Source organism: Oceanispirochaeta sp. M1, from assembly GCF_003346715.1.
Lineage (GTDB): Bacteria > Spirochaetota > Spirochaetia > DSM-2461 > DSM-2461 > Oceanispirochaeta.
This window is the reverse complement of the sequence record NZ_QQPQ01000001.1, coordinates 173,015-230,685: the sequence shown is the minus strand read 5'-3', so window position 1 is coordinate 230,685 and position 57,671 is coordinate 173,015. Positions and strand designations below refer to the sequence as shown.

Annotated in this window: 44 protein-coding genes, 1 CRISPR repeat array and 1 riboswitch (2 of these 46 running past the window's edge); of the genes, 15 read left to right on the top strand and 29 right to left on the bottom strand. The window is 44.9% G+C overall.

Translation table 11 applies throughout. The annotated features are described in order from the left end of the window. From DV872_RS00935 to DV872_RS00920, 4 genes are all read left to right on the top strand, one after another. Positions 1 to 436, top strand: partial view of an ABC transporter ATP-binding protein gene (locus DV872_RS00935; RefSeq protein WP_114627949.1) — the 3' portion only. Its footprint begins 584 nt before the window's first position; the window shows 436 of its 1,020 coding nt (coding positions 585–1,020); its start codon lies beyond the left edge, outside the window; its stop codon occupies positions 434 to 436. Next, positions 429 to 1,409 (top strand): ABC transporter ATP-binding protein, encoded by a 981-nt coding sequence (locus tag DV872_RS00930; RefSeq protein WP_114627948.1) that lies wholly within the window; start codon positions 429 to 431, stop codon positions 1,407 to 1,409. The genes DV872_RS00935 and DV872_RS00930 overlap by 8 nt, the downstream gene beginning before the upstream one ends. An 88-nt stretch (positions 1,410 to 1,497) precedes the next feature. After that, positions 1,498 to 3,126, top strand: a complete 1,629-nt coding sequence (locus DV872_RS00925) for an ABC transporter substrate-binding protein (RefSeq protein WP_114627947.1) — start codon at positions 1,498 to 1,500, stop codon at positions 3,124 to 3,126. Between the two features lie 74 nt (positions 3,127 to 3,200). Then, entirely contained in the window at positions 3,201 to 3,692 is a 492-nt protein-coding gene (locus tag DV872_RS00920) for a peptidylprolyl isomerase (protein ID WP_114627946.1), read from the top strand. 36 nt (positions 3,693 to 3,728) lie between these two features. On the opposite strand, the gene DV872_RS00915 is transcribed toward DV872_RS00920, so the two are convergent. Together DV872_RS00915 and DV872_RS00910 are read right to left on the bottom strand one after the other, a co-directional pair. Then, positions 3,729 to 5,606 carry a long-chain fatty acid--CoA ligase gene (locus DV872_RS00915; RefSeq protein WP_114627945.1) on the bottom strand — a complete coding sequence of 626 codons (1,878 nt, stop codon included), beginning with the start codon at positions 5,604 to 5,606 and terminating at the stop codon, positions 3,729 to 3,731. A 182-nt stretch (positions 5,607 to 5,788) separates the two neighbouring features. Next, positions 5,789 to 6,724, bottom strand: coding sequence for an LEA type 2 family protein (locus DV872_RS00910; protein ID WP_147283081.1), 936 nt, complete (start codon positions 6,722 to 6,724; stop codon positions 5,789 to 5,791). 113 nt (positions 6,725 to 6,837) lie between these two features. Here DV872_RS00910 and DV872_RS00905 point away from each other — a divergent pair, with 113 nt between their 5' ends. Next, positions 6,838 to 8,334, top strand: coding sequence for a diguanylate cyclase (locus DV872_RS00905; protein WP_114627943.1), 1,497 nt, complete (start codon positions 6,838 to 6,840; stop codon positions 8,332 to 8,334). Here DV872_RS00905 and DV872_RS00900 read toward each other — a convergent pair. From DV872_RS00900 to DV872_RS00895, 3 genes are all read right to left on the bottom strand, one after another. Beyond that, complete coding sequence (locus tag DV872_RS00900; RefSeq protein ID WP_114627942.1) at positions 8,329 to 9,498, bottom strand: iron-containing alcohol dehydrogenase; 1,170 nt, start codon at positions 9,496 to 9,498, stop codon at positions 8,329 to 8,331. The two genes, DV872_RS00905 and DV872_RS00900, sit on opposite strands and share 6 nt — an antisense overlap. 78 nt (positions 9,499 to 9,576) lie before the next feature. Then, positions 9,577 to 9,765: a hypothetical protein gene (locus DV872_RS26350; protein WP_147283080.1), complete on the bottom strand. Its 189-nt coding sequence runs from the start codon at positions 9,763 to 9,765 to the stop codon at positions 9,577 to 9,579. A 48-nt stretch (positions 9,766 to 9,813) separates the two neighbouring features. Beyond that, the gene (locus DV872_RS00895; protein ID WP_147283079.1) at positions 9,814 to 10,092 is read right to left on the bottom strand and encodes a hypothetical protein; all 279 of its coding nucleotides are present in this window, start codon (positions 10,090 to 10,092) and stop codon (positions 9,814 to 9,816) included. 118 nt (positions 10,093 to 10,210) lie between these two features. Here DV872_RS00895 and pabB point away from each other — a divergent pair, with 118 nt between their 5' ends. Beyond that, on the top strand, positions 10,211 to 11,968 hold the full coding sequence (gene pabB / locus DV872_RS00890) for an aminodeoxychorismate synthase component I (RefSeq protein WP_114627940.1): 1,758 nt from the start codon (positions 10,211 to 10,213) through the stop codon (positions 11,966 to 11,968). Between the two features lie 8 nt (positions 11,969 to 11,976). Here pabB and DV872_RS00885 read toward each other — a convergent pair whose 3' ends face one another. The 5 genes from DV872_RS00885 to DV872_RS00865 all read right to left on the bottom strand — a co-directional run bounded on the left by DV872_RS00885 (position 11,977) and on the right by DV872_RS00865 (position 16,169). Further along, entirely contained in the window at positions 11,977 to 12,747 is a 771-nt protein-coding gene (locus tag DV872_RS00885) for a hypothetical protein (protein ID WP_114627939.1), read from the bottom strand. A 1-nt stretch (position 12,748) separates the two neighbouring features. Further along, entirely contained in the window at positions 12,749 to 13,828 is a 1,080-nt protein-coding gene (locus tag DV872_RS00880; protein WP_230391374.1) for an ABC transporter substrate-binding protein, read from the bottom strand. Positions 13,829 to 13,881: 53 nt separating this feature from the next. Beyond that, positions 13,882 to 14,703 (bottom strand): ABC transporter ATP-binding protein, encoded by an 822-nt coding sequence (locus tag DV872_RS00875; RefSeq protein ID WP_114627937.1) that lies wholly within the window; start codon positions 14,701 to 14,703, stop codon positions 13,882 to 13,884. Then, complete coding sequence (locus tag DV872_RS00870; RefSeq protein ID WP_114628011.1) at positions 14,700 to 15,656, bottom strand: iron ABC transporter permease; 957 nt, start codon at positions 15,654 to 15,656, stop codon at positions 14,700 to 14,702. Before DV872_RS00870 ends, DV872_RS00875 begins: the two co-directional genes overlap by 4 nt. Positions 15,657 to 15,737: 81 nt before the next feature. Further along, entirely contained in the window at positions 15,738 to 16,169 is a 432-nt protein-coding gene (locus tag DV872_RS00865) for an Ig-like domain-containing protein (RefSeq protein WP_114627936.1), read from the bottom strand. 53 nt (positions 16,170 to 16,222) lie between these two features. Further along, positions 16,223 to 16,379, bottom strand: a riboswitch (molybdenum cofactor riboswitch). Positions 16,380 to 16,515: 136 nt separating this feature from the next. Here DV872_RS00865 and DV872_RS00860 point away from each other — a divergent pair. The 3 genes from DV872_RS00860 (at position 16,516) to DV872_RS00850 (ending at position 19,732) form a co-directional block, all read left to right on the top strand. Continuing rightward, positions 16,516 to 17,610: an endonuclease/exonuclease/phosphatase family protein gene (locus DV872_RS00860; RefSeq protein WP_147283078.1), complete on the top strand. Its 1,095-nt coding sequence runs from the start codon at positions 16,516 to 16,518 to the stop codon at positions 17,608 to 17,610. 7 nt (positions 17,611 to 17,617) lie between these two features. Further along, entirely contained in the window at positions 17,618 to 18,853 is a 1,236-nt protein-coding gene (locus DV872_RS00855) for an MFS transporter (RefSeq protein ID WP_114627934.1), read from the top strand. Between the two features lie 384 nt (positions 18,854 to 19,237). Then, on the top strand, positions 19,238 to 19,732 hold the full coding sequence (locus tag DV872_RS00850; RefSeq protein WP_114627933.1) for a 3'-5' exonuclease: 495 nt from the start codon (positions 19,238 to 19,240) through the stop codon (positions 19,730 to 19,732). 200 nt (positions 19,733 to 19,932) lie between these two features. After that, a CRISPR array of direct repeats spans positions 19,933 to 25,819; the repeat unit is 29 nt; unit sequence AGAAACACCCCCGCCTGAGCGGGGAAAAC. Between the two features lie 48 nt (positions 25,820 to 25,867). On the opposite strand, the gene cas2e is transcribed toward DV872_RS00850, so the two are convergent. The 18 genes from cas2e to DV872_RS00760 all read right to left on the bottom strand — a co-directional run bounded on the left by cas2e (position 25,868) and on the right by DV872_RS00760 (position 46,363). Continuing rightward, entirely contained in the window at positions 25,868 to 26,155 is a 288-nt protein-coding gene (cas2e, locus tag DV872_RS00845) for a type I-E CRISPR-associated endoribonuclease Cas2e (RefSeq protein ID WP_114627932.1), read from the bottom strand. Then, complete coding sequence (gene cas1e, locus DV872_RS00840; RefSeq protein ID WP_255566852.1) at positions 26,155 to 27,027, bottom strand: type I-E CRISPR-associated endonuclease Cas1e; 873 nt, start codon at positions 27,025 to 27,027, stop codon at positions 26,155 to 26,157. The genes cas2e and cas1e overlap by 1 nt, the downstream gene beginning before the upstream one ends. Further along, positions 27,011 to 27,697 (bottom strand): type I-E CRISPR-associated protein Cas5/CasD, encoded by a 687-nt coding sequence (gene cas5e / locus DV872_RS00835; protein ID WP_114627931.1) that lies wholly within the window; start codon positions 27,695 to 27,697, stop codon positions 27,011 to 27,013. Before cas5e ends, cas1e begins: the two co-directional genes overlap by 17 nt. Next, positions 27,690 to 28,745, bottom strand: a complete 1,056-nt coding sequence (cas7e, locus tag DV872_RS00830; RefSeq protein WP_114627930.1) for a type I-E CRISPR-associated protein Cas7/Cse4/CasC — start codon at positions 28,743 to 28,745, stop codon at positions 27,690 to 27,692. Before cas7e ends, cas5e begins: the two co-directional genes overlap by 8 nt. A 14-nt stretch (positions 28,746 to 28,759) precedes the next feature. Next, positions 28,760 to 29,347 (bottom strand): type I-E CRISPR-associated protein Cas6/Cse3/CasE, encoded by a 588-nt coding sequence (gene cas6e / locus DV872_RS00825; RefSeq protein WP_114627929.1) that lies wholly within the window; start codon positions 29,345 to 29,347, stop codon positions 28,760 to 28,762. Further along, on the bottom strand, positions 29,344 to 29,877 hold the full coding sequence (gene casB, locus DV872_RS00820; RefSeq protein ID WP_158546770.1) for a type I-E CRISPR-associated protein Cse2/CasB: 534 nt from the start codon (positions 29,875 to 29,877) through the stop codon (positions 29,344 to 29,346). Before casB ends, cas6e begins: the two co-directional genes overlap by 4 nt. Beyond that, the gene (gene casA, locus DV872_RS00815) at positions 29,864 to 31,369 is read right to left on the bottom strand and encodes a type I-E CRISPR-associated protein Cse1/CasA (protein ID WP_114627927.1); all 1,506 of its coding nucleotides are present in this window, start codon (positions 31,367 to 31,369) and stop codon (positions 29,864 to 29,866) included. Before casA ends, casB begins: the two co-directional genes overlap by 14 nt. A 3-nt stretch (positions 31,370 to 31,372) precedes the next feature. After that, a complete protein-coding gene (gene cas3, locus DV872_RS00810; protein WP_158546769.1) occupies positions 31,373 to 33,862 on the bottom strand; it encodes a CRISPR-associated helicase Cas3' in 2,490 nt (829 codons plus the stop codon). A gap of 154 nt (positions 33,863 to 34,016) precedes the next feature. Next, positions 34,017 to 34,961: a YafY family protein gene (locus tag DV872_RS00805; RefSeq protein WP_114627925.1), complete on the bottom strand. Its 945-nt coding sequence runs from the start codon at positions 34,959 to 34,961 to the stop codon at positions 34,017 to 34,019. Positions 34,962 to 35,218: 257 nt separating this feature from the next. Then, complete coding sequence (gene glmS, locus DV872_RS00800; protein ID WP_114627924.1) at positions 35,219 to 37,048, bottom strand: glutamine--fructose-6-phosphate transaminase (isomerizing); 1,830 nt, start codon at positions 37,046 to 37,048, stop codon at positions 35,219 to 35,221. A 17-nt stretch (positions 37,049 to 37,065) separates the two neighbouring features. Then, on the bottom strand, positions 37,066 to 37,356 hold the full coding sequence (locus DV872_RS00795; RefSeq protein WP_114627923.1) for a hypothetical protein: 291 nt from the start codon (positions 37,354 to 37,356) through the stop codon (positions 37,066 to 37,068). A 248-nt stretch (positions 37,357 to 37,604) separates the two neighbouring features. Further along, positions 37,605 to 39,047 carry an MFS transporter gene (locus tag DV872_RS00790; protein ID WP_114627922.1) on the bottom strand — a complete coding sequence of 481 codons (1,443 nt, stop codon included), beginning with the start codon at positions 39,045 to 39,047 and terminating at the stop codon, positions 37,605 to 37,607. 1 nt (position 39,048) lies between these two features. After that, the gene (locus tag DV872_RS00785) at positions 39,049 to 40,890 is read right to left on the bottom strand and encodes a hypothetical protein (protein ID WP_114627921.1); all 1,842 of its coding nucleotides are present in this window, start codon (positions 40,888 to 40,890) and stop codon (positions 39,049 to 39,051) included. 3 nt (positions 40,891 to 40,893) lie between these two features. Next, complete coding sequence (locus DV872_RS00780; protein WP_114627920.1) at positions 40,894 to 41,691, bottom strand: sugar phosphate isomerase/epimerase; 798 nt, start codon at positions 41,689 to 41,691, stop codon at positions 40,894 to 40,896. Then, on the bottom strand, positions 41,691 to 42,521 hold the full coding sequence (kduI, locus tag DV872_RS00775; protein ID WP_171832035.1) for a 5-dehydro-4-deoxy-D-glucuronate isomerase: 831 nt from the start codon (positions 42,519 to 42,521) through the stop codon (positions 41,691 to 41,693). The genes DV872_RS00780 and kduI overlap by 1 nt, the downstream gene beginning before the upstream one ends. A gap of 17 nt (positions 42,522 to 42,538) precedes the next feature. Further along, positions 42,539 to 44,527 (bottom strand): hypothetical protein, encoded by a 1,989-nt coding sequence (locus DV872_RS00770; RefSeq protein ID WP_114627918.1) that lies wholly within the window; start codon positions 44,525 to 44,527, stop codon positions 42,539 to 42,541. A 2-nt stretch (positions 44,528 to 44,529) separates the two neighbouring features. Continuing rightward, entirely contained in the window at positions 44,530 to 45,585 is a 1,056-nt protein-coding gene (locus DV872_RS00765; RefSeq protein ID WP_114627917.1) for a glycoside hydrolase family 88 protein, read from the bottom strand. Position 45,586: 1 nt separating this feature from the next. Beyond that, on the bottom strand, positions 45,587 to 46,363 hold the full coding sequence (locus DV872_RS00760) for an IclR family transcriptional regulator (protein WP_114627916.1): 777 nt from the start codon (positions 46,361 to 46,363) through the stop codon (positions 45,587 to 45,589). A 158-nt stretch (positions 46,364 to 46,521) separates the two neighbouring features. Between DV872_RS00760 and DV872_RS00755 the strand changes: the two genes are divergently transcribed. The 6 genes from DV872_RS00755 to DV872_RS00730 all read left to right on the top strand — a co-directional run bounded on the left by DV872_RS00755 (position 46,522) and on the right by DV872_RS00730 (position 56,302). Beyond that, positions 46,522 to 47,478, top strand: a complete 957-nt coding sequence (locus tag DV872_RS00755; RefSeq protein WP_158546768.1) for a GIN domain-containing protein — start codon at positions 46,522 to 46,524, stop codon at positions 47,476 to 47,478. 225 nt (positions 47,479 to 47,703) lie between these two features. After that, positions 47,704 to 50,358, top strand: coding sequence for a pyruvate dehydrogenase (acetyl-transferring), homodimeric type (gene aceE, locus DV872_RS00750; protein ID WP_114627914.1), 2,655 nt, complete (start codon positions 47,704 to 47,706; stop codon positions 50,356 to 50,358). Between the two features lie 11 nt (positions 50,359 to 50,369). After that, on the top strand, positions 50,370 to 51,644 hold the full coding sequence (locus DV872_RS00745; protein WP_114627913.1) for a 2-oxo acid dehydrogenase subunit E2: 1,275 nt from the start codon (positions 50,370 to 50,372) through the stop codon (positions 51,642 to 51,644). Positions 51,645 to 51,668: 24 nt separating this feature from the next. Next, positions 51,669 to 53,087 carry a dihydrolipoyl dehydrogenase gene (gene lpdA, locus DV872_RS00740; protein ID WP_114627912.1) on the top strand — a complete coding sequence of 473 codons (1,419 nt, stop codon included), beginning with the start codon at positions 51,669 to 51,671 and terminating at the stop codon, positions 53,085 to 53,087. Between the two features lie 132 nt (positions 53,088 to 53,219). After that, a complete protein-coding gene (locus DV872_RS00735) occupies positions 53,220 to 53,951 on the top strand; it encodes a hypothetical protein (RefSeq protein ID WP_114627911.1) in 732 nt (243 codons plus the stop codon). Positions 53,952 to 53,959: 8 nt separating this feature from the next. After that, positions 53,960 to 56,302 carry an RND family transporter gene (locus tag DV872_RS00730; RefSeq protein ID WP_114627910.1) on the top strand — a complete coding sequence of 781 codons (2,343 nt, stop codon included), beginning with the start codon at positions 53,960 to 53,962 and terminating at the stop codon, positions 56,300 to 56,302. On the opposite strand, the gene DV872_RS00725 is transcribed toward DV872_RS00730, so the two are convergent. After that, positions 56,267 to 57,671, bottom strand: partial view of a glycosyltransferase gene (locus tag DV872_RS00725; RefSeq protein WP_114627909.1) — the 3' portion only. The gene runs 38 nt beyond the window's last position; 1,405 of the gene's 1,443 nt are visible here — the last part of the coding sequence; the start codon falls outside the window, past its right edge; the stop codon is at positions 56,267 to 56,269. The genes DV872_RS00730 and DV872_RS00725 overlap by 36 nt on opposite strands.

Here is a 57,671-nt window from a genome sequence, read left to right as displayed (position 1 = left end):
ACTTCTCCGCTCTCTTCAGGATGAGATGCAGATGTCCATAATTTTCATTTCCCATAACCTTGGGGTTGTTGCGGAAATCTGTTCCCGGGTGATGGTAATGTACGGGGGAATGGTTATGGAGTATGCAAATATCAATGATATTTTCAACAATCCGAAACATCCCTACACCATGGGACTTCTAAAATCGATTCCGGCAATTGATCAGGACAGGTCTGCCTCACTTCAATCCATATCAGGCTCACCTCCTGATATGTCAAATCCTCCTGAGGGATGTCCTTTTCACCCCAGATGCCGTTATGCAAGGAAGATCTGCAGTATTAAAGTTCCTCCTGTAGTGACTATAAGCAAAGATCACGGATCCCGCTGCTGGCTTCTTAATGCTGATGCTCCGGGTAACAACAATCCTTTTTCTCAGGACGGAACTATTAATGACTGACAAGAATCTTATTTCAGTAAACAATCTGGTAAAGCACTTTCCAGTTCCCGGTAAACATAAAGCTATTGTTCATGCAGTTGATGATGTGAGTTTTGCTATAAAAAAGGGTGAAACCCTCGGCCTTGTTGGTGAGTCGGGATGTGGGAAATCCACAGTTGCCAAGTCAATTGTAAGGATGCACAATCCCACATCCGGTTCAATACTCTTTGACTCTGTGGATATCGCCGGGCTCAGGGAGAGAGAGCTCAGGCCATACCGGAAAAAAATGCAGATGGTATTTCAGGACCCCTATTCATCATTGAACCCGAGAATGACTGTTCTCAAACTTGTTGCTGAACCCCTGATTGCCCAGGGTGTGGTCTCCAAAGCAAAACAGGCAAGAGATATTATTGTAGAAATGCTGGAGAAGGTAGGACTGACAGCAGAGCATACATCCCGATACCCCCATGAATTTTCAGGTGGACAAAGACAGAGAATAAGCCTGGCCCGGGCCCTTATTCTTGAACCGGAATTTATTGTCTGCGATGAACCCATATCAGCTCTGGATGTCTCAATACAGGCTCAGGTAATAAATCTGCTTCAGGAGTTTAAGCACGAACGTTCCCTGACATACCTGTTTATTGCCCATGACCTCTCTATGGTTCGCTATGTATCGGATCATGTGGGAGTGATGTATCTTGGGAAAATGATGGAAATTTGTGACAGTGAGCAAATATATAAATCCCCTCTTCACCCCTATACCCGGGGTCTGCATGCAGCCATACCTATTGCAGATCCGGTTTCAGCCAAATTGAAAAAAGACTCTGCCATCGAGGGTGATATTCCAAGTCCTATCTCACCTCCCGAGGGGTGTAGATTCCATACCCGCTGCAGAGAATGCATGAAAATATGCAGGGAAGTAGAACCGGAACTCCTGGACGTCGGCAATAATCATCAGGTGGCATGCCACCTTTACAGCAAGGGATATTCTTAATTATCTTTATCCCATTGCATGATTATCTAATAAGAAGCAATAATATATTTATATTATTTTATATTTACATAATTTATAGGAGTATTACATGAAGAAATTTTCTACTTTGTTGAGCATTCTGCTCTTCACTGCGACAATGTTATTCGCCACAGGTGCCGGTGACAAGACCGAAACTGCAAGCACCGGGGAAGTTGAACAGAAACTCACTTTCGCTCTTCAGAATGAACCCGATGGACTGGATCCTGGTATCACCAATAACTCCTTTGCATCCCCCATTCTGCTTAACAGCTTTGAAGGTCTGGTTATCTACGATAAAAACAACAGTATCAGCGGTGGAAGTGCTGAATCCTGGGAAATCAGTGATGACGGTCTTACTTATACATTTAAACTGCGAAACAACCTTAAATGGTCTGACGGCAGCCCCCTTACTGCAAAAGATTTTGTTTATTCATATATGAGAGTCCTGGATCCTGCCCTGGGTGCACAGTACTCAGGAATGCTTACAGACTTTATCGTCGGAGCAGCCGAGTATTATGCAGGAAGCGGTGATGCCGATTCTGTAGGCATAAAAGCCATTGATGATCAGACACTTGAGATCACACTGATAAAACCCACTGCCTATTACATTGGAATTCTCGGAATGTGGGTCTATAGCCCGGTAAATGAGGCCACCGTAAAAGCAAACGGTGATAAATGGACACTTTCAGCCGAAACTTTTGTTTCAAACGGTCCCTTTACAATGAAAGAAATCTCATTTGGTGAAGGTTATGAGCTTGTTAAAAATGAGAATTACTGGAATGCTGCCAATGTAAAACTTGAACAGCTCAACTTCCGTTTTATTCCCGATCCCTCAACTGCTCTTGTAGCACTTGGTACGGGAGATATTGACGGTCAGTGGGAAATACCATCCGCCGATCTACCCAGTCTTAAGGCCGATAGTGACTCACTTCAGATTATCCCCTCCTATGGAACAACATATTATGAAATCAACTGTTCCAAAGCTCCCTATGACAATCCCAAGGTTCGCCTTGCACTTGCAATGGCCCTGGACAGAACATCTCTTATTGAAAATGTTCTTCAGTCCACAGATCAGCCTGCGTACAGCCTGATTGCTCCCGGATACTCTGTAGACGGTATTGCCTATGATGAGGGACGTTCAGACTTCGGTCTTTCTCCCAATGCTGATGTAGAGGGTGCACGTGCCATGCTGGCAGAAGCCGGATATCCCGGAGGAGAAGGTTTCCCGACACTGGAGTTGAGCTACTACACAAACGAAATTGTTAAAAATATTGTAGAAGCCATGCAGCAGATGTGGCAGGAAAATCTGGGAATCAAAGTTAATGTATCCACCGAAGAATGGGCTGTTTACTATGAGAATATCCAGGCTCTGAATTATGAAGTCGGTGCCATGGGATGGGGAGCAGACTACATGCATCCCATGACATTCTTCCCACTGAGAGTCAGTGATAATGTTATGAACAATTCCGGATATGACAGTGCCGAATACGACGCCCTTGTAGAGAAATCTCAGAGTGAAACAGATCCTTTAGAAGCCATGAGACTGATGAGAAAAGCCGAAGATGTACTTATGGCAGATATGCCCTTAATACCTCTCTACTTCCGTTCATCTCCCAAGATGATGGCTCCCTATGTTAAGGGATGGTACATCACACCTCTGAATAATATGTATCTCTCCGGTGCCTATATTGAGAAATAATCACTGAGATTGATATCAGTCTTATATTACAACCGCCTTCCATTCTTGGAAAGGCGGTTTTTTAAGGAAAAAGCATGCAGATATTATTAACAATGAAGAATGGCGGAGAAATGCTCTTTGACCTCTATCCTGAAAAAGCACCCCTGACAGTGGATAATTTTGTCAGTCTCATTAATAAGAGATTTTATGACGGTCTTACTTTTCACCGAGTGGTTAAGGATTATGTTATCCAGGGCGGGTCTGAAGACAACACATGCATGTGTCCTACAGATTTTTCAATTACCGGGGAATTTGCCGAGAACGGTTATGACACAGGACTTGATCATAAAAGGGGAGCCCTCTCCATGGCCCGGGATGATGATTTCAACAGTGGGGGGACTCAATTCTTTGTTGTACATAAGGATGCACACAAACTGGATGGCCGATATGCAGCCTTCGGGAAACTAGCCAAAGGCTTTGAAATACTGGATGCCATAGCATCTGTTGATACCGCTCCGCCTGAAAAAGAGAACCGTCCCCTGGAAGAGCAGGTTATAGAAACGATCAGGATGATGCCCCATCCATAAAAAACTCCATAAACAGGGCACCAAGCTCTAATAATATCAGAAGAGTCCTTTGATCTCTTTCTTGTAAATATCTACAATAGCATGACGTTTCAGATCCTGTTTCCCCGAGAGCTCCTGCCCTACTTCAAAGGTTTTCCTCAACACAGCGAACTTATAGATACGCTCAAAACTTTTGAATCCATTTTTAGCCGAGATCAGACCGTTGATCTCGGATGTCAGCAATTCCAGCACAGCATGAACATCCCGAAGATGAATTCTGTTTTCATATGCCAGATTATTCTCTTTGGCATAGGCTTCAAGAGCATCAAAATCCGGAACAATCAGGGCAGCAAGATACTTCTGATCCTGCCCCACAATAACAGCCTGCTCAATATAGGGAGACTCTGCCAGTTTCTGTTCCATGGGAACAGGCTCAATATTCTCACCACCCAGAAGAACAATGGTATCCTTCTCCCGTCCGATCAGTTTCAGCTCATCCTTTACAGTCATTATTCCGAGGTCACCGGAATTGAGCCAGCCCTCTTTATTGATAATCTCTGAAGTGGCCTTCTCTTTCTTGTAATACCCCTGCATGACCTGAGGTCCTTTGAGGTAGACAACACCCTTTTCACCGGGAGCTGCTTTATTTCCTTTCTCATTTACAACCTTGACTTCAGTCCCCGGCCATGCGGGACCGACAACACCCATAACCGGATGCTGCTGAGGGCTGAAGGCCACAACCGGAGCTGTTTCCGTCAGGCCGTATCCCTCAAGGAGCTGAATCCCGATTGCCTTAAAGAACTGATAGATTCGCGGGGGAAGTGCACCTCCGCCGGAAATTCCACATTTAAATCCGTTTCCGACTTTTGCCTGAATTTTACTGAAAACGAGTTTATTCCCCAGGGCTCTCAAGGGATATAGAAGAAGCCAGGGTATTGGGTAGATTATGTAATAGGGCAGTGTAAAAACCTTTTTAAAGTCTGCCACTCGTCCCTGCATACGGTTTTGCATTCCCTGATGAATAACGGCAACAGAGAGGAAGAAGCGGTAAAGAGCCCAGGAAACACCGCCTTTGGCTTTAATATTTCTGGAGACCCCCGACTCTATGGCAGACCAGATTCTGGGAACAGATGCCATCCACTGGGGATTAAGTTTCTGCATATCCATCAACATGATCTTACCTACCGGTTTTGAATAGGCTATGGTTGTTCCTGCACAGACCGCAATATACTGAATTACACGCTCGAATGAGTGCCATACGGGAAGAACACTCAGCCAGATATCACCAACTTCCAGGTTGGCTACTTTGTCAATATTCTGAACCTGATGGAGAAAGTTGTTATGGCTGAGCATAACCCCCTTGGGTTCTCCCGTAGTTCCTGATGTGAAGATCAGGGTACATAGGTCTTCACCCTCTCCCTCTGCAATTTTAGATGCAATGAAGTCATCAGAGGTTTTATCCATCCCCTTTTTTAAAAGATCTTCATAATAGAGAACTTTCCAGGGAGATTTCGGGAGGGTTTCAGGTTTATCCAGAAGAATAATTGTCTTAAGATCGGGGAGATCTTTTTTCATGGAGACTATTTTTTCAAGCTGTTTAGCATTCTCAAGAACTGAAATTCTACATTCGGAAAATCCAAGAATATAGCTCATTTCCTGAGCCATGGTATCGCAGCCTCTGGGAACATCTGCAGCCCCAAGAGAAACGATTGCCAAATCTGTTATAAGCCATTCACTCCGGTTATCAGAGATAAGACCGATATGGTCTCCTTTTTTAATGCCTAGATTGTCCAGACTCCAGGCAATGGCTGAAATCTTTGAAAAAACTTCTTTAAATGTGGAAGGGGTGAATGTTCCATGGTCTCCACGGCTGTACTGACAGATAACATCCGGATGTTTCTCAACAACCTCTTTGAACAATGAGGGAATAGTCATATGGCTCTCCTTGTCTTAGTGAGTATTTAGCTCAGTACCTAGAGGCCCATGTCCCGCCAGGAAAATGAATTTGTCCCGGTGCCTCAAGCGCTCAGGGCCGAAGGTTATTTTGACATATTACCATATTTGTCAATATAAATAAAGGGAAGAAATTTTCAGCTGCATCACAGGAGTTTAAAAAATTAAAACATACCGAAAATATTTAACAGATTCTCTTCGATACTGTCTTCAATTTTCCTGGAACTGTGCAATCCACCGGTAGTATCTGGATGAAGTAGATCTACTCCACCACTGATATTCAGAGGCAGAGATACCTCTTTCATCATATCCAGAGACGAATCTAATAGAATATTCCCCAAAAACTCATAATTCAAGCTTTCATCTTTCGAAAGCAGATCTCTGACTGTGCGTCCCATAGAAAGAAACTCCAGTCGGAACTGAAAACCAAGCTCTCCGTTTCCTCCTGCGGGAAAATAGACTGCTTCACCGGCACTCAGCTCGGCCCATTTCTGCTTATTGATCTCCAGAACACCCCTGAATTCATTCAGCCCGATACCAAAGGCATTGGGATTTTCTACATTCATAAGAATGACAAGATCCGCGCCCATGAGTCCGAGACTTTTTACATAGAGACTCTCAAAACTGAAGCGGGGCATCCGGACATTGGGGATTTTCCCTTCATGAGAAAGTTCAATGCGCTGTTCACCAAGTATGGGAAGCAGAAAATTGAACCCCGTATCAATTCTATAAGCCGATTCATCAGTCTCCATCATGGAGGAAACAGATTGGTACAAATCTTCATAGTCTACAGTCAGGGGAATTGTAATTATTGACGAGCCCTTTGCTTCCAGACTTAATCCTTCAGCAGCGGAACCTTTCAGCAGGCTGGCCTCTTCTATCAAAAGACCATAGTCAAAGGATTCAAGATCAATGCCTATGGGATTGGGATTATAAACCAGAACTTCCATATCCAGCGTAATATCATGAAAACTGATGGATGTTATCTCAACAGAATTAACAGAAACTTCAGGCTTCTGAACAAGGATTTCTACAGTTTTACATCCGCTTAACCCAAGAATCACAAAAAGGACTGCTGCGGCCCGGTAAAGTTTCTTCATATATCCCACCTCAATTATCAAAATCAATACTCTTATAACGGCCTGAATCGGAGCTTCACTTAGATCTTCCTTCAATTTATGATTTTTCTGATAAAAATGAATATACTAATTCTATGAGTCTCAAAAAAAACATACTTGTGATGCTGATTACACTAGTTCCCCTTTTCTATCTGCAGAGTGAGACTCTGACAATCGCTGTGCTGGCCAAGGACGGTCAGCAGGAGACTCTGGACCGCTGGATTCCTCTGGCGACCTATCTAACCCAGCAGCTTGATGGGTATAGTTTCTGGATTGTTCCCCTTGATTTTGATGATATGATGACCGCTGTAGAAAAAAACAAAGTTGATTTTGTCCTGACCAATTCTCTGCTGTATATAAGCTTCGAAATCAATTATGGAATAAACCGGCTGGCAACTCTCAAGAACCTCAGAGGAGAACAGGATCTGACAGAATTCGGCGGTGTACTTTTTACCAGATCCGACAGGATAGACCTGAATTTCTCAAGAGATCTGAATGGCAGAACCCTGGCTGCTGTAGACCCCTCATCTATCGGGGGCTGGTATTCGGTAGCAAGGGAGATGAAACAGGAAAATTTCGATCCCTACAGAGACCTGAAGAGTCTGGAATTCCTTGGAGACCATTTCTCGGTAGTCGAAGCTGTAAAGAACAGGAAAGTGGATGCCGGAATTGTACGGACAGATACCCTGGAATATATGGCTGATCAGGGTTTGATAAATCTAAAGGATTTTTCAGTAATAAACCCCTATCCCAGAACCATGAAATTCAACCTTCGAAGATCTACAGAACTCTACCCCGAATGGCCCTTTGCCAGTATGCCTCATATATCTCAAAGGCTGTCCGAGCAGGTGGCAATTGCACTGATCTCAATGGATGCTGATTCAGAAACTGCCCGCCGGACAATGAGTGCCGGCTGGACAATTCCCCTGAACTACAAAGCTGTGCATGATTGTATGAGAGAACTTCATATACCCCCTTATGAGATAAAGAAACCGACCTTTGCCCTTTTTTTGAAAACCTATTACTGGCAGCTGTTTCTTACTGTTCTTGCCCTGGCAACCTTGATTGTTCTGGCCATGCATGCGAGCTCATTAAACACACGCCTGCAGAGACTCTCCGAATCCGATACCCTTACGGGCCTCGCTAACAGACGCGCGGCACTGAGTTTTCTCGATTACCTGCAAAACAGCTACAACAGGAATAAAACTATCTATTCCATCGCATTGATTGATCTGGATCATTTCAAGGATATTAATGATACCCATGGGCATACCACAGGAGATGAAGTACTCAAAGATGTTTCATCATTTCTGCGGAGTTCTTTAAGGAAGGTTGATATGGTATCACGCTGGGGAGGGGAAGAATTTCTTATTATCCTCCCCGACACAGATCTTGAAAATGCATTTTCTCTGATCAACAAACTGCGTATCAGCTTCTCCAATAGAAAAGTATCCTCCAGTAGACTATCGGTGACATTCTCTGGAGGAATTGCAGTAGTTCATAAAGGCGGGAGTCCCGAATCTATGATATCAGAAGCTGATACATCCCTTTACAGGGCAAAAGAAACGGGACGGAACAAAATTATACTATAATGCTCCCTGCAGAATTGCCAGAACATCCTTTTTAAAAAGTTTAACAAACTGCCCCTGAGCTCTATCATTTTCTCCGGCACATTTACCGGCCATTTCTTCTAGTCTATCAGCGGGAATATTAAGTCCGTCAAGCTTTGTGGCCAGTCCTAAAGACTGCCAGAACTTCTCAAGAGCGACGATACCGGCTTCGGCAGTCTCTTCATCTGAATAATAATCAGCTTCAACATTCCATACCCGTACAGCAATCTGCACAAAACGCTTGATATCATGTTTCATGACATAGCGCATCCAGGACGGAAATACGACAGCAAGTCCGGCGCCATGGGCAACATCATAGATACCGCTCATTTCATGCTCTATCTGATGGGAACCCCAGTCACCAATACGTCCTGTATCCAGGCTGCCGTTATGAGCGAATGTACCTGACCACATGATTTCTGACCAGGAATCATAATCTGCATCATCTCCCATAATACGGGGGCCATTATGGATTATGGTCTTCAACGCACCCTCGATGAGTCTGTCTGTCAGTTCAACAGGATGGGAGTTGGTGAAGTAACGTTCAAAAAGATGCGCCATCATATCGGCTACACCGCAGGCTCTCTGAAAAGGAGGCAGGGTCATGGCCAGCTCAGGATTTAGAATTGAAAAATCGGGATACAACAGTTCGTTACCGAAGGGTCTTTTAAGCTCACCCTCCTCTTTCGTGATAACAGTTCCGGAACTGGATTCACTTCCAGCTGCAGGAATAGTCAGAATTGTTCCAATACCGAGGGCTTCCACAATCTGTGCTTTACCTTCATATAAATCCCATACATCACCTTCATAGGGAACACCTGCTGCTATGGCTTTGGCAGAGTCGATGACAGAACCACCACCTACTGCAAGAACAAAATCAATATTCTCTTCACGGCAGATTTTTATTCCCTCATAAACAAGAGAGAGACGGGGATTAGGTTTTACACCTGCAAGTTCAACCCACTCTATTCCTGCCTCTTTGAGAGATGCAGTCACCTTGTCATAAAGACCGGTTCTTTTTATAGATCCTCCTCCATAGTGGAGAAGTACTTTTTTACTGTAAACACTGACCGCTTCACCGACCTTAAGCTCCATCCCTTTACCGAAATATATTCTTGTGGGATTTCTAAAAATAAAATTATCCATTATTATATTTACTCCTATCTTTGCACTATCAAGACTCTGAGACCGAGTCTTTCAATAAAGATACTAATGGTAAAAGCTTTAAACCAGTTTTTTCGGATCACAGAGCAGATCTTTGTCAGTAGAGACCCTCAGACATTTTTTACATATGAACCGGGGAGACAGTACTTCGGCAAATATTTCACTTTCCTGCTTTTTCTTCAGACCTTCCTTGGCCAGCTTACACATTTTTTTATCCAGTTTTGACACTTCATCCTCGCAATTAGGCATATCTAACAATATTCATTATAATGAAATATTCTGTGAATACAAGTATCTCTATAGAGTAAGAGCCCAGGATTGGTACTCTTCCAGGCTCATACTGTTATATGACCTGAAACAATTATTAAAATAGGAAATATCCTCTATCTGCAAAACCCTGTAAATATGATCACATGACAGCCCCCCGGCAAGGAGAACACAGGCTCTGCCGCATAAAAGACGTATAGGAAGATCTTCATTTTCATGGGGAGAAAGGCTGAAATACACTCCTCCTCTCCCAGCTGCATCTGAAAGAAGAGGAGAAAATCGTTCCGGTACAAAATAGAGAGGCCTCATATCGGCACTATCGTTGTTCCCGGGCAATAAATAGAGCAAAAAAACATATACCCTCATAAGAATGGAGACTAAAATACCAATCATGATACATTGGCTTCAGTTGAGACAGGAGGTATAGATGATTCCGGTACAGAAAGGAGAAGCCCTCATCCATGATGCCGCCGAGGGACACTGGCTTTATTTCAGGAATCCCCTTGCTGTCTACAGCACAACAGTTCATTCAGAGATACCCTCACTTATCAGATATATTCATAAAAGGGTCTGCAGTGAAAGACTCTATGCCGCCGGATTTATCAGCTATGATGCCTCACCGGGCTTTGATAAGGCTCTGCCTGCCTCTCAGGAAGTAAAGACTCCCCTCCTTTCATTCTCCCTCTACGAGGCGCCGGAGATAATAAAAGAACTGCATTTTGAGAGCAGTGAAAAAGATAATAAGGAACTGAAGTGGACTCCCTGCATCAGCAAAGATGAATACAATAAGGGGTTTTCGGCTGTAAAGGAATATATAAGAACCGGTCACAGTTATCAGGTTAATTATACATACAGACTGGAGGCAGAGTTCAATGGAGACCCCCGGGATCTGTTCTGCCGGATGCAGAGGGCACAAAATGCTTCATACGGGGCCTATCTGGATTACGGTGATATGGTGGTAGCCTCTGCGTCCCCCGAGCTTTTCTTCTCACTGAACGGGGATAGGATAATGACAAAACCGATGAAGGGTACAGCTCCCAGAGGAATGACCACCAAAGAAGATAGAAAGATTGCTCAGGAATTCTACCATTCAGAGAAGAACAGGGCCGAGAATATGATGATTGTGGATATGATCCGAAATGATCTGGGACGGATAGCCCGAAGCGGAACAGTCCGGGTACCCAGGCTCTTTGAAATTGAGAAATACCCGACACTCTGGCAGATGACAACAGAAGTCCATGCCCAAACGGATGCAGAAATCCCGGAGATTCTTGAAAACCTGTTTCCCTGCGCCTCCATAACCGGAGCCCCCAAGTACAGAACAATGGAAATTATTAAAGAGCTTGAATCCACAGCCCGGGGACTCTATACCGGTTCAATAGGATACTGGGGACCCCATAGAAGGGCACAGTTCAATGTAGCCATCCGGACGGCCATGATGAACCGAAACGAACAGACAGCCCGATATGGAACTGGAGGTGGAGTAGTATGGGACTCCACAATGGAAGGGGAATATGAAGAGTCACTCACAAAGACAGGTATTCTCAGTAGAAAAGAGAGAGTATTTTCACTGTTGGAAACACTGAAATGGACAAAAGAAGATGGATTCATTCTTTTGGAACGACATATAAAACGCCTTGAAGAATCGGCAGACTACTTTGACTATCCCTGCAGAACGGGAGATATTAAGAAGGCTTTAGAAAAAACATCCGGAAGCTTCAGGGGTGAAGAGGCTCAGAGAGTACGGCTGCTTCTTGATAGAGATGGAGAAATACACATTGAGGCACAGCCCCTGAATGAGCAGGATTCCAAGGGCCTCAGGACCTTGAAGAGAGCTGATTATCCTATGAGCAGCAGAAATCCATTTCTCTTTCATAAGACTACAGAACGGGAGATCTATAAGAATCTTCTGAAGGAGAATCCTGATTATGATGATGTACTTCTATGGAATGAACAGGGAGAAATCACAGAGAGCTGCATTGCCAATATTGTACTTGTTCTGAAAGGGATTCATTACACTCCTCCCGTGAGCTGTGGGCTTTTAGCCGGTACCATGAGACAGGAGATGCTTGAACAGGGAGTTCTGAAGGAGAGAGTTGTCAAAGCAGCAGAAATAGCTGAAGCAGATGAAATCTACCTTATCAATTCTGTCAGAGGTATTATGAGAGTCAATTACAGTGAATGAGAATAATTTCAAAAGCGCTTGAGTTGAGTCCTTGTCCAGTTGCTCAACTCTTCTGTCTCTTCCCGGCTCAGAAGAAAGAGGGATTCACCCTGGTACAGAATTGTCTTTGGTTTATCAATCAGGCGGACTGACAGCTGAGATTCTGAGGGATCATGATACTGAAGATGATCCAGGACTGCACCGGGTTCAAGAATGGCTATTCTGTCTATTCCCGGATGATTCAGAAGCTCTTTGGAATCATAGGCTCTCCCCTCTTCCAGGCCCTCCAGCTGTCCCCGAAAACGGCCGTCCATGCCTTGCAGGCGCAGAGCGGTTCCTGCCAGAGCCCCGATTATCCCATCACCCGTTCCTCCGTGTTCGGACAGGCGGATACCACAGCGTTCGGCCAGACCGTAGGCCTCAGATTTGCTCAGGACTTCCCCCTTGGCCCTCTGTCCGAAGCTTATAAATTCATCTTTATTACTGAGTTTATGATACTCAAGAATACAGAGCCCCGGATCTGAACCTTCAGCGGATCTCTCCTGTAGAAAACGCACGGCTTCTTTTTCTATCTGATCCACCAGATCAGGATGGTCTTCTTCAATTTCCAGTTCAAAGCACATGGCGCTGTTATGAGATGTATAGGGAACATCGGGATGTACAAAAAGCTGATGCCGGGAGATCCTCTTTGAAGGTCCCCAGCCACGCTCTGAGCTGAGGGTTCTAAAGTCTTCCAGGATGTGGCCTGTTCCCGGACTGGTTAGATTATCTGTATCATCGAAGGCAATCAGCAGCTTCATTTTACTCTCCCTTGGGTGCACGCATACCGCTGCCATCTTTGATACGGGCAATGGTTTCATCATCAATATCGATAGAGAAGAAGCGGGAATAAAACTCTCTGATCTCCTGATCGAGATTTATATCCCCAGTATATTCAGGATAGAGAGTGACGGCTGTCCAGAGAATGGCAAGGGGAGTCTCCATACCGCCGGGATGTCCCCAGCGTGAGATCCCGATGGGAATCTGATACACATCCTTATTCTTTACCGCCTTTAAGCCGCCCCACATCTCATTACTCAAAAGATATTCGTCTACACCGCCTTCATTGCAGATTATCACTTCAGGGTCCCAGAGATAAATCTGCTCCAGGGAGGCAAAAAACTTATTGTCTCTGAATTTAAGAGTCTCTCCAATGGAGACATTATCTACAGCACAGATCTCCAGCCATTCAGCCGGTAGAGTTCCGGCAGCATCGGTTCGGACCGCTTCATTCACAGAGTGATAGACTCTGATCCGTTTATCAGCGGGTAGAGAGCTGAGGAGGTTCTTCACTCTGTCCATGGTCTGCTGGTAGTAATGATTAAACTCCCGGCCCTTCTCCTCACGGTTCAGTGCAGAAGCAATAATACTGATGGCCTCCATCTGTTCCTCAATACTCTTGTATTCAATAACCAGATAGGGAATATCAAAACGCTCCAGCTTCTCCACTTCAGCTTCCAGACGGGCACTCTCTCCTTTCAGAAAAACAAGATCGGGTTCCATTTTGAGGAGTTCTTCAATATGAACCACTCCGTCAAGAGTTGTTACCGCTGCATCTGCCAGTGAGGGATTCAGCTGATTGAGCATTTTATCCCTTTTCAGCCCGGGTACAACCGCAACGATATCCTCACCACAGCCCAGCATGGTGGTGACATGACCGGAAAAGGCGTATAGGCAGGCGACTCGCTCAACTGATTCGGGAATAAGCACTTCCCGGCCGAAGGAATCTGTAATCAATCGTCCTTCCGGAACAGAGCTCTCCTCAGACAGATTCTGGTTCAGCTGCTCCGGCTGATCCTGCATCCCGCGGGCTGTCAGCTGCTGACTGACTACAAAAATCATCAAGGTGATCACGTGGAATAATAATTGTCGTTCCCTATATCTTCTTATATCCATTATTCAGCCTTTCTGTTGGAAGGGATGGGAATTATATTGTTTATGGAATGATTCCCGTCCATATGATTTACAAGAGCCGTACGGACTCCGTACACTCTTTTAAGATTTTCTGGAGTCAGGATATCCATAGGCCTGCCAGATTCCTGTATGATTCCCTCCTGCAGCACTGCCGCCCTGACAGGGAGTCCGCAGTTTTCAAGAAAAAAGACCTGATTGGGAGAATGGGTGGACATGAGGACCGAACGCTTTCTGTTTTTTACAAGAGAAAGAATGGTCTCAAGCATAAGGATCTCATTTCTGTAATCCAGATGACTCCCGGGTTCATCCATAATCAGCAGGGGTGCCTCCTGAACCAGGGCTCTGGCGATAAGCACCATACGGGCTTCGCCTCCCGAGAGCCTTGAGTAATCCTTGTCCTTCAGGGTTTCCAGACCCAGTTCTGTCAGAACCCTCAACACCAGTTTCCGATCCTCTCTTCCCGGAGCTCCAAGAATACCCGTATAGGGAGTCCGTCCCATCAGTACAAAATCTGAAACAGTAAATGGAAAATGACTGCTGTGCTTTTGAGGAACATAGGCTGTAATTTTTGCCAGCTCCTGAGGATTCAGGTTCTTCTGATCTTTCCCCATAATGGTCACAGATCCGGAAGGGGGGGTAAGAAGCTTCAGTATACAGTCCAGCAGTGTTGTCTTGCCGCAGCCGTTCGGTCCCAGAAGACAGAGGACTTCTCCCTCTTCCAGACTCAGATCCAGACCTTTCAATACCTGTTTACTGCCATAACTGAAATGAAGATTTTCGACTTCCAGGAGATGATCTTTCATTGCCAGCCCCGTGCCTTTGTCCGGTAGAGGAGATAAATGAAGAAGGGTGCTCCCAGAAATGATGTAAGGATTCCAAGGGGAAGCTCACTGCCGCTGATTGAACGGGAAATCAGGTCCACCACAATAAGAAAACAGCCCCCCAGAGAGAAGCTGAAGGGAAGGAGCCAGCGATTGTCACTGCCCACGATCATCCGTCCCATGTGGGGAATAATAAGGCCGACCCAGTTAATACTGCCGCTCACACAGACCGCAGCTGCTGTAGCCAGGGTGGTGCATATAACAACAAAGATGCGGGCAGCGGGAACATTGATTCCCAGAGTCCCGGCCTCCCGTTCACCCATGGAGAGTACATTGATTCTATAACTGAATAAGATGAGTCCCAGACAACCGGCCAGCATGGGAATTCCTGCAATAAGAATATCCTGATACCGGGCTGAAGCCAGACTCCCCATAAGCCAGAAAACAATAGCAGGAAGCTGATCATAGGGATCGGCCACATATTTGAGAAATGAGAGCATGGCTGAAAAGAGTGAACTGATCACCATCCCTCCCAGAACAAGAGTGATATGTGCCTTGGCATTATATATTCTTCCCACCATAAAGCTGAAAATCACTGCCAGCAGCCCGAAGAGGAAGGAAAAACCAATCGTCATAATGGAGGTACCAAAAAGAATAATCGCCAGTGCCGCACCAAAGCCTGCACCCGAGCTGACACCAAGCATTCCGGAACTTACAAGGGGATTACGAAACAGCCCCTGAAGGGATGCACCGGAAACAGCAAGACTCCCTCCCACAAGCATCCCCAGGATAGCCCGGGGAAGACGGATATAGAGGATAATTCTGCTTTCGGGACCCTCGTCATTAAGCGGCCCGCCCCTGAATACTGAAGCAAGGCTACCCAGAACATCCCCCCCTCCCACAGGATAGCGCCCCACAAAAAGTGAGCCCAGCATGACAAGGAGTGGAACAGAAATGAGAAGAATATAATAAAGGGATTTATGCCTCTTCAGGAACTCCACAGGATTCGGGTACTTTTACGGTGCAGTCCGGAAAGAGATTGTTGTATCCTCTCCCAGGGTGGAACCGTTTTTAGCCTTCAGCTTTCCGGAAATAACAATTGAGTACCCAGAGTCTTTATTCAGATTCTCATGTGCTTTCACTCTGATAATCCGTTTAAACTCAGGCTCAATCTGATCATCAGCCATAAGAACCTCAAGGGCCACCGATTCTCCATTGTCATTAAGCAGGGTAAAACAGCTTCTGTTGTTATCTGAAACCTTCATATTGATAACATTGCTGGTAAAGGTCAGAACAAACTCTGCATCCACCAAAACATCAACAGCAGCTGCAGGAGGATCACTTGAGTCAAGCATTACGGTTTTATCACCGGCGGCAAGAGGTGACAGAACCAGAAGACTGAGAGCAATAAGAACAAAGATTTTTTTCTGCAAAGACTGAAATGACATAGAAACTCCTGAAAAGAAAAGTGTAGTGATGAAAGAGGAGCCGGAATATAATATCCGAATAGGGTGTATCTCCTTTCCAACAGGGAGGCCTGTCAGTTTCCCGAGAGACCCTTGGTACAGACTTATATCCGTACACCGACTGAAGTTCATGGAATAATTTCTACATGAGAAAATCCTTTAGAAAACAACAGTTCGAAGATTTAATTCATACTAACACCGCTATAAGTCTTTCTACAAGAAGTTTCAGAGAATACAAAGCAGACAGGACCTTTCATTGCAGGCCTTTTTCCTTCTGAATTAAAAAAAAAGAATCATCCTGAATACAATTGATGTTATAGTAAATTTTTTGATTATACACACAACCCACTCCATGGTTGAGTTATTAAGGGATTCACACATGAAAACACTGCTGAAAATCTGCCTGATTATTCTTATACCCCTTATCCTTCTGATCTTATGGCTCACCCTCACTGACTATAAGCCTGAAGACCTTGAAGCAGTCTCAATAACTCATCAGAGTCGGGAGACTGCCGGTGATACTCTGGATATTTTCAACTGGAACATCGGTTACGGCGGCCTTGGCCGAGACATGGATTTCTTTATGGATGAAGGAGAGCGCATCAGGGCTCCCCGAGAGGAGTATGTTTCTTACAGAGAAGGTATATACAAGGCCATAAATGAGAGTTCTGCAGAGATCTATTTCTTTCAGGAGATAGACTGGAAAAGTACCCGCTCCTATAAAGATAATCAACTGGAGCAGATTTCAGATATTCTCAGAGGTAAATCCTATGCCTTTGCATCCAATTACAGAGTAAAATATATCCCCTCCCCCCGGATCATCGGCACTCAGTACGGCTCAGTCCATTCAGGCCTGGCAGTATATTCTGATTACACAATGAAGAAGGCGGAGCGGCATGCCCTGCCGGGTAACTATACCTGGCCCAAGAAGATTTTCTTTCTGGACCGCTGCCTGCTTATGACAGTACTACCGGAAAAGTCCGGAAGGGAGTGGGTTCTCATAAACCTTCATACATCGGCCTATGACAAGGGCGGTTTTCTTAAAAAAGAGCAGCTTGAGTTCATAAAAACGCTGGCCTCCGAGGAATTTGAGAAGGGTCGGTATGTAGTAATAGGTGGAGACTGGAACAGCTTTATGCCGGGCACCGATGCTGATCAGTTCACATCCACTGAAACTGCCCAGGAATTCTACCAGCCCCTGCCTGAAGACTGGTCCATGCCGGGTTGGTCCTGGGCTTTTGATCCGAAAGTGGCGACAAACCGTTCACTGAAAGACCCTTATGAGGCGGGAAAGAGTTTCAAATGTGTAATAGACGGCTTCCTGGTATCACCCAATGTTGATATTCTTGAAGTGAAAGGAATCGACCTGAATTTTGCAAACTCCGATCATAACCCAGTTATGCTGCGAGTCGGCATGAAATAGGAAGCAAATGGAAAACATACTTAAAAACAGACAGTACTACAAATTCTGCTTCTATGGTTTTCTGAAAAATCTCCGTTTTTTTGATGCTTTCTTTATCCTTTTTCTTATTGAGAAGGGTTTGAACTTTACACAGATTGGAACTCTTTATGCTCTACGTGAAATTACCACCAATCTTTTTGAAATACCCTCAGGAATCATTGCAGACAACTTTGGCAGAAAGCGTTCTCTTATCGCATCACTTCTTGTTTATATTATTTCATTTCTGATTTTTTATATCTCAGATAACTACTGGCTTTTCTTTTTCGCCTTCCTTTTTTACGGAATAGCTGAGGCATTCCGCTCAGGAACCCATAAGGGGATACTTATGGATTATCTGAAGATAAATAAAATGGATAACATGAAGATTGCCTACTACGGACATACCCGATCCTGGTCTCAAAAAGGCGCCGCATTATCATCCCTTATAGCGGGGATTATTATATTCTATAACGGCTCCTATGAGATGATCTTCCTATATTCTATAATCCCCTATGTAATCAATTTTCTGCTGATAATGTCCTATCCGGGGGAACTTGATAAGTCAACGGAGCAGTCTGTCAGAAAGGAAATTTTTTCCATAAAAGCGACTGTAAAAGAGCTGTTCTCGGTCATCAGAAAGCCGGAAGTATTCTCCATCCTCAATACTTCCGCCACCCATTCAGCATACTTGAAAGCCGTTAAAGACTATATTCAGCCGGTTATGGTGAATGTGATTATACTCATACCTCTTCTACAGGATACTGAGATAGAGAAGAAGAACGGATTATTTATAGGGATCATGTATTTTCTGATCTATCTAATCACATCCAGAGCTTCCAGGATGGCATCACAAATTGCAGGAAACCGGGAGAAGAGCATAGCTCTCACAACCCTTCTTCTTGGTTTTTCATCTGGAATTATCTGCGGAATTCTGTATGGGGTAGAGTTATGGATACTTGCTCTTATAGCATTCATGGGTATTTATATTATTGAAAACATAAGGAAACCGATCCTTACGGGATTTATTTCTGATAATACATCCAATGAGATCCTGACTTCCGTTCTCTCGGTTCAGTCCCAGTGGAAAACCATCATTACAGCCCTGTTGTCCGTCAGCTTCGGGATTCTATCTGACGCCTTTGGAATAGGAGCGGCATTGGCCGGGATCTCATCATTCCTGATGATCTGGACTTTTATTATCAAGGCAGTTAAAGAGCGGAAATAATTGAATAGACCAGAGCCAATGTAAAAGTGGTTTTACTGAGGCATAAATACCACTGGCAGAGTGTCTTACAATTAAAAAACTCCAGTTCCCACTAACCTTTAAATTAGAATGATTGAAAGTCCCTTACCAAGCATCCAAGAGTATAGTGGATGACTCTTTCTCTGACACCGCATAAATGGTATTTACATCCAAGGTTACATTTATCTCTCATGTCATTCCAACTTTAGCAATTAACGAGTCATATTCGATATCAAGGCTCATAATATTTACTGCATCACCAGATGAACCTTTCATTTCAATAGCTATCTGTTTATTATTGAACACCACTACATCACTAGTTTAAACAATTGTATATTTACAGTATATCGAAATAGAGGGATCATCATGAGTTCAGATTATACAGCAATAGATTTTGAAACAGCCCAGGGAAAAAGATACAGTATATGTCAGGTAGGTTTGATTCGGGTTGTTAATGGAAAGATTGTAAAAGAGATTAGTCGATTAGTCAGACCACCGAAAAATTATTACTGGAATCGATTCATTGAAATCCACGGAATAACTGCTAAAGATACAGAAGATGCACCCAATTTTGCGGAAATTTGGAAAGAGATTGAATCCTATATAAGAAATCAGACCGTTGTTGCTCATAATGGAATGGCTTTTGATTTCCCTGTTCTTGAAAAAACTCTGGAATTCTATAATATGCTTCCCCCTTCCTACACAAAAAGATGTACATATAAAATATACAGAAAGAATCTTGCCTCCCTTTGTGATGAATATCAAATTCCATTAAACCATCATGATGCTTTATCAGATGCCAGAGCCTGTGCTCAGTTATTCCATTTTCATATAACGAATTCGAAAATGTTATTATCTTAAGAGAGAAGGATTCAATTGAAAGAAATGATTTCTTGTCCAAAATGATTTTTTTCTTAACCTGTTAAAATGTTTAGAGATTTTAAGAATCCCAGTTTAAAGAGGTAAAACGCAGTGGTAATCTCGTTTCATCAGCGGAGGTCCAAAATCCCCCTGCCTGAGTGGAAAAACAGTGAAAATGATGACTTCCGAAGGGACAAATCAGAAACACCCCCGCCTGAGCGGGGAAAACGGATCAAATAGAGCGCCGATATGCTCGAAAGTGGAAACACCCCCGCCTGAGCGGGGAAAACTCCTCTTCGTCGTCAAATCTGCCGTCTGCGTTAGAAACACCCCCGCCTGAGCGGGGAAAACCCATTTACCAATCACCCAATCGGGCAAATGTAAGAAACACCCCCGCCTGAGCGGGGAAAACGGCGCTTCACCTGTTACGAATTTAGAAATAATAGAAACACCCCCGCCTGAGCGGGGAAAACATCGTTAAGATCTGTTTTTTTTGTATAATGGGAGAAACACCCCCGCCTGAGCGGGGAAAACTTGGAGAAGGAATCAGAAAAGGACTCTCTGGAAGAAACACCCCCGCCTGAGCGGGGAAAACCAAAAACTAGTAAACTGCCTGTATCCAGTTGTGGAAACACCCCCGCCTGAGCGGGGAAAACTTTCAGCATCCATTGTAAATATATTTAATCTCAGAAACACCCCCGCCTGAGCGGGGAAAACGGAGGGCAAATGGTAAATCGTTTTACTAAAAGAGAAACACCCCCGCCTGAGCGGGGAAAACTATTGAAATATCACTAGAAGAGTATAAAGCATGGAAACACCCCCGCCTGAGCGGGGAAAACGATCCAGCCGATAGAATACCTTCACCGGCTTTAGAAACACCCCCGCCTGAGCGGGGAAAACCCAATAATCATCTGGTTTAAGATCTGGATAAAAGAAACACCCCCGCCTGAGCGGGGAAAACAATAACAAATAAAAGGATGTGAGAATGAAAACAGAAACACCCCCGCCTGAGCGGGGAAAACTCTGGAAGCATTGTAAAAAATGTCATTTATACAGAAACACCCCCGCCTGAGCGGGGAAAACGTCGAAAGCTTCGATTGCTGCCAATCTTTCTTCAGAAACACCCCCGCCTGAGCGGGGAAAACATGCCGGAGCCGATTCAGGAGGAATGTATCTTGGAAACACCCCCGCCTGAGCGGGGAAAACGTTCGTAGGTCATGATAGTAACAGGTTTAGCCAGAAACACCCCCGCCTGAGCGGGGAAAACAAGAGTATAGACAAAGGATGAAGAACTTTAATGGAAACACCCCCGCCTGAGCGGGGAAAACTTATTAAACCATTGCTTTAGTTGTGTTATAGAAGAAACACCCCCGCCTGAGCGGGGAAAACCTTAGAATCTGCAGCGTTATAGCTACCGAAACAGAAACACCCCCGCCTGAGCGGGGAAAACCCTGTCCTTCCAGTATTTCCATATCATAGGCGAGAAACACCCCCGCCTGAGCGGGGAAAACCCATTCCCGTCTTCTTCCGCATAAACTACACTAGAAACACCCCCGCCTGAGCGGGGAAAACTCAAGCACTGTAAGATTTATCCCCGATGTAACAGAAACACCCCCGCCTGAGCGGGGAAAACATAATAATCAATAGGGATTAAATTAAAGGTACAGAAACACCCCCGCCTGAGCGGGGAAAACATTAGCACAACGTACCACAACGGGACTACTGGAGAAACACCCCCGCCTGAGCGGGGAAAACCTGGATGTAATCAGGTTCTTCTTCTGTCACTGAGAAACACCCCCGCCTGAGCGGGGAAAACGTCAAATGTCTCTTTGGCGTATTTGTTGATAAGGAAACACCCCCGCCTGAGCGGGGAAAACTGAGCCAGCCTAAAGATATGGATCTTAAAATAAGAAACACCCCCGCCTGAGCGGGGAAAACATCCATGATAAGGGAGGGGAGTAATGAAGATGAGAAACACCCCCGCCTGAGCGGGGAAAACTAGTCAAGTAAAATATAATAATAAATAGTATGCGAAACACCCCCGCCTGAGCGGGGAAAACGCCGTAACGCTAATTGCAATGACAGCCAGATGAGAAACACCCCCGCCTGAGCGGGGAAAACTTCCCTGTCGGCTATTGCCGAGTTCGTTATATAGAAACACCCCCGCCTGAGCGGGGAAAACAGGAGAACGCTCCAGAGGAAGAACAGGAGACTAGAAACACCCCCGCCTGAGCGGGGAAAACATATAGTTTTCTATGGTCAGCCTGATAACAGTAGAAACACCCCCGCCTGAGCGGGGAAAACAATACCATAGACGGAAGAAAGCACAACAGGCAAGAAACACCCCCGCCTGAGCGGGGAAAACCGATCAATGGTAATCTCATAAACTCCGGCGATAGAAACACCCCCGCCTGAGCGGGGAAAACGAACCAGCACTCTTTTGTGGTTCCCTTTAGGTAGAAACACCCCCGCCTGAGCGGGGAAAACACTCTATGGGAAGAAAGCAGCAGACAAATATAGGAAACACCCCCGCCTGAGCGGGGAAAACTCACCCAGGCCATGCCTTTTGGGGTGAGGAATGGAAACACCCCCGCCTGAGCGGGGAAAACCTAACGTCTTTGTTGAAATTCAAAATGGGAATAGAAACACCCCCGCCTGAGCGGGGAAAACTGGCTCGCTCAGACCCCCGGACACGTCTATCCGGAAACACCCCCGCCTGAGCGGGGAAAACTTATTCGGCGGAAGATGAGTCATTTGTATGTAAGAAACACCCCCGCCTGAGCGGGGAAAACTCAGGCAACCGATCATCAACACTTATCCATTCAGAAACACCCCCGCCTGAGCGGGGAAAACTTTATCCAGCTTACACTGCAGGAATATAAAGCAGAAACACCCCCGCCTGAGCGGGGAAAACGTCGGCTATATCATAACAACCCTCTACTATAAGGAAACACCCCCGCCTGAGCGGGGAAAACTGACCCAGAAAAAACCACAAAGACAACAGAATAGAAACACCCCCGCCTGAGCGGGGAAAACTCCGTGTAGGACGGCATGGGGTGATATTTCTCAGAAACACCCCCGCCTGAGCGGGGAAAACTACCTGATAAGCTCCGGCGTCGTATTTCATCAGGAAACACCCCCGCCTGAGCGGGGAAAACGGACATGATACGGCTCCGGGGCAACCTTGCTTAGAAACACCCCCGCCTGAGCGGGGAAAACCCAGCTTCTCGCCGATTTCCTCAGTTAATTGAAGAAACACCCCCGCCTGAGCGGGGAAAACGGAAGCTGGACAGACCCAGTCGCTTGTTATGAAGAAACACCCCCGCCTGAGCGGGGAAAACGCCATGTATGAACGTCACCGGCTGCATTCTCAAGAAACACCCCCGCCTGAGCGGGGAAAACGCTTTTATGATCGCCGCAGCGACTACCGCAGTAGAAACACCCCCGCCTGAGCGGGGAAAACGAATATTCCGCATTCCCTGGGTGTAATCATCAAGAAACACCCCCGCCTGAGCGGGGAAAATGTTCATCTTCGGCAAGTGCAAGCTCACATAGGAGAAACACCCCCGCCTGAGCGGGGAAAACGATCAAAGCGGTACTGAAGTCATGGTCAAAATAGAAACACCCCCGCCTGAGCGGGGAAAACAACAGGAGAAAGCAAAGGCATGACACTCCGTGAGAAACACCCCCGCCTGAGCGGGGAAAACCTTTACTTGTTCAGCTTCGGCGGTTCTCAAACTGAAACACCCCCGCCTGAGCGGGGAAAACCTTCTCCGTCCCAATAAGGAACTATAATATCTAGAAACACCCCCGCCTGAGCGGGGAAAACGCTTATATATCAGGATGTGTCCATGAAGAACTAGAAACACCCCCGCCTGAGCGGGGAAAACCTGCTAAAACTCTGAGAGGTGAAAAAGAATCGAGAAACACCCCCGCCTGAGCGGGGAAAACTTCTGACCTTGAAATAAAGCTGAAAGATATCAAGAAACACCCCCGCCTGAGCGGGGAAAACCAACAAAGGCCTCTGTCTGAGAATTGAGGATAAGAAACACCCCCGCCTGAGCGGGGAAAACGCAAGCTCACATAGGATTGATTCTATTATGTCGGAAACACCCCCGCCTGAGCGGGGAAAACAAACGCCTAATGAATTTGCAAGCTCTGAATATAGAAACACCCCCGCCTGAGCGGGGAAAACTTCTCTGTTTTGATCATCTCCGGTATCAATTGAGAAACACCCCCGCCTGAGCGGGGAAAACCCAGATTTCGTATGACTCCCCCTGTATAAGGCAGAAACACCCCCGCCTGAGCGGGGAAAACAGTGGGGATGTGGTTGCACTGGTATGATCTCTGGAAACACCCCCGCCTGAGCGGGGAAAACCTACTACCTGGAATCTTTCAAGCTTTGAGCAGAGAAACACCCCCGCCTGAGCGGGGAAAACATCAATCAGCCCTCTTCGGAGGGCATCAAGTTTAGAAACACCCCCGCCTGAGCGGGGAAAACATAGGCTTTTGAACCTATAGGGAACTTACCGTAGAAACACCCCCGCCTGAGCGGGGAAAACGGCTGATTCCTGTACTTCTCGGGGGCAAGGTTGGAAACACCCCCGCCTGAGCGGGGAAAACCATATGTATGTAGACACTACCGGGACCAACTGAGAAACACCCCCGCCTGAGCGGGGAAAACGTTAACCGGCAGACTATCTCACCTCTCTCTGTAGAAACACCCCCGCCTGAGCGGGGAAAACTTCGAAGTGATAGTGAAATGATTAAGCAACTGGGAAACACCCCCGCCTGAGCGGGGAAAACCTCTGAATGAAGAATCTTTGATACAGCACTGATGAAACACCCCCGCCTGAGCGGGGAAAACCCTTTGTATGAATATAAACAGTTACTTTTCTGAGAAACACCCCCGCCTGAGCGGGGAAAACGTGCGCATTCCTGTACCAGTTTAGATTTAACCAGAAACACCCCCGCCTGAGCGGGGAAAACTATCGCTATACCCTAAAGACAATGTTGCACCGGGAAACACCCCCGCCTGAGCGGGGAAAACGCCTTCACAAGGGTTTTCTTTCCTAACTGTACAGAAACACCCCCGCCTGAGCGGGGAAAACATCCATGATAAGGGAGGGGAGTAATGAAGATGAGAAACACCCCCGCCTGAGCGGGGAAAACCTCCGACCGGGGAGGTAATCGTAATATACATAGGAAACACCCCCGCCTGAGCGGGGAAAACGCCCTCCTGATGCTCTCTTGCTCTTCCACATAAGAAACACCCCCGCCTGAGCGGGGAAAACCGTAGCAGTTCCATTTCAGGAGGAGCAACCTTAGAAACACCCCCGCCTGAGCGGGGAAAACGGGAAATATCGCATAAAGGGTACGACTGGAGCAGAAACACCCCCGCCTGAGCGGGGAAAACCACCACCATGAACTGTCAGATGCAAAGCTATTAGAAACACCCCCGCCTGAGCGGGGAAAACTCGACATAGACAGGCAGGATGAATGTATAAATAGAAACACCCCCGCCTGAGCGGGGAAAACACCACAATAGATGAAGAGGGGAAAGAGACCGGAGAAACACCCCCGCCTGAGCGGGGAAAACGATGTCCAAAAGACTGTACTATCAATCACCTCAGAAACACCCCCGCCTGAGCGGGGAAAACTCCATCTCTCTTGAGTTCTGCCGTGTAAGTACAGAAACACCCCCGCCTGAGCGGGGAAAACCTCCTCATCAGCAGATGGATTTATATACCGATAGAAACACCCCCGCCTGAGCGGGGAAAACAGTACCCGTCTAAAGTCCCACCATCAGAAAGCAGAAACACCCCCGCCTGAGCGGGGAAAACTGCCTAACAGCTCTTTGGTCCTTGCCAGTGTTAGAAACACCCCCGCCTGAGCGGGGAAAACACTCTTCCATGTAGTATTCATCGTACCCAGTCAGAAACACCCCCGCCTGAGCGGGGAAAACCACTGCTATACCGAGAACACCGATCACCAGGAGGAAACACCCCCGCCTGAGCGGGGAAAACCTCTTCTCGCGCTTTCTTATCCGCTTCAGCTAAGAAACACCCCCGCCTGAGCGGGGAAAACACCAATATATAGTAAGGGTTTGTTAGAGATACACCACATACGGTGTATTTAGATATCCTGAAATTTTTCAAAAATTAGTTGAAGCCCATCAATACTGGCAATTTTTCTTTTTGTGTCGCCAATACCCCAAATTTTATAATAGGGAGGATAATTTACTTTTTGAAAGACTAACAACCCGGATGTAACTGGACAACTATTGATCAAATAATTGATAACACCATCAGCAATATTATCTTTAATACCTGAAACAAAGACATTTGCCCGTGGTTCAATAAACCAGAGTTTCATCCTACCACGAACCGCCGGTGGTAAATCATTAGCTATTACGACAACCACTATTTCATATCCAACATTCGTTTTACATCATTACCTATAATATCCAATATTTTCATATCTAAAACTCTTTGTCTGAATTTTTCAGCAACAAGATATTTATTATATTGACCAGCCATTTCCAGTGTTAAAGAAAAAGAAAGATCAATACATAGATGTTCCTTGTATAGATCTGCCATATCATAAATGAAGGGTAGAGGGCTGCCTGAATGAACAAACCCTATATGTGGGGAAAATCCCATACTGTATATGGCAGAAGTCAAGATTCCATACAATGCGGCATTGGCAGAGCTGAGAATCTGATTGGTAATATCTGATAGTTGAAACTTACCGGGAATAAAAGAACGGCCTTTCCAGCCGACACCATATTCCTCTGCTTTTTGCTCATACAGCTGTTTAACTCGTCTTCCTTCCATGCCCATAAGTTCTTGTAAGGATTTCCGACTAATATCTTCCCCGGGGAATCGAGTTAAAAACATTCTCCTGGCAACTTCAAGTCTTTTCTTGGGAGAAGAAGCCTTTTCCATTTGAACTCTCATGTTCCTGGTATTGGATGTAGGACATTGTCCGACTGCATAGAAAAGCATACTATCCTCCCCCACCCAGCAGACCATACATTTTGAAGCGGCTAAGACCTTTACAGCCTCATGGGTGATACTGGTTCCCGGACCAAGGAGGATAGCATTTAATGATGCAGATGGTATTCGTACAAGATTGCCCTCACAGTCAATCCACTTAACACTGCTATCATCAATTTCCAACCTTCCCCTTTCAAGATAAATATAAGGATATCTATCTTTGACTTGAGGGAGATTGTTCCTTTGGATTTTTATGAATAATCTGTTCTTTTTCGGGGTCTCAACATTCAATGACACTAACCCGTCTATCCCGGTATTTTTTCATCTCTCCAAATTGGAGTGGGACATCATTTAGAGTGATCAAGTCACCGGGATATTCACCATCCAATACATAAAAATCTTTTATCAACCCTTTTTCTTCAGATAATTTTTGAGCAGAATTTTCGGACTCATCTTTTTCTGAGAATATACCCTGGAAAATAAATTCAGAGGGTATACAATTCTTTCGTCCCAGGGAAAGGTTAAAGACAGGAGCCTGAAGAGCAGCAGCTATATCAATTGCCAGGGAGTCTGGAAGCTCCTGGATCACAGCAAAAACGGCATCCTGGAGATAGTTCCGGTATGTCATCTTAGTCCCACCGCCAATAGCTTTTTTACCATCATTTGTTTTAGGAATAAAGTTTTTCTCCCAAATATCTTTATCATTGTACCCACTGCCAACCATCTGAAAATCCATAAGAAAGGATTCTTTATCCTCTCTTTTTTTATAGGAAATGACCGATTGTGGATATTCTGATAATACCTGTAGGAGATCAATCTGAGGTCCTTTTGCTCCGAGAGCCGCAAGAATTATTCCAAAAACTCCTGATTTTGTTGGAAATGCCAAGGTATCCCTCATTCCGAACTGGGAATCATACCCCCAGGACTGCAAGGGACCTTCAAGCCATAATAAGATGTATTTACTCATATGATCCCTTCACTGCTTCCACTATCCTTTTAATGAGATGATCTATACTAAAATTATCATCCTGCCCCCAAGCAAAGCCATTGATTTTATTGAAAAGGGACCCTGATAATTTCTCCTTTTTATCCAGATAATCATTTAGCGCTTCGATACTGGGCTCCAGGTAACCTTTACCCGATGACCTTACAGGCTTATCAAAGGAAGCCTGGATTCCCTGTCCTCTTCGAATATTAACTCTGGCATAATCCCATGGGTTATAGCCCGCCTGAGTGGTCTGACGGGCACCGGGGACAGCGACATACAGGGCTTTTATGAAAGCTGTCAATGCCTTTTCAAGTTCCTCATCATCTCCTAAAGTATCTACTAACTGGCCTAAATCAAGACCGATATAACGATAGTATGTGGCAGAATTAAACTCCAGACTTCCCATATGAGAAGAACCGGTTTCAAGCTCCTCACTGATGGGATAATCATCCAGGGCGGTAAAGAATTCCACTTCATTGCTGACCTTATGAGTAGAGATAGCATGAGAAAAAGAGGCTGCCGCCTCCACGTTTAATTCTGCGGCCTGAGCAACCATTCGTCCAAATAAGGCAATATCCAATCCATCCAGCCCCGGATTAAATGCTTTTTTATGGGTTTTAATGATATCTTTGTCTTTTTCAGTCAGAGTATATTCTTTATCTTTTGCTAACAGAGCTAAAGCTTTACTCTCTGTATCACTGAAAAAATGGAGTGTATCTTTGCTTAAAGCATTTGATATTATTTCACTGCATACCTTAGCCTGCTCCTCTGTTGCTCCAAGAAGAAGGCACTCTTTTTCAATTTTCTGGGCTATGTGTTTAGTGCGGGTAGCAATGTTGATACCAAAATCTTTCATACTGAGACGGATCTGTCTTTTCCAGGATTGGCTACTGACTCGAGCTCGTGTGACACCACCGACAACTGCTGTTTTTGGAGAGCCGACATCATCCCTATTCAGGCAGGTTACCGGAAAGCTCTGCAAAATGTGAAATTCAACTTTTAATCCTCTATAATTACTCTTTTCCATATTCTCTCTCCTCTTTATTTAATTTCTGTTAAAGGTCTTAATTGCAATAATCCAAAACCAAAAGCCTTAGCTCTCCCGATTCCCATCTCAAAAGAGTGATTGAATACACTCCTGTCTGTCACTTCCAGAGTTCCCATAAAAGTGGCCTGATTATGAACAACAGTGTGTTCGCCCTTTCGAAAATCCTGCAATCCAGTCTCACTGACTGCCAGATGATCTGTTTGAGTTCTAAATCCCCAAACATCCTGTCGAGATAAAAACCATTTTTTCAGTTCAGTCTCCCCTCTCACAGGTATCATTTTTTTTGAACCTGTTTTTCTAAAAACCGGATTAAGTCTTACAGAAAAAGCATATTTGGAGTTATTTAAAAAATCTTCGGGAACAGACTTCGATTCGAGCTCACCACATTCAGGAATTTTCGGGGCATTCCTTGATAGGATAAGAATTTTTCTGTATTGAAAGTTCCCTCCCGCATCCAAGTATAAAAAGGTTCTGGAATCACCAGGAAACAGGGTATAAACAACTCTATGAATACTGTATGCATCTTTGATTTTAAGAGTTTTAATATCCCCGGGAGATAATTTTAGTATTGATGCAATCATTTCTCGGCTCCCTTACTGCCATAGAACTCCTGAGCCCAGGAGGCACGGATTTTGTCCCTCTTCCAGTCAATGTCGAAGCTGAGAATTTCATCCAGTAATCTGGCATGTGAAAATGGGGTTTCTCTTGATTGAAGCAGTCTGAGATTGGACCTTAATACTAGAATCAGCTCCTGACTATCTTTGCAAGTCAAGAGTCTTCTTAATCTGCTATGTCCCGGACCTCGCTCATCATCAGAAGGGCCATTACGAACATCAAAAGCGATGGCCAGGGCACGACCCAAGCCTAAAGGGCCATCCTTTCCTGACTTATGTTTTGCCAAAGAAGCAGCTATCAAGGCATAAGATTTTCTTTCTCTATCATTTTCAAGATCAACCCACCGGCTTAGAATTTCCCAGCTTTGGTATTCTGTATTTTCATTATCAGCCTTTTTCAATTTTGCACCAAAAGATTTATTCTTCTGATTCTGGATCGTCTCTAACACATAACCGACAAAAGCATCACTCTTTTTAATCTTATTATCCTGCAACATCCTCACCATCCTCCTTCAATTCACTCAGATATTTACTTAATTTTGGTTTACATTTTGCCCATGCGGCCATTTGCCTGGCCGTAACAGAGGGGCAATATTTGTCATATGATTGATACACATAGGATGCAAATTTCTTTCTTAAGACCAGAAGTTGTTCACGATCTTCACAGAAATCTAATAAGTCCTGAAAGTTTCTTTCACAACGGGACCAATAGTCATATTTGGCTTTTTTGATCAGATTTTCGTTCTTTACCTTCAATTCTTTATGGTAACTGTTCATGCAGGAATAAATAGCCTTATCTAATCTATTCAGTTCCTGCATCTCATTTCTCAATCTGAAATACCAGGGTTCTCCCAGTATCTCTGAATTCAGACTGAATGAAGAGTCACTATAATCATCTGTTCCGGAACAGTATTGCTCCCCGGCATTACTGCTAACCATGATACCCCCAGTCCAGATTCCGATATCATCGAATGTAGTTTTGATCCTCTGATAGGCAAGCTTCAATTGATAACAGAGAAAATCTTCCTCTTTTTGCATGAATGATAATAATGAGGGAATACTCCTCCATGATTTTTTTTCATGGGAGACCCAAATGGCCTTAGGGGTTTTATCATCTGGTTTTACTGTTACTGATGGATCCCACACTCCTTCATTGTGACGATCGTGAGCGATGCCCTCAGAATAATGGATTCCTTCATCAGCTATTAAAACAAAACGGGAATAGGGTATTAATCTACCGAAATAGGATTTCTTTAGTTTCTGAGAGACGAGATCATCTTCCCCTGCTGGTGGATTTCCCCAGGGGGGATCTCCCAATCCATCAGGAAACATTCCCATGGATGAAATGTCCTGATGAGTGAAAAGATTCATGAATATTGTTTCCGGAATATTATTGCCACTATAGAAAGAGTGCTGATATCCCATATATCCTAGCGAGGGGCCTGATTTTCCTGATGTTTTTTTTCCATTTTCTTTTGTCTTCCCCATATATCCCGGGGTAAGAACAACAGAGTTATCTGATTTTTTTCCTGAGAAGGCAAAGCTGTTTACCTGAAGAACCAATAATGCAATACCGGCATCATCCAGGGATCGCTCTATTTGGCTTTTAAAGAGTACCGTTGTATTACCAGTAGAAATTTCAGGAACAAGAGCTCCTGATGTTTGTATTTCGGCCTTAATAATGGCGGGAATCTGTAGAAATGGGTTTTCACCATATAGCCAGAAGTAATTTTTATTATTCTCAAGATACTCCACACAGGCCTTAACGAGTCCGTCGACTCCCAAGCGCTTCCATTCATCATCATCCTCGGGAGTGACTGCTGCCTGAGTAATTGCCAGCAGAAGTTTCATTATGGAAATCTTCTGAATTGGATTCCCACCCAGTGTAGCCAGTGTTAGATCAGAGAAAATTTGTTTTAGACTGACCATCCCTGTATGAGCAACAGGAATCCACTTTTCTTCTACCAGGTTGTACCGATTTTCAATCATTTCTTATTCCTTTTTTATGGCTGTATACCCCAGCGATTTTGAATAGGACAAATTATATTTTTCATTGCTGCTGTTTCCCTTAAAGCCCGCTATGGTTCCACTTTTTTCCAATATAGCTATTCGAATAGGAGATTCATTACCATCACCCACATATAGATAAGGAGATAGCCAGGAGAGGTCCCTTGTATTTGAAGGTACGGGTGCCTTATATTCGGGCACTGATATAATTCTATTTGCAAGAATGGCTGATATGTTTTTTCTATCAGATAATGTGAGATTATTTTTATGCTTCAGGACGATTTCTTCACCGTCATAAAAGGTGATATTCCCCGTAACCAGATCACTCCTCTCATCTAATAGAAGAACATCACAGGTTTGAATCTCCGAATACCGGGTTGCTGCTCTCAGATCCGATCGGGTAATACCGGCTTTCGCCATTCCGAGAAAGGCAAAACGCTGCAGTTTCTCTTTCTCCTTGATCAATTCTTTTTTTACAGCTTCCAATTTACCGACATCCTGACGGGGGGCATATGTTTCTTCTATCAGATGTCGCATATCATCGGGAAGACAGATTTTGACCTCCTGACTCCAAACTTCGAAACTTCTTGCAAGCACATAGGGGGAGTAAATATAAGAACTGATAGCGAAAGCTGTTATAGGATCATCATCAATTTCAGACCTCAAGGGGGATAAGATATAGGCCTCTCGTTTTGATTCATCGCCACGAAAAGCATCCACATCTCTGTGACGCCAGAGGCGCCCGATTCTCTGCAAAATCATATCCGTCGGTGCCAGGCGGGTAATCAACATATCCGCATCAATATCAAGAGACTGTTCCAAAACTTGTGTCCCTATAAGGATTTTCCCGATACCATCAGAATCAATCCTGCCCGGTTTTCCAAATATTTCGACCCACTGATCATCAAGTTTTTTTCGCTCCATCCTTGAGAACCGCGAATGCATCAGGCCAATCTTTATGTTATTTTCATGAGCCCAGGGAGCTAATTTTTTATATACGTTCTGCGCTTCGTCAACGGAGTTCTCAATCCAGAGAATATATTCACCTCTGATGGCTCGCTCCCTGGTAAGGAAATAGGCGTTCTTATCCTCAGAAAGAAGTTCTATTTTTACAAAATCCCTCTCCTCCGAGCCTGGATTGACCTTTAGGAAATCACCATTTTTTGTAACAGCGGTAATCTGTGGGTAGGATTCATCGACAATGGGGTGCTCGTCATTTTTATTAAATAATTTCAACTTCCGAGAACTTGTCAATGTGGCACTCAAAATGATGACAGTGCAATCCAACTCCACCAGTGAGTTTATTAAATGATCCATAATCGTTCCGGTATAGGCATCATAAGTATGGACTTCATCCAAAATTACAATTTTTCCTGCCAACCCGAATGTCCGTACAAAACCATGCTTAACATTCATCACTGCCATCAAGGCCTGATCAATAGTACCGACTGCAAAGGGCGCCAGGATTCCCCTCTTCCTGGATTGATACCAGGAATAACCAGGCTTTGCATCTTCACCCATATCTGTTTCACAAAGCCAGGCATTTCCATGTAGGAGTAATGTGTTATGTCTATCTTGCTTTTCAAGAATTTTATTTAAGAAAGAATCCACTCGATCATGAATTTTTTCTGATGTGAGTTGTGTCGGTAGAGCAAAATAAATACCCGTTCCCTGTCCTTTCTCCATCATGTTGTACGCAGCAAACAATGCAGCTTCAGTTTTTCCCTGTCCCATTTGAGCTTCTAATACATATACACCAGGAGTCTTCACAATTTTGATAAGAGACGTTTGAAGCGGTCTAGGTGAAAAGGAAAAGACATCGGTAAAGGATAATCCTTTTTTTATTTTTGGCTTAATAAATCCTGCATAATTCACAGCCATTTTGACTTGTTCTGTTAATTTGCTGTCAGCGAAATCAGGATTATCAAATATAGAGCCTGATGCAATCCAGTCGGAAACAGTAGTCAGACCTGAAAGAAGCGCTGCTGATAGATCATTTTTTATGACAGGCCATTTTTTACCAAAAATGTCCATTTCAAAGCTAATCAACTCATTTCTAAGATTCTGCCAGGGGGGGCCACCTGTTATTTGATCATCAGGCAGAGGTACCTTCTCTGGGCTGACTCCATGATGACGACCTGCAATCTCAGGTATAAACCTTCCAAGCCCATATAGAGCGGCTTGACTGATACCCCAATGCCAGCTTGAATTTTTTTCTAAATCTGGATCAATATTGATTAGATCCGGATGTGAATTTCTTTTACAACCCATATTTCTTCTAATTTTTTCCTGAAACATCGGATTGATTTTACCAATATCATGCAGAGCAACGACAAGTTCCGAACCTTCTGAAAAGAGTCTATCTTTTAACTCAACTGGATAACGACTTAATAATTCACAGGCGACCAGCCCTGCAATTTTACAGTGTGTAGCAACATCTACTCCGGGTATATTTTTACCTTGTGAATCAGTCATAGTCTTAGCGAAACAATCAGCTAATGAAATCGAGATATTTTGCTTAACGAGTTTGTCATTTAACTTTACTTTTCCAGCTAATCTCATTCCATCCTCTCAAAATTTATAAATCATGATTCTTATCATACTGTTCCATTAGGGACATATAGTGTCCCTAGATGAATTTTCCTGCCATTTCCTGAATTTTATATTGCCAGATCTTTCTGAACTCAGGTGGGCCAAGGACCTCTGCTTCAACATGATATGACAACACAACTCTGAGTATTTCCTCATAAGATTCCACTGGAAATGAGATATCAACCTTCTCTTCTGTGACTTCGACAGACTGCTCCTCATGCCAGATTTTCCCTTTGACAAGACTGATTGCCTTCCCTGTAAACCGGAGAAATACTGTCTGACAATTCTTTTTGTTTAACATTATGCCAAAACTGCTATTCAAAGAAATGGCCAGTTCATCACTCTTCATCTCTTTCTCAAAGGACATATCGGTACAAGACCATCTGATGATTCTGGAGACATGAAAAACCCTGAGTTCTTCTCTAAAATGGCACCAGGCAAAAAGATACCACTGTCCATCACTATTGCGCAGATGAGAAGGCTCAATCATTCGTGTTTGGGTCAGACCTTTCAAATTCCTATATTTGATTCGAATCTGATGAGATTCATTAATCGACTCCATCAGATCATGGAAAAGATTCGGATCAATGACCTTCTCTTCAGACATCTCATAACTTATATGACCAGTCAATTCCATGATATTGTCAGAAAGAGGAAGGTTCAGGCTGTCACGAATCTGATGACTATCAAAGGGAAAAAGAAAATGATTATTCATGATGCTCTTTATCAATGACAATAAGAGCAGGCTCTGATCGGCTTGTTTCTTTTGCAGGGAAATGCGTTCTTTTTCAGAAATTGAATATACTGATGAAGCCCCACATGTACAATGCAGATTGATATCCAATCTGTCTCGGAGATATTCGATATCCCGTTTGATCGTTCTGGATGTCACTTCAAATTTCTCAGCTGTTTTATGAACCTGAAATGTTTTTCCATTATTAAGAGTATTTAGTAGATAAAGAACTCGTTCGGTTTGACTCAAAGGTATGCCTATTTCATTAATAAACTAATGGATTATCTTTAGTATGCATAAGTTCATTCAGATATCAACACATTTATTAGATACACCTTATTTTATTCGAGATTCCTCTTTAACTGACTAATTTAAATACAAAAAGGGATATGAAAGGTGCCGGAGGCAGCCCCCACTGGGGGCCGAAGCGGGAGCGGAGCCTGGAGTAGCCCGGCCCCGCCTTTAGGCGGGGTTTTGCCAGACTTTTAAAAAAAGAGAAATTAACCCTAGTCCGTAGTCACCGACTTGGCCAGGTTACGGGGCTGATCAATGTCCCGATCCAGAGCCAGGGCTGTGTAATAACCCAGAAGCTGACAGGGAACAATGGTCAGCAGAGGAGACAGCAGGGGATCGGAGTCGGGAACCACAAAGAGTTTATCCGCAACCCTTCTCAGAGTCTCATCCTCATAATTCGAGATGACAAGAACCCTGCCGTTACGGGCACGGACTTCCTGAATATTACTGATGGTCTTTTCCTGATAATCACCCTTTGTACAGATAAATACGGAAGGGATATCCTCGGAGATAAGAGCAAGGGGGCCATGCTTGAGTGACCCTGCACTGTAGGCTTCGGCATGAATATAGCTGACCTCTTTAAGCTTAAGGGCTGCTTCCATGGCAACGGGGAAGTTAATCCCTCTACCCATATACATAACCGAGTCATGCTCCTTAAGTTCGTCAGCCATTGCCTTGATCTCTTCTGCTTTCTCCAGAATGATTCTGATCTTATCGGGCAGAGCCATCAATTCATTCACCAGCTCCTTACCGCGAACCAGAGAGATGTCCCGGGTCCGTCCTATCATAAGAGCCAGAAGGGCCAGAACAGTAACCTGACTGGTAAAGGCCTTGGTACTGGCCACAGAGATTTCAGATCCAGCATGGATGTAGGCACCTCCATCTGTCATGCGGGCCAGTGTAGAACCGACTGCATTAAGGATACCGAGGACACGCCCCCCCTTCTGCTTAATCTCCTGAACGGCGGCGATTGTATCTCTTGTTTCACCGGACTGGCTGATAGCCACAAAGATTGTGTCTTTATCTACAATGGGATTGATGCCGCAAAGCTCTGAGGCATCAGAAACTTCAACGGGAATACGTGCCAGATCTTCTATGATATATTTACCCAGTTCACCGGCATACATGGCTGTACCCATGGCAAGAATATGGATTTTTTTGATGTCATAGAAATCGCGTTTATCCATATTGAGTCCACCCAGAAGGGATGTTCCATAATCGGGGAGAAGACGCCCTCCCCTTCCCATGGCACGGAAAACCGATTCAGGCTGTTCAAAGATCTCTTTTAAAAGAAAATGGGAAAATCCCTGCTTGTCGATACCCGCTACATCCAGATCAAGCCGTTCAACACTCTTGTCTATCTGCATATTCTGACGGTTTACAACACGATATTCATCGCTGTTGAGAACTACCATTTCACCGTCTTCGATAAAAATAGCATGCTGTGTATATGTAGCAAAAGCCATTGCATCGGAGGCCAGAAACATTTCATTCTGTCCGACCCCGACAACCAGGGGAGATCCATTTCTGGCACCGATGATCATATCCGGATGTTCCTGGAAAAGGATAAGCATTCCGTAGGTTCCGTCCAGTCTGTCCAGAGCCATTGAAACGGCTTTCTCGGGTCCGTATTCCAGATAGGACTCCACCAGGTGGGCTACGACTTCGGAGTCAGTCTCACTGTGAAAAATATTGCCTTTGGCAAGCAACTCTTTTTTAAGAATGGCAAAATTGTCGATGATTCCGTTATGAACGATCGCAACCTTCCCTTCGGGTCCGCTGTGGGGGTGGGCGTTCTCTGTGGTAACTCCACCGTGTGTGGCCCAGCGGGTATGACCGATTCCAATTGTGGAGGAATATTTTTCAGTGATTTTTGCTTCAAGGCGGGAGAGCTTACCCTCCTCCTTTACAACTTTGATCTTCTTGCGGTGAAGTATACCGATTCCCGAAGAGTCATAACCCCTGTATTCCAGCTGTTTCAGTCCGCGCAGCAGTACAGGAACAGCTTCCTTGTTTCCTAAATATCCGACTATTCCACACATTATATGACTCCTTGAGGTTAACCATAGATGATTCTTCTGATCTGACGGATGCTCAATGGTTTTGCACTGAAGCGCCGTTCTGTCAGATCACTCTGTATCCGTTTATAAATTTCAGTATTCTTCAGCCCTTCTTTCTGCATCTGTTGATGCCTGCGGCTGATAAAAGATGGCAGATCATCCGAAAAATAATCTCCCAGATCATCCAGGAGGTGATTGAGAACCTCTTCCTCCAGGGGGTAACTGGAAAGGAGATGATTGCGGAAATTTTCATCTATTTTGATCTTTGCCATAAGCTTTATATACTTCATACATCGGTATTTTTCTATAAACAAAAGGGCTAAACCCTCAAACAGGGTATATTTTTACCCGATATCAGGTACGTTTAACATATAAATCAATATGAATCCAAAAAAAGAGTCAGTAATATTTATTTCCCTTATATGTAAAAAGCTTTCTGAGAATATATCTTGATGTTTTATTAAGAAGGGGAGGACAGCTGAATCAGCTCAGAGAACTGATTCAGCCATATCTGCCGCTGAGGGCAGCCTGAAAAAGATCAGCCAATCAGTTTCTTTCTGATATCTTTAACTTCCTCTTCGTCCAGTCCCTTATCAGTTTCGCCACGCTGAAAGTCCAGCTGTATGCGCAGTCTCTTGTGGATTGATGCATTCAGGGGATAGCGGAAAGTATTGAAGAGAACAAGACCGAGTAGAAACAGTGGAAAGAAAATGACAATAAACTTGAGTGCTGTAATCAGAGTCTCAGGCTGTTCCATCATAATTTTCTTTGTGATTCCGTTTTCTGAAATATCCTGAGGTTTGATATAGCCGGAAATATCCAGAATCTGGGAGACAATAAATATCCCGATAGCCGATGAAAATTTCCTCATGAAGGTCATAATACCGCTGAAGGAGCCTGAGATACGTTTACCGAAAGCCAACTCTCCCGCATCGGTGACATCAGGATACATTGTCCAGGGCATAACCACACATCCGATTATCCCGCTGCCGATAATAACTGCGATGACATAGATACTCCATGAGGGCCAGGCAGTATTCATCATTCCTAAAAGGACAGCTCCTATGGCCCATAAAACAATAGAATATTTTAAAACAAAGGTCTTATCCTTCACGGTGGCAATCTTAATAACTGCCGGAACAAGGACAATTTGAGTAATCAGCATGGCACCCAGAACATAATTCAGTTCATCAGGGCGGTTCAGGTAGTAATTCATAAAGTAGGCAAATACTGTTGAGATTATATCCATTGCCAGAAAGGCAAAAAGATAGATGGCAATAAGGATACGGAAGCTTCTCAGTTTAAAGGGCTTCAGCAGAGCCGTAAGGTCAAACCTGCTTTTTTCATGGGGTACGGGAACCCTCTCTTTGGCTACGAAGAAGATGAGAATAAAGGGGACTGCAAAAAAGATTGCAAAGGTAGCCGCCATGGCCATATAACCGGCCCTTTCATCCTGAAACATCTTTACGACTTCCAGAGGCAGAACCGCACAGAGGAGGCTCGCAAACTGGGAGAAGAACAGTCTGGTACCGTTGATAACAGTTCTCTCTTTGTAATCATTACTGATCTCACTGGACATTGCTGAATAGGGGACCATAACAATAGTCTGTATGGTCGAATAGAACAGATAGGAGATCAGAACATATACAAAGCGGGCTGATTCCATCTCAAAAGCAACGGGATACCAGAGAAAGAAAAAGGAGATGAGGATTCCGAAAAATCCAATCAGAAAATAGGGCTTTCTCCTCCCCCACTTTGTCCTTGTGTTGTCGGTAATAACACCCATAAGGGGATCTGATACTGCATCCCAGATCTTACTGATCAGGATAACAGTACCGGCCAGGGCTGGACGGATTCGGACCACATCGGTTAAAAAAATAAGATAGTAGAACCCGATGATTAACTGGGCTCCGCCTCCATAAAGATCTCCCGATGCAAAGATATACTTCTCTTTACGGGATACTTTTTCATTCATACTCATTTTAAAATTCCTTTTTTGTCATTTCCTTGAAATTCAGATTAAGACTGGACTCACCACATTCCAGTTTGATCTTCTTCGGTTTTCTCTGTACCTTTCCCCAGGGGGATTCCAGACGCTGAAAATCTAGAGACTGATCCTTGCCGTCGATTCTGAAACTGCCCTTCCACTTCAGGTCGTATTCAGAATTTCCATAATTAAAAATCAGATTCTGATTGTAGTATTCAGGTTTAACTGCCGAAATTTTTGCCTTGAATTCATCAAAGCTCCCATCCTCATTACTGCTGCCCAGGATACAGACCCACCAGGTACTTCTCCCTTCCTGAATCAGTTCTGAAGGATTATTATCAGCTCTTTTAAGATCTGAAGCTCCGATGAGTGCGCAGTAAGTATTACCAATACGCCCCAGGGCGCGATGTCCCTTAAGAAAAGCTTCATCAAAGAGATCAGACGGGAACCAGGCATGAGTAAAATGATGAAGATGTTTCTCCATAAAGCCCTTCTTTTTGGGAAGCTCATAGAGACTCATACCTACATTCTTATATTGCACAGAATGGGGATTACGTCCATTACCTACCCAGTTGTTGGGAGAGAGGCTTAAGAGCTCATCATCCCCGAATGAAAGCACCGCAGGATGGGTTGTAAAAACATTGATATCCTTGCTGAGGGTGGCGGTCCAGATATGGTGCTGATCCCCATAATCACCGGGATGATAGGCACAGGCGGTGGACATCATATAATTCTCAGTACGGAAGGTATAGGTATTGGCCCGCTGTATGGCAACACCGTTAAAAACGGGATTCAGGGTTTTAGATATAAAGGGGAGGATTCCCGATTTTCTGAGTACCGGGTTTGCCAGAACATCAAGGCCCCTCAGAAAACGGTTCTTCTCCATCTTCCAATCTTTGTAGAGTGTCATGGTGCCCATTACAGATTCAGGATTGGAAAAGGCTTCCATGGCCCATTGATAGATCACAGTATCTCTGCTCTTCATATCAAAACCAAGACTCTTCATCTCAGCCAGATTGATTCCGTTGGAAGTTCTGATCTCTGCCGGGCTGTGGTCCTGTCCGATCTGCTTGATAACCGTAGGAACCTCATAATTCTGCATTAGGAGAAAGTGGGCAGACAGGGTTGAATAGTCATACTCTTTGATATTACCAAAGCCCCAGATAGACTCGGTAACCTGCAGAGTGTCGGCTCCCATGGGGGACATTTTCTGACGTTCATAACAACGGCCGCTGGAGACATTAAAACAGCCCTTCCAGCTGTGCATTGCAATATCAGTAAGAAAGAGATCCATTACCAGGGTGGTCTTCCTTACAATTTCCTCATCAGCTGTAAAATCTATCAGATTGCACAGTGCAGGGAGATCCTCCTCATAATAGACATTGGAATGCCACTCTATAATTCCCCAGTCCCAACGGTCAGACATCCATTTCAGGACTCTCGCTCCGGAGTGCTCCACCCGCTCCAGTCCAGTCATACCATTATTGGAGAAGATCTCCTCTGGATAGAACTGACCGGCCAGATACTCACAGGAGGCAAACAGAATCTGATGATTCTCGCTCCAGAGACACATGCTGTCATCTCCCGGCTCATCCATCCAGTATTTAAATGCCAGAAAGCTCTTTTTCATTACGGCAAGGGTCTCTTCACTGAGCAGATCCCGGAACTGATAGAGGATTCGTATGAGAGTTGCCATTCTAAAATCAGCGCAGTCCTCACGGCTGTCTACATAGGCACAAAGTGTAAGTATCCCCGATTCATCAATTTTCTCTCCCCTGGCAAGTGCCTCAATTTCAGGAATACACTTAGGGGGTCTCGAAGCTTCTACACTGTCCATTAATTATCTCCTTTGCTTAGGTAAAAATGAATCCAGATGAGCAAGGCTTATGCCTATACTCTTCCAGGGAGCGGCACTGTCCTGCTCAATGGCGGCATACTCAACTTCCGCCTCCTCACAGGCTTCCAGAATCCCCTTAAAGTCCAGGTGCCCCTCTCCCAATTCGCAGTCCCGGATACCGGGATTCCAGATAGGCCCCTTAAGAGTCATATCTCTTAGATGCACACCCTTAACCCGGCCTTTCATACTGCGGATAAAGGCGGCAGGATCATGACCGCTCCTCTGCAGCCAGTAGGTATCCAGAACAAAGCCCACATACTCTGGATCCAGTTCTTCGAGAAGTATGTCCATACCGTCGATTCCCTCTTCGCCTGCCAGAGGAACAAACTCAAAGTTGTGATGATGAAAAAGAAGCTGTATCCCCTCTTCCTTCAGCTTACGCCCAGTCTCGTTAAGTATGCCGGCATACTCCTCCAGCCCCTCTCTGCCCTTCTTCAGATATTTAAAACTGATAACGGAGACCACAGCCCGTGGGCATTCGAGGAGCTTATGAAACTCGATGGTCCAGTCAATATCCTTGAGAATGGTATCCAGTTTGATCTGAGTACTGAGAACATTGATTTTATCTCTTTTCCTCAGTTTATTGATGTGATTTATTACTTCAGGAGTGAATTTGATCCGGGCCAGCTCTATGCCGCTGACTCCGGCCTTTTTCATCTGTCTGAAGGCTGTATTCCGGTCTGAAGCTTTCTTCAGAGATTTCCGGATGGTGAAGGTCTGTAAAGCCAGCTCGGTATTCATTATTTCATATCCTTCATATCTACAAAGTCCATGTCGTCAAAAGTGATATTCTCACCGCACATTCCCCAGATAAAAGTGTAGTTACTTGTCCCCACTCCGGAATGAATAGACCAGCTGGGAGAGATAACAGCCTGCTCATTACTCATCACGATGTGGCGTGTCTCATCGGGCTGTCCCATAAGGTGAAAAACCTTTGTCTGCTCTTCCATATCAAAGTACATATAAACTTCCATCCGTCTCTCATGAGTATGACAGGGCATGGTATTCCATACGGAGCCGGGCTCCAGAATGGTCATTCCCATTACCAGCTGACAGCTCTGACATACTGCGGGATGAACAAACTGATTGATAGTTCTCTTATTCAAATTAGCCTCATCACCAAGGTGCACCTTATTGGCCTTTTCAAGGTCAATAAGAACTGTGGGGTATGTATGATGGGCCGGGGCACTGTTCATATAGAATTTAGCGGGATTGGAGGCATCATCACTCTTAAAGGAGACTTCCTTCACACCCATTCCCACATAAGCACCTTCCCTGCTGCCTATCTTAAAAACTTCACCATCCAGAACAAGAGAACCTGCTCCACCTATGTTGATGACACCCATTTCACGACGTTCCAGAAAGAAGTCCACACCCATCTCTTTTCCGGCTTCCAGAGTAAGAGTCTCTGCAGAAGGCATAATACCTCCCACCATAATTCGGTCTACATGAGAGTAGGTCAGTTTGATCTCGTCCTGAACAAAAAGAGTATCCACAAGATATCGTTTTCTGATCTCCTGGGTTGTATACTTCTTTGCATCCTCGGGATGGTCTGCATACCTGATTTCCATATCCATAATATTAACTCCTAGCGGCTTTCTCTTATTCTATTGTGAAAGTCCAGGAAGAGCTTTTCTCCTCCGAACTCAAATTCCATAGTTTCGGCCTTGCGTTCAGCCTGAATATAGGATGAATCAAAACGATTGTATTCAAGATTCTGAATCTCACCATCAACCTTAAAATCTCCCTGCCATGTCAATTCCAGTTGATGGTCATTGCTGGCATAGGTCAGTCTCTTTTTCTCATAGCTCACAGGATTCTCCATAATACGCTGCCGGAAAGAATTAAAGTCTCCCTCTTCATCTGCTGTGGAGATCTCTGTGATCCAGAAGGCTTCAAGCCCTTCCTGAATGACTTCACGCCGTCCTTCAGGGTCAGATATTGTTCCGTCTTTGGTCAATTCTTCGGGTATGATGTAAGTGATAGGATTTTTTGTGCTGACACCCACATAAACATCTCCCAGGCGACCGAATATATGCTTTTCTTCAAGGATAACCTCATCAAAATACAACTCTGGGAACCAGAAATGGGTATAGGGAATAATCCTCTTCTCCATAAGCCCCGGTTTCTCGGGAATATTATACAGACTCATATTGATATTTCTATTCTGAACAGAGTGAGGCAGTCTTCCTTCTCCAGCCCAGTAGGTGGGAGAGTTTCCGTTAGGCCCCTTTTCATCCGGCCATACTGCAGGATGAGCCGAAAAGATGCTGAGATCATTACTCAGAGTAGCCTGCCATACAGCCTGCTGATCTCCATGAGTACCGGGATGATAATTCTGACTGGTGGACATGAAAAAAGAGTCATTTTTGAAGGTATAGACATTCCCTCTCTGAATGGCATTACCATTACTTTGAGGATGAAGCACTTTACTGATTACAGGGAGAAGACCCAGACGGCGCAGTGCAGAGTAGTTTATCATAGTAAAAGCATTAAAAGAGCTCTGAGACAGAAGATCATACTCATTTATGATATCGACCGTATTGCTGATAATTTCAGGATTTGTGAAAGATTCCATGGCCCACTGCATCATGATCTGATGGGTCTCCAGGCCTATCAGCCCTTCCCCCTTAAGTTCACTCACATTCAGACCATTGGAGGCCTTGATAACCTGTTCACTGTGATCCAGACCGATAAGACGGATTACCTCGGGAACCTCGTAGTTTTCAATAAACTGAAAACCCAGATCCATCCCTTTTCTATCTTCACCACCCAGAGGGTAGCCCCAGATATACTGAGCCACACTCTTCATAGAGTTATTTTGCCCGCTTTTTCTATTATTTTCATAGGCTCTGCCGCTGGTTGTAAGGAATGTACCCTTATAAGACTGAGTAGCCAGATCATGAATGAGAAGGTCCATAATGATCTGTGTCTTTGTGATGATTTCGTCATCATCGCTTAAATCGATGAGATTGCTCATAGGCCCGATATCTTCCACATAGTAGACATTGGAGTAATACTCGGTAAATCCATAGTTCCAGCGCTGTTCCAGCCAGGTAAGGACGCGTTCCCGCCCCCTGGCCTGATGTTCCCTGCCGATGAGACCATCATTACTGAAGATTTCGTCGGGGTACAGCTTTCCAGCCAGAAGCTCAGCTGTGGCGAAAAGTATCTGATGGTTCTCACTCCAGTAACACATGCTGTCGGCACCTGGTTCATCCAACCAGTATTTAAAACTGGTAAGAGTCTGCTTAATCCGGGCATGCTGATCTTCACTCAAGCCCTCGGGATAGAGATAGAGGATACGCATCAAAGAGACCAGACGAAAATCGGAACAGTCATATCGGCCATCCACATACCGGCAGATATTTTCAATATTAATATCCTGCTCCTCCGCATCGACCTCAAGATCATGATGAAAAGCGTAAAGAAGACCGTCGGGGTCCATCTGAATACTTTCTGACGGCCTGGAGGGGGCAGGAGTAAAGCTGTTATTTCTCCTGGTATCTATAATCACAGAAAGGACAATAACAATAACTGTTACAGCAGCAAGGCTAAGTATAATTTTTTTTAACATTTTTAGATTTCTCTAATCATTTTGTCATATTGAATGGCAGCCAGGAAAAGGGCGGCCAGACCGTAATCCCAGTTATCTCCCCGGGGGATAAATTTATAGCCGGAAAAAGGGAGGAACTGCAGTGGAATTGTGGGGCCTGAGATTTCCGGCATAGCCAGTCCTTTTTTTCGTTCTGTGATAATAGAACAGACAGATTCAAAGGCTTTTACTGCTGGTACTTTGAAGGAATCATCCAGATATCCCTTATTTACAGAGTGAAGCCAGCCGCAGGCAATAAGAGCCGTCGCACTGGACTCTCTATAGGTTTTTCCTTTTTTATTGAATACGGTCTCCCAGAAACCATCCTCTCTCTGATAGGGAAGAAGAGCATCTGATGTCTCTTTCAAAACCCTGAGAATTCCAGCTCTTTCAGGATGATCCCGGGGCAGATGATCCAGGATCATTGGAAGTGCTGCAATGACCCAGCCGTTTCCACGACCCCAGTAAAGTTTCTTCCGGGGATAGTGGGTTCCCGATTTAACCCAATAACTGTGATACCAGAGTTTATCCTCAGCATCCTGCATATAACCGGCATAGAGCCCGGGCTGACGGGCGGCAAAATCAAGAAGTTCTTTATCACCCTTCTCTGCAGCATACCGGGCGGGGAACACTGAAAACATCATAAGGGAGTCTACCCAGATTGAAGAGGGATAGAATTTCCCCTCCAGGGAATTTCCCAGATGATTTACAGCATCGTCCATAAGTCGGGGTTCATTCTTTATATAACCCAGAACACGGTCGGTTAAGATTTTATATTCTTCCCGTCCTGTCTTCTTCTGAAGTGCATAAGTAATCAGTGCGGGGGCAGATGTATCTGCCTGATCAACCCGGGGAGAATTTGCTACAAAATGGTCGGCATATTTTTCAATATGGGACAGGTACCGGTCTTCACCAAGCCAGGCATCCAGCTCGATAAAGGCATAACCCAGGAGAGCCTCTCCCCACATCCAGCGATGCCCCGGTTTTCCCTGTGCAGCAACTGAGTCTGCTAATTCTAAAACTCTTTTAAAATAATCCAAACTATTCTCCTCTATATATCTTCCGCTCTGGATCGTATCCAAGTTTTCGGGACAACTTCATTGCGGCTTCTTTAAGAATGGCTCCTTCTTTCTCATGATCACGATCCTCGGAATAGAGACCGGCAGCAGAGATTCCCGCTACAGCCTTTCCTCTGTGATCAAAAACTGGGGCACCGACACAGGAAACAAAATCCATGATCTCCCTGTCATCAAGGGCATAACCTCTCTTACGGCAGCGAATAAGATCCTCTCTCAGTGATTCGTGATCCAGATGTGTACGGGATGTTCTTTTTCTAAACTCAACCTTTTCCAGAATGGCTTCCAACTCATGCTCGGGAAGATAGGATAATATTGCCTTACCCAGTGAGGTACAGTAAACTTCGGCTCGGTTTCCCACACTCTCTGTATGAATCACTACATTTTCAGGCTCTTTCTTATACAGATAAATAATTTCAATATCATCCAGCATTGCCAGAAAGATAGTGAGCCCCAGTTTTTCTGAACATTCATCCACAACAGGACCTGCGGTATGTACCAATTCCAGATTTCTGAGAAAACGGTGGCCGATGACAAAAGCCTGAACACCCAGCTGATATCGTCTGACCCGGCTCTCTTCCACCTGTACCATGGATTTTTCCTGCAGCATCAAAAGAATTTCATAGGCTGTTGTTTTAGGAATATCCAGGGCTTCCACAATCTCATTCAGAGAAAGCCCATTAAGAGATTCTGATAATAGGGTAAGTATGTCGATGGCTCTGATAACTGATCTTTGTTTCACATGTCTATTCTATTATTCTTATATGCGATGTCAATTCGTATATACGACTTTATGAGCTTTTTTACACAATCTGTGACAAAACCACAGCTATTACCCTCTATTTTCTTATAATTTTTCTGATATGTTATAATATTAGAATAAGAAAAATGAGGATCAATATGAAAAGAATCTATCCCCTATCCTTACTGATACTGCTGATATGCACATCACTTTCTGCCATGGGCATGAACAAAGAACCGAATTTTAAAATCGGTGAGTTTCACTCAGTTCAGGTAAATATCCCCTGCACAATGACCATTATCAGAGGAAAAGATTTTATGATGGATATTGAGGCAGATCAAAACCGCATACAGGAACTGGATATCTATAACGACCAGGGAACCCTTGTCTTTAAACTGAAAGAGAGGAACCTCCTCAGGCTCTTTGAAAATAATAATCCGAAGATAACCCTGACAATGCCTGAATGGAGAAATATCCGGGTAAGCTCATCTGCAGATGTCAGCTCTGAGGATTATTGGGAAAATGGAGATATTTCTGTCAGAACCTCGGCCTCAGGAGATATCAGATTAAAGGATGTGAAGGCTGATACCGCAGAAATAAGGGTAAGTGCCTCAGGTGATATCTCTATAGGGAATCTCGATCTGAAGGGTCCTCTGGAGCTTTTGACTTCGGGCTCTGGAAATATTGAAGTGGATTCAGTCAGCTGTGCCTCAGCAAAAATCAAAAGCAGTGCGTCAGGAGAGATAGACCTGGGAGATGTGGATGCCGAAGCCGGCATGTTTGAATTAAAATCCAGCGGCTCCGGGGATAATTCATTCGCCGCTATATTGGCAAGGAATGTCCAGCTTATAGCCCAGAGCAGCGGAGAAATCAGAGCTGAGTTGAACTCTGACAGCCTGGAAGTGAAACTTTCGGGAAGCGGTGATGCAAAACTAAAAGGAAGAACCGGAATCGCCAGCCTCCGTTCAAGCAGTTCAGGGACTGTTGATGCATCCCAGATGATAGTCGGAGAGGCTGCTGTTTCAGGTTCAGGCAGTGGAGATATCTATCTCAAACTGGGAACCATAATCAGAGAGGTCAGTTTCTCGGGAAGCGGCGAATTGATCACACGCTGATGAGCTGATTGACTACATCATGGGATCATCCAGCCCCAAAAGCATCGGGTATAAATAAAAGAATAAAAAACTATTTGCCTTATTACTAGCATTTCAGTAGTATTTAATTATATCCCTTTCTTATTAAACTATTACTTCGAAATTTGAATACCGGAGTTTTATGACTGAAAATTAGACTGAGTGGATTATTAAGCTTATATATACAAAGAGATAATAGGGGGAGACATGGCAGATTATATTGATAGAGACCCTGAGGAAACCAGAGAATGGCTGGAAGCCCTGGAAGCAGTTGTTGAAGAAGAGGGATCTGAAAAGGCTCATTTTCTGATACAGAAGCTCATAGACAGGGCCAGAAAACAGGGCATCAAGGTTCCCTACAGGGCCACAACACCCTATATAAATACATTGACTCCCGAAGAGTCGGAAATGATGCCGGGCAACACCCTGATAGCCAGGGATGTTGCAGCCTATATCAGATGGAACGCAATGGCCATGGTAGTCAAAGCCAACAGAAAGCCCGGAGGCCTGGGCGGACATATCGCCAGTTTCGCCTCAAGCGCAGCACTCTATGAGGTAGGATTTGACTACTTCTTCAAGGGACCGAATGCCCCGGACAGGGAAGACCTGATCTTTTTTCAGGGACACTCTTCCCCGGGAATGTACGCCAGAGCTTTTGTAGAGGGCAGACTGAGTGAAGAACAACTGAACCATTTTAGAGAAGAGACCGAAGGAAAAGGACTCTCTTCCTACCCCCACCCCTGGCTTATGCCTGATTTCTGGCAGTTTCCCACAGTATCTATGGGACTGGGACCGATGCAGGCTATCTACCAGGCACGATTTATGAAGTATATGCAGGCCCGGGGACATGCCTCTGTGGGAGATAGAAAAGTATGGGCTTTCCTTGGTGACGGAGAAACCGATGAGCCTGAATCACAGGGAGCCATAAGCCTTGCAGCCAGAGAGAAACTGGACAACCTGATCTTTGTCATCAATTGCAACCTACAGCGCCTTGATGGACCTGTCCGTGGAAACGGTAAGATTATTCAGGAGCTGGAAGGAAACTTCAGAGGAGCCGGATGGAATGTCATCAAGGTTATCTGGGGTACAGAGTGGGACGAACTCCTTAATAAGGACAAGTCAGGACTCCTGGTAAAACGTATGAATGAGTGCCTTGACGGTGAATACCAAACCATGAAAGCCAGGGGAGGAGCCTATATCAGAGAAAAATTCTTCGGAAAATATCCTGAGCTCCTGGAACTGGTCAAAGAGAAAACTGATGAACAGATCTTCAAGCTCAGCCGGGGAGGTCACGACCCTCGTAAAATATATGCAGCCTATGCCTCTGCGGTGAAACATAAAGATCAGCCCACAGTTATCCTGGCTAAAACAGTCAAGGGATTTGGTATGGGAGCCTCCGGTGAGGCGGCCAATACTACCCACTCCCAGAAAAAAATGGATCTGGATTCCCTTATGGTATTCAGAGACCGGCACAATATTCCTCTGAAGGATGAAGAACTCTATGATGTTCCTTTCATCCGTCCGGCTGAAGACAGTAAGGTGATGAAGTTTATCCGCCAGCAGCGGGAAGGCCTGGGAGGGTATCTACCAGCCAGAAACACAAAATCGACAGCCCTGCCTGTACCGGCACTGGATAGTTTTTCATCCATTCTCAAGGGATCAGCTGACAAGGAGATGTCCACAACCATGGCATTTGTCCGTCTTCTGAGTACCCTGGCCAAAAACAAGGAAATAGGGAGAAATGTTGTTCCCATAGTTCCCGATGAGGCAAGAACCTTCGGTATGGAAGGGATGTTCAGACAGCTGGGAATTTACTCACCCTATGGACAGCTTTATGAACCCCAGGATTCACAGTCGGTCATGTGGTACAAGGAAGATAAAAAGGGACAGATTCTGGAAGAGGGAATCAACGAAGCCGGAGCCTTCTCATCCTGGCTGGCTGCCGGAACAGCATATTCCCATTACGGGATCAACATGGTCCCATTCTATATATTCTACTCAATGTTCGGATTCCAGAGAATAGGTGACCTTGCCTGGCTGGCCGGAGATATCAGGGCTAAGGGATTCCTTATCGGTGCCACATCCGGACGTACAACTCTGAACGGTGAAGGTCTTCAGCATCAGGACGGACACGGTCATGTAATGGCAGGAACCATCCCGAGCTGTATATCCTATGATCCATCCTACTCATATGAACTGGCTGTTATCATCCAGGACGGAATGAGGAGGATGTATGATGATAACGAGAGCATCTTCTACTATATATCTGTAACCAATGAAAACTATGTTCAGCCTGAACTGCCGGTTGGCAGTGAAGAGGGAATCCGAAAGGGAATGTATCTCTTCAGAAAAGCCGCAGGCAAAGGCAAAAATGTTCAGCTGATGGGAAGCGGCAGTATTTTCCAGGAAGTTCTGGCAGCTGCAGAACTGCTGAAGAGTGACTGGAAGGTGGATTCCGATATATGGAGCCTCCCCGGAATCAATCAGCTACACAGAGAGGGAGTCGACTGTGAACGGTGGAATCTGAACCATCCCGAGAAAAAAGCAAAAATACCCTATGTAACGCAGATTATGGAGGGTCATGAAGGACCTGCTGTTATCAGTACTGACTACATCAGGGCCTATCCTGAACAGATCAGAAGGCTTATTCCCAACAGCCTGACAGTTCTTGGAACTGATGGCTACGGCCGCTCGGATACAAGAGAACAGCTCAGACGTTTCTTTGAAATGGACAGATATTATATAACCCTCAATGCCCTGAAAGGACTTGTGGAACAGGGAGATATGGATGCTTCCGTACTGGGTGAAGCCTTAAAGAAATATAATCTGGACAGTGAAAAGTCCAATCCCATGACCGTATAGAAGGAAGAGACATGGCAGATATAATTGAAATAAGAATTCCTGATTTAGGATCTGATGATGCTGTTCCTGTAGCCGAAATATTTGTGAAAGTCGGACAGGAGGTGGAGGCCGAAGAGGCCCTGCTGGCACTGGAAAGCGACAAGGCTGTTATGGAAATTCCCTCCCCTGTTTCGGGAGTGATTAAAGAGATTAAAATCAAGGAGGGGGATAAGCTGAAAAGCGGTGACCTCTTTGCCCTGGCTGAACTCAGTTCAGACAGTGCAGACAGCACGGCTCCTGCGGATTCTATAGAGGCTCCGCCTGAAACAGACAAATCTCCAGCGCCTCCGACAGTTGCAGCAGCTGCAGCAAAGGCCCCGGCTCCATTAGCAGCCCCGGCCCCTTCAAAAGTTGCAGGGGGAAAGAAAAATCATGCCTCTCCCTCAGTTCGGCGATTTGCCCGGGAACTGGGAGTGGATATCTCCGTAGTCGAAGGGACTGCACCCAAGGGAAGAATTACAAAAGAAGATATTCAGAACTTTGTAAAAGAACTGGTGAAAACAGGGGGAGGATCAGGCCTGCCAAAAGCAGCCTATACGGATCCCTCACAGTTCGGTTCTGTAACTGAAGAGGAGCTGACCAGAATACAGAAGATTTCAGGACCCCACCTCCACGGCAGCTGGGTAAATATTCCCCATGTGACTCAATATGAGCAGGCGGATATCAGCTATCTGGAAACCTGGAGAAAAGAGCTCAATGCCAAAGGCAGTCAGGGAGTAAAATTCTCGGTTCTCGCCTTTGTGGTTAAGGCCCTGTACAAAGCGATGGAAGAATTCCCCCGGTTCAACTCTGTTCTGGCTCCTGAAGGAGACAGACTCTATATCAGGAATTACTACAATATCGGAATTGCTGTGGATACTCCCCAGGGGCTGCTTGTCCCTGTAATAAAGGATGTTGATCAGAAAAACCTGACCGAAATTGTTGCCTCCATAAAAGATCTGGCTCTCCGGGGAAGAGATGGAAAACTAAAAGCCGCCGATCTCCAGGGTGCGGGAATCTCTATATCAAATCTGGGGGGAATAGGCGGAACATCCTTTACGCCCATAATAAATCCTCCGGAAGTAGCCATTCTGGGACTCTCCCGATCTGCTATGCAGCCGGTATGGAATGGTGAGGAGTTTCAACCCAGGCTGATGCTCCCCATGAGCCTCTCCTATGACCACAGGGTTATAGACGGAGCCATGGCGGCACGATTTGTCAGACACCTGGCGGATCTTCTGGAAGATATGAAGAAAATCCTTCTATAATAATTAACCACAGGAGACTATAAAATGTCAGAAATAAAAAATATTGAAGTAGATACCCTGGTTCTGGGAGGCGGTCCGGGAGGATATACCGCCGCCTTCAGAGCAGCGGACCTGGGGCAGTCGGTAGCCCTTATAGAAAAGAGAGCAATCCTGGGGGGAGTGTGTCTTAACGAAGGGTGTATACCATCTAAGGCTCTCCTCCACCTGGCACAGGTTATCAATGAAGCCGGAGAAGCCCACAAGTTCGGAATCAAATTTGCTAAACCTGAGCTGGACCTTGATGGAATAAGGGGCCATAAAGATAGCGTTGTGGGTGCTCTCACCAAGGGCCTCGGGGCACTGGCTAAACAGAGGAAGGTCCAGGTTCTCACAGGAACCGGTACATTCAGTTCATCATCGACCCTGACAGTCAAGGGAGAGGATGAGACAGAGGTCAGTTTTAAACAGGCCATAATCGCTACAGGATCTTCTGTTCTGCGACTGCCCATGTTTCCCTTTGACGACCCGAGAGTCATGGACTCCACAGATGCCCTGAAGCTGGAGGAAGTTCCCGGAAGCCTTTTGATTGTGGGAGGTGGAATCATAGGTATGGAGATGGCCACTGTCTACAATGCCTTCGGATCTGAAGTGTCTGTTGTAGAACTGATGGATCAAATTATCCCTCCTGCAGATCCCGACCTGGTTAAACCGCTGGCCCGAATGTATAAGAAGAAACTGAAAGCCATATACACCTCAGTCAAAGTAACAAAGGTAGAGCCTCAGGATAAGGGACTCCTTGTAAGCTTTGAAGGTGACGGTGCTCCTGAACCTGCACTGTATGACAAAATACTGGTGAGCATCGGACGCCGACCCAACACAGAGGGAATTGGATTGGAGAATCTGGGTATCAGCCCCGATGAGAGGGGATTCATCACGGTCAATGAAAAAAGACAGACAAAAGCCTCAAATATCTATGCCATCGGTGATATTACAGGGCAACCCATGCTGGCCCACAAGGCAGTCCATGAAGGACGTGTTGCCGCAGAGGTTATATCGGGAGAACCTGCAGAGTTTTCACCTGTATGTATTCCATCAGTTGCCTATACAGATCCTGAAATTGCCTGGACAGGTCTGACAGAAAAAGATGCTGCAGCTCAGGGTATAGCCTATGAAAAAGGTGTTTTTCCATGGGCTGCATCAGGCAGATCCCTCAGTAATGGACGGAATGAGGGGATCACAAAGATTCTCTATGATCCGAAGACAAAGAGGGTTCTGGGAGCCGGTATATGCGGTAACAATGCAGGGGAACTCCTGGCAGAAGCCAACCTTGCGGTGGAGATGGGGGCCGATCTTGAAGACGTTTCCCTCACCATCCATGCCCACCCTACTCTGTCAGAGACCTTTGCCCTGGCGGCGGAGATGGCAGAAGGGACGATCACAGATCTTATGCCACCCAAAAAATAGAGAGAAGAACCTTAAAATCGTGACTCCTGTTCATCAGAACAGGAGTTTTTTATATTTCAAACAAACATGTAACTTCACCTCTCTCCCCTGTATCTGTTATAGTAAGCACATTAAATAAGGAAACATGAAACTATGACTATCAGAAATACAATAATATTGGGTCTTTTCGTTCTATCGGCCCTCTCCTGCACAATGAAACAGGAAATCCTCCTGGAGAAATCCGGAGAGGGACAGGTCAACTTTGAAATAGGTATGGCCTCCTACCTGGGCGAAGTAATCGAACAGGTGGAAATGCTTCTTGATCCTGAAACAAAGATCCCCGATGAAGAGGGCAGTTTCTTTGATGTAGAAGCCATTGAAAAGGGATTTTTAGAGAATGAAAGTATCAGCGGTTTAGAATTAAAGACCCCCGACAAGCTGAACCTGGAAGGAAGCTTCCGATTCAGTTCTGTAGAAGACATACTGTCCAAAGTAAAAACAGACTCACCTCAGAGTAAACTGATAAACTTTAAAAAAGGAGCCTCAAGCTCTGATCTGACGGTTAAGATAACAAGAGAGACCATTGTAGCCCTGCTGGAATCAAACCCGGCACTCAATAATCCGCTTGTTGAGAACTTCGGCCCTGCCGCCACGGCAGGACTGAGCTCCTCTGATTATCTGGATATGATGGAATTTGCTCTTGGTGAAGAGAGCCGTATGGGTATACAAAACTCAAAACTGAGTATAAACATTGTTGTAGCCGGAAAAATTCTGAAACAGAGCGGAGGAACAAAAATCAATTCTTCCACAGTACGCTTTGATATCCCCCTTCTGGATATTCTGATTCTGGATAAAACCCTGATCTATACACTCTCCTACGAATAGGGATATTAATGAGCATAAACAGCTTTCTCCGTTTCACCCTCAAACACTCCATTACAATAATAATTATCACATTCCTGATGACTATTTTCATGGGCTATCATGCAATGCATGTACAGATAAACCCCGATCCCAACAGCCTGATGCCCCAGAAGAACAGTAGAATTCTGAGACTGAAGGAGACGCTGGGAGTTCAGTCAGAAAAAACAAACTATCTATTTCTTTCCATAGAAGGGGAAGATCTCTATTCCCTGGAGGTTCTTCAGACCTACTTTGATACAATCAGCGAAGTATCCGGATATGAGGAAGTTACTCATGCCCTGACACCCTTCAACTTTGTATTTTTTGATACCAAAGGAAAGAGGATTCTCCCTACAACCATGGTGGACAGTGGAAAAGCCCCCGCAGACGAAGCGGAACTGGAGCTCTTTAAAAAGAGAATTAGCAACAATCCTCTGGCGGATAATTTTGTTGTAGCCGCCGAGGGGACAATGCTCAACGCCATATTCTCTACAAAGTATTCAGAAGATTCCGAAGAGTTTATGAGACGCTTTGAAAAGACTATCGGTCCTCTACAGAAACTGGTAACTGTCAGATACAGTGGTGATATCCCCATAGGAAGCCGTATTACCTTTTACCTGATAAGGGACTTTTCCATTCTTCTGGTGCTGGCTGTACTGGCCATGCTCACTCTCTTCTTTCTCAGTTTCCGTGCCAAGCGGGCCATAATTCTCCCTGTGATAGTTGTCACAATCGGTGCCATATGGTCAGTAGGATTCATGTCACTGGCAGGCTTCAAACTGACATTAGTGAGTGTTATTGTCCCCTCACTTATTCTGACAATAGGGAGCTCTTATACTATTCATGTTCTGAATGAGTATTTCAGAAATGCCCGGGCCGTTGAAGAAGGCGATGTCGGCTGGCTGGTTGATGCGGTGGAACATGTTATCCGTACGGTAATTCTGGCTGCTCTGACAACAATCATAAGCTTTCTCAGTCTCCTGAGTACAAGCATGGCTCCTCTCCAGGAATTCGGACTGTCCATCGGTATAGGGATCTTTTTCTGTGCCGTGCTGGCTCTCTTCTTTCTGCCTGCCACATTCAAACTGATGGGTCCTCCCCATGAACATCATAAACTGAGAATAGACAGAGGAAATCTGACAAAAATTGTTACAAAACTGGGTACATGGGCGGGAAGACATCCCTATATCAGCCTCGCGATGTTTCTGGTTCTACTGGGAATGTTTGTAATTTTTTACCCCAATGTGAAAAATCAGTCAGACTATCTGGCATACTTCCCCGAGGATGATCAGGTGATTCTTGATACAAGAACAATTATACAACACACCGGAGGGTCTCAGGGATTCAATATTACAATATCGGCTCCCGAGGGAGAAGAGGGATATTTTCTTAGACCCGATGTTCTGCAGAAAGTGAATGGCCTGGAGGAGGAACTGGAACAGAAAAGATTCGTCAACAGCCTGCTCTCATTCAACGGCATCCTGAAATCTATGAACCAGTCTATTTCAGGTGAATATGAGATCCCCGAATCCAAAGGACTTATCCTACTGCTGAACCGCTATTTCAGAATGATTTCATCAGATATGTTTTCCCTTGAAAATGACAGCTCCGTCATGAACAGTGAGGCCACAACACTGACTATTTATATGAAGGTATCCAATCCCGAGACCTATAACTACCTGAATGAGGATGACCTGAGGATTCTCCTGTCGGAAGTGGATATTCTCCTTGATGAACATCTCGGCGACGGTATGGTCACTGATTTATGGGGAAATACTCTGCTTCTCCTGGATGCCTCTAAAACCATTAAGAGGGACCAATTTATCTCAACGATGCTCTCCATGGTACTTGGAGTCATTGTGACTTTTATCTTTTTCAGGGCAATGACCTACAGTCTGATGGCTCTTATCCCCCTGTTGAGCGGGATTTTCTGCTACTTCATCATCCTTTATCTGTTCAGGATTCCTCTGGATATGACAACCATACTGGTTACCAATGTAACCGTAGGTGTTGGACTGGATGATGCTGTTCATTTTCTACTTCAGTACAGAACACAACGAAAAGAACATGATTATCAGGAAGCCATCCATTCAACTCTGAGAATCACCGGACGTCCCATCGTTCTGACGACTCTCTCCCTGGTAGCAGGACTGCTTGTTCTATGCTTCGCCAGTTTCTCCCCCATTGTATTTTTCGGAGTCCTTATCGCAGGGACCCTGTTCTCTACAATGCTGGGAACCGTGTTTTTCCTCCCGGCGGCACTGACCCTTATAGAAAAGGTCAAAGCCAGGATGAAATCATCCTCTTCTGCGGGAGTGAAGAGCAGTACTTGATATTTTATGAAGACGGTTGATCCCTGTACGCAGATGAGCAGTACCCGGTATTTTATCTACCGGTATCTTGTGCAGGGGGAGCTTCTTCAGCAATGTATGTTTTGCAGCGTTTCTGTCAAAATTACGGGCCCACATGGTCCTCGGTTTTCTGATTTTATCCAGTAAATACTGAAAATCTACTTTCAGGGATTTTGTAAACTTCAGCAATGTATTGAAATGGAGGTAATCCTTCTCTGCAAGGGAGTCCCTGTTTTCATACAGTTCGGTATATATCTCTTCCCAGCGGTCTATGATTTTATCCATACGGTGAATGTCCACCATCTCCAGAGCCTTCCGCTCCATATCAGCCAGATCATCTCGGTGCTTCAGGACATGGCTGATCCTTTCAGCCATAAGATTACTGTCTCCGGGAGGAACCAGATAACCGTTGACTCCGTCTTCTATAAGGTTGACAACACCGCCCTCTTCAGCTCCCACACAGATAAGACTGTTTGCCTGAGCCTCCAGGATAGTAATCCCCTGGGTCTCTGTAACAGAAGCTGTGGCGAAAAGAGATACGGCTTTAAAAATACCGGAATGAACAAGTTCAGAGTGACTCAAAGCACCCGTAAAAATTACATTGTCACCACAGTCCTTTCCGGCGGCCTGTTCTTCAAAGAGATGTCTCTGTGGACCGTCACCCACAATCAGAAGCTGGGCGTCCTTATTCTCACGGTAAACAAGATCAAAGGCATCAATAAGAACGTTCAGATTCTTCTCATAGGCTACACGCCCCACATAGAGAACAACCTGATTCCCCAGAGAGTATTTCTTACTGAACTCATCAGAGCGGCTGTTGTCAAACTGCTTAAAATCAATACCGTTTGATACCGCTTCAAGAGGGGCTGTACAGCCATTCTCAGAGATAATACGGACAGCTTCTTCGGTGGGAGCTGTCACATAATCGGCACAGTCATAATAAAGATTAAGATACTTCCAGATGACTTCTTCGGAAACCTTAACCGGCCCGCTGAACATATGTTCGGAGTAACTGGGATCAGCGATAAATGTATGGAAGGTTCCCACAACAGGAAGACCTCTTTTCCTGGCAAATTTAATCCCCAGCATGGAGATAAAAATAGGCGTCATAAAGTGGATCAGGTCAATATTCTCTTTCCTGAGAGTTTTATATGTGGTAAAACTGAATGGATTTGTCCATTTAAAGTCTTCGTAAAATGAGGCCGAAATTGAAGGTACCCTTATAATTTTTACACCGGGGATATCGATCTCTTCAAGATGTCTATAACTGGGAGCAACAATAATAACCCGATGACCGCGCTCGGCCATATTAGATGCCACAGAGACAATAGAGGTCACCACTCCGTTAATC

What these genes read in the sequence shown, in the direction of transcription:
- DV872_RS00895 (WP_147283079.1), bottom strand. Translation starts at nt 10,092, where the DNA reads ATGAGGCCTCTCTATTTTGTACCGGAACGATTTTCTCCTCTTCTTTCA.
- aceE (WP_114627914.1), top strand. Translation starts at nt 47,704, where the DNA reads ATGGCAGATTATATTGATAGAGACCCTGAGGAAACCAGAGAATGGCTG.
- DV872_RS00735 (WP_114627911.1), top strand. Translation starts at nt 53,220, where the DNA reads ATGACTATCAGAAATACAATAATATTGGGTCTTTTCGTTCTATCGGCC.
- casA (WP_114627927.1), bottom strand. Translation starts at nt 31,369, where the DNA reads ATGATTGAAAATCGGTACAACCTGGTAGAAGAAAAGTGGATTCCTGTT.
- lpdA (WP_114627912.1), top strand. Translation starts at nt 51,669, where the DNA reads ATGTCAGAAATAAAAAATATTGAAGTAGATACCCTGGTTCTGGGAGGC.
- DV872_RS00875 (WP_114627937.1), bottom strand. Translation starts at nt 14,703, where the DNA reads ATGAAAGATCATCTCCTGGAAGTCGAAAATCTTCATTTCAGTTATGGC.
- pabB (WP_114627940.1), top strand. Translation starts at nt 10,211, where the DNA reads ATGATTCCGGTACAGAAAGGAGAAGCCCTCATCCATGATGCCGCCGAG.
- DV872_RS00855 (WP_114627934.1), top strand. Translation starts at nt 17,618, where the DNA reads ATGGAAAACATACTTAAAAACAGACAGTACTACAAATTCTGCTTCTAT.
- DV872_RS00880 (WP_230391374.1), bottom strand. Translation starts at nt 13,828, where the DNA reads ATGATTTTTGTAGTCAGTCAGCAGCTGACAGCCCGCGGGATGCAGGAT.
- DV872_RS00770 (WP_114627918.1), bottom strand. Translation starts at nt 44,527, where the DNA reads ATGTTAAAAAAAATTATACTTAGCCTTGCTGCTGTAACAGTTATTGTT.
- DV872_RS26350 (WP_147283080.1), bottom strand. Translation starts at nt 9,765, where the DNA reads ATGCCTAATTGCGAGGATGAAGTGTCAAAACTGGATAAAAAAATGTGT.
- cas5e (WP_114627931.1), bottom strand. Translation starts at nt 27,697, where the DNA reads ATGAGTAAATACATCTTATTATGGCTTGAAGGTCCCTTGCAGTCCTGG.
- DV872_RS00785 (WP_114627921.1), bottom strand. Translation starts at nt 40,890, where the DNA reads ATGGACAGTGTAGAAGCTTCGAGACCCCCTAAGTGTATTCCTGAAATT.
- cas7e (WP_114627930.1), bottom strand. Translation starts at nt 28,745, where the DNA reads ATGGAAAAGAGTAATTATAGAGGATTAAAAGTTGAATTTCACATTTTG.
- glmS (WP_114627924.1), bottom strand. Translation starts at nt 37,048, where the DNA reads ATGTGTGGAATAGTCGGATATTTAGGAAACAAGGAAGCTGTTCCTGTA.
- DV872_RS00925 (WP_114627947.1), top strand. Translation starts at nt 1,498, where the DNA reads ATGAAGAAATTTTCTACTTTGTTGAGCATTCTGCTCTTCACTGCGACA.
- DV872_RS00900 (WP_114627942.1), bottom strand. Translation starts at nt 9,498, where the DNA reads ATGGATAATTTTATTTTTAGAAATCCCACAAGAATATATTTCGGTAAA.
- DV872_RS00870 (WP_114628011.1), bottom strand. Translation starts at nt 15,656, where the DNA reads ATGCTGGGCTCACTTTTTGTGGGGCGCTATCCTGTGGGAGGGGGGGAT.
- DV872_RS00790 (WP_114627922.1), bottom strand. Translation starts at nt 39,047, where the DNA reads ATGAGTATGAATGAAAAAGTATCCCGTAAAGAGAAGTATATCTTTGCA.
- cas3 (WP_158546769.1), bottom strand. Translation starts at nt 33,862, where the DNA reads ATGACTGATTCACAAGGTAAAAATATACCCGGAGTAGATGTTGCTACA.
- casB (WP_158546770.1), bottom strand. Translation starts at nt 29,877, where the DNA reads ATGTTGCAGGATAATAAGATTAAAAAGAGTGATGCTTTTGTCGGTTAT.
- DV872_RS00780 (WP_114627920.1), bottom strand. Translation starts at nt 41,691, where the DNA reads ATGAATACCGAGCTGGCTTTACAGACCTTCACCATCCGGAAATCTCTG.
- cas6e (WP_114627929.1), bottom strand. Translation starts at nt 29,347, where the DNA reads ATGATTGCATCAATACTAAAATTATCTCCCGGGGATATTAAAACTCTT.
- DV872_RS00885 (WP_114627939.1), bottom strand. Translation starts at nt 12,747, where the DNA reads ATGAAGCTGCTGATTGCCTTCGATGATACAGATAATCTAACCAGTCCG.
- DV872_RS00865 (WP_114627936.1), bottom strand. Translation starts at nt 16,169, where the DNA reads ATGTCATTTCAGTCTTTGCAGAAAAAAATCTTTGTTCTTATTGCTCTC.
- DV872_RS00920 (WP_114627946.1), top strand. Translation starts at nt 3,201, where the DNA reads ATGCAGATATTATTAACAATGAAGAATGGCGGAGAAATGCTCTTTGAC.
- DV872_RS00850 (WP_114627933.1), top strand. Translation starts at nt 19,238, where the DNA reads ATGAGTTCAGATTATACAGCAATAGATTTTGAAACAGCCCAGGGAAAA.
- kduI (WP_171832035.1), bottom strand. Translation starts at nt 42,521, where the DNA reads ATGGAAATCAGGTATGCAGACCATCCCGAGGATGCAAAGAAGTATACA.
- DV872_RS00915 (WP_114627945.1), bottom strand. Translation starts at nt 5,606, where the DNA reads ATGACTATTCCCTCATTGTTCAAAGAGGTTGTTGAGAAACATCCGGAT.
- DV872_RS00910 (WP_147283081.1), bottom strand. Translation starts at nt 6,724, where the DNA reads ATGAAGAAACTTTACCGGGCCGCAGCAGTCCTTTTTGTGATTCTTGGG.
- DV872_RS00795 (WP_114627923.1), bottom strand. Translation starts at nt 37,356, where the DNA reads ATGAAGTATATAAAGCTTATGGCAAAGATCAAAATAGATGAAAATTTC.
- DV872_RS00745 (WP_114627913.1), top strand. Translation starts at nt 50,370, where the DNA reads ATGGCAGATATAATTGAAATAAGAATTCCTGATTTAGGATCTGATGAT.
- DV872_RS00905 (WP_114627943.1), top strand. Translation starts at nt 6,838, where the DNA reads ATGAGTCTCAAAAAAAACATACTTGTGATGCTGATTACACTAGTTCCC.
- DV872_RS00930 (WP_114627948.1), top strand. Translation starts at nt 429, where the DNA reads ATGACTGACAAGAATCTTATTTCAGTAAACAATCTGGTAAAGCACTTT.
- DV872_RS00755 (WP_158546768.1), top strand. Translation starts at nt 46,522, where the DNA reads ATGAAAAGAATCTATCCCCTATCCTTACTGATACTGCTGATATGCACA.
- DV872_RS00730 (WP_114627910.1), top strand. Translation starts at nt 53,960, where the DNA reads ATGAGCATAAACAGCTTTCTCCGTTTCACCCTCAAACACTCCATTACA.